The following is a 54,979-nucleotide window of genomic DNA, read 5'->3' on the forward strand; positions in this document are numbered from 1 at the left end:
GGCAGCGTCAGCAGCGTCGTTGGTGACGCCGATCCGGGCGACGGCGGCGTCGGCCGCGTCGTTGGTGACCCCGATCCTGCCCACGGCAGCGTCAGCAGCGTCGTTGGTGACGCCGATCCGGGCGACGGCGGCGTCGGCCGCGTCGTTGGTGACCCCGATCCGGGCCACGGCAACGTCGGCGTCGGCGCGGATGACGTCGATGCCGGCGATCGCCACCTCGGCCCGGTCGGCGATCCCTTCCATCCGATCGACGAGCGCACCGACACGCTTCAGCAGCTGTTCGGCCTCGCCGAGGGCGCCCGCCACCCGGGGCAGCAGGGCGAGGGCCTCGGTGACGCCGTCACGGAGACCCTCGGCGGCGTGCAGCACGTCCGACGGGCCGGGGAAGGGCAACTTCACGGCCAGAGGCTACGGTCCTGCGGGTCGGCCTGCCGGTCGAGCCGTCCTTCCGCTGCGACCGATCCGTTCGTCCCCCGCGCGTCCGGCTGGGCGGGTGGTCGACCGCCCGTATCGTGGAGCGGTCGCACCGGCGGCGGTCTGCGACCGCCCGGGGCGGGACGACCGGGCAGCGAGCGGCTGCCGACAACGACGATGGGATGTCGACGCCGGTGGCGGATCAGCCGACGCGGGACGGGGCCGACGGCGGTCCCCGACGCGACGACCGGTCGACCGGCGCCGGCCCGCCTGCCTCTGGGCACGCCGGGGACGGCCCGGCCGCGCCGCTGACCGTCGCCGAGTTGCTCGCCCGCTCGGGCACCGGGGTCCGCCGGCGACGGGCGGACCGCCGGGAGGCCGGTGAGCTCACGGGCCGTCAGCAACCGGTCGACGACGCCGGGACCCCGCTGTGGCAGCCCGGTGTGGACAGGGACGACGCACCAGCACGGCCGGGCGGCCCGGCCTCGTCCGACGGACCCGGTCCCCGGGGTGGCTGGCGGGACCGCCCGCAGCCGTCCGTCGTCCCCTCGCCGCAGGTGCTGCCGACCGGCTGGCAGCCGGCGATGCCCGCACCCGTCTCCGAGCCGGAGCCCGCCGCCCCGACCGACGAGCCCGGCGTCCGGGTCGCCCGCCCGCCGGCCGCCCCGCCCGGGTCCCGCAGGCACCTTCCTCCGGCCGAGCGGGCCACGCCGACGGCGGGGCGTCGCCCCCCGGTCCCCGCCGCCACGCCGAACGGGCCCGGCTCGCCCACCCCCGGCGTCCCGGAGAGCCCGAGGCCGCCGGCCGGCAGCAGGCCGGCCGCGGCACCGTCCGTGCCCATGCCCTCACGGCCGGTCCGGTCGTCGGCGCCCGTGGCCTCCCCGACGCCACTCCCGGCACCGACGTCGTCCCCGCGGCCGGTGGGCCCGCCGCTCCCCCCTGTGGCACCACCGCAGTACTCGGTGCCGGTGCCCGGGGTCCGGCGCAGCCTGCCGGTGCCACCCATCCCCGGCCGGGACGTACCCGTCGGCGCGACGGTCGCCGATCTGCCCACGCCCCGCCCACCTGCCGGGCCGCTCCGCCGTCGGGTGACCCGGGTCGCGCTCGCGCTGGTGGCCCTGTTCGGCCTGGTGGCCGTCTACTACGTGGGCCTCTACTTCTACGCCGACCACTCGATCGGCCGGGTCGACGCGCTGGTCACCGACGGCCCCGAGGTGCTGGCCCCGCAGCTGCAGGAGACCTCGTCGACCTACCTGGTGGTCGGCACCGGCCTGCCCGGGCGGAGTGGGCTGCCTGCGGTCAGCACCGTGGTCGCGCACGTCTCCGCCGACGGCGAGCAGGCCGTGCTGGTCAGCGTGCCGCCCACGGCACTGTCCGACACCCCCGTCTGCCAGACGACGGACGGCGATCTGCGTCAGCCGCAGACCGAGCCGTTCGCCGCCGCCCTGCTCGACGGCGGTCCCTCCTGCCTGGTCCGGTCGGTGCAGCAGCTGACCGGCCTGCGGGTCGACCACTACGTGTCCGTCGACCTCGCCCGGCTGCCCGGCATGGTCGAGGCGCTCGGCGGGGTCCCGGTCTGCCCGGGGACGGGTGGCCTCCAGCTGGCCGGCGCCGAGGTGACCGGCTTCCTGCAGCCCGCCACCGGGACCGACGTCACCGGCGCAGCGGTCGCCGAACGCGAGCAGCGAGTGCTGATCTCGGCACTCGACTCCGCGCTGGCGGACAGCACGCTGGCCGACCCGCTCACCCTGACCCGCTTCCTCTCCCGGGCAGGGGACGCGTTCACCGTGGACGCGGAGACGACGCTGGGCGACCTCCGGACCTTCGGGGCCACCCTGGGCGAGCTGTCCGGCGGCGCGATCGAGCGCACCGGGCTCCCGGTCGCCGAGGTGGGCCACGTGCCCAGTGGCAGCGACCAGGCGGTGGTCGTCGTCGACGCCGCCGCGACCCGGCAGCTGTTCGACTCGGTGATCGAGACCGGCCTGCTGCCCGTCCCGGCCGGCGCTGGCGTCGCCGACGCCGCGGCGACCGACCCCGCGCCCGCCGAGCCGGCGCCGGTGGTCGACCCGGTGCCCGAGGGGACGACCGTCTCCGTGGAGCCGGCCGGGGTGACGCTGGACGTGCTGGACGGCTCCGCTTCCGGGCGCACCGGCGAGGTGGCCGACGGCCTGGCCGCCGCGGGGTTCCGGGTCGGTGCCCGGGGCGTCGAACCGGCGACCGTGGACCGCACCGTGGTCCGGTACGGCCCGGCGGCGCTGGAGCCGGCGCGCACGGTGGCGGCGGCCGTGCCCGGAGCCGTGCTGGTGGAGACCCCCCTCGTCGGCTCGGCGGTGCAGCTGGTTGTCGGGCCGGACTTCACCGGCCTGGCTGCCGTGGAGATCGGCACCCCGGTGCCGACGACAGCGGCCCCGGACCCCGCTGTCGCGGAGGCCGAGGCCGCATCGTCCTGCAGCTGAGCGGCGGGAGAGCCGCTCAGCGGAGCATCACCCGAACCGGCCGGAGATGTAGTCCTCCGTCGCCTTCTCGTCGGGGTTGCTGAAGATCTTCTCGGTGGGGTTGTACTCGATCAGCCGGCCGGGCTGCCCGACCCCGTTGAGGTTGAAGAACCCGGTGGTCTCGCTGACCCGCGCGGCCTGCTGCATGTTGTGCGTGACGATGACGATGGTGAACTGCTCCTTGAGCTCCATCATCAGGTCCTCCACGGCCAGCGTGGAGATCGGGTCGAGCGCGGAGCACGGCTCGTCCATCAGCAGCACCTCCGGCTGGACGGCGATGGCCCGGGCGATGCACAGCCGCTGCTGCTGACCACCGGAGAGCCCCGACCCCGGGCGGTTCAGCCGGTCCTTGACCTCGTTCCACAGGTTCGCGCCCTTGAGGGAACGCTCCACCAGGCCGTCCATGTCGCTCTTGCTGGTCTTCTTGGCGTTCAGCCGCAGACCTGCTGCGACGTTGTCGTAGATCGACATCGTCGGGAACGGGTTCGGCCGCTGGAAGACCATGCCGATCTGCCGGCGGACGTCGACCGGGTCGACGTCGGAGCCGTAGAGGTCCTGCCCCTCGATGACGACCTTCCCCTCGACGCGGGCGCCGGGGATCACCTCGTGCATCCGGTTGAGCGACCGCAGGAAGGTGGACTTGCCACACCCCGAGGGCCCGATGAGGGCGGTGATGCTGCGCGGCTCGATGGACAGGTTGACGCCTTCCACGGCCTTGAAGTTGCCGTAGTAGATGTCCAGGTCCGAGACGTCGATGCGCTTGGCCACGTGGTGTTCCTCCGGGTTCCGGGTCAGCGACTGGTCTTGGGGGCGAAGAGGCGGCTGATCAGGCGGGCGACCACGTTGAGGCCCATGACCAGCATGATGAGGACCAGGGCGGCTGTCCAGGCCCGGTCGATCGCGTTCTCCGGCGGCACGCCCGGTTGGGTGAGCTGGTAGTAGGCGTACACCGGGAGGGTCGCCATCCGCCCGTCGAACGGGTTGAAGTTCAGGGCGTTGGTGATGCCGACCGTGATCAGCAGAGGTGCGGTCTCACCGATCACCCGGGCGATGGCCAGGGTGACACCGGTGGCGAGGCCGGCGATCGCGGTCGGGATGACCACCTTGAGGATCGTGCGCCACTTGGGCACGCCCAGGGCGTAGGCGGCCTCGCGGAGCTCGTTCGGGACGAGCTTGAGCACCTCCTCCGCCGAGCGGACGATCACCGGGATCATCAGCACCGACAGGGCCACCGCGCCCATGATCCCCAGCCGGACCCCCGGGCCGAAGATGAGCACGAACAGCGCGTAGGCGAACAGGCCGGCGACGATCGAGGGGATGCCGGTCATCACGTCGACCAGGAAGGTGATCGACCGCTTGAGCCGGCCGGAGCCGTACTCCACCAGGTAGATCGCGGTCATCAGGCCGATCGGCACCGAGATCAGCGTGGTCAGCAGCGTGATGATCAGCGTGCCCATGAGCGCGTGGTAGGCGCCACCGCCCGGTCCGATGATCCCCTGCAAGGAGGCGGTGAAGAACTCGCCGTCGAAGCGCTCCGCACCGCGGCGGACCACCTCGTAGACCAGCGAGACCAGCGGCACCATGGCGATGCCGAAGGCGCTGATCACCAGGCAGGTGACCAGCCGGTCGACGGCCTTGCGCGGCCCTTCGGTCACCCGGGACAGCACGTAGGTGCCCAGCGTGCCGAGCACCACCGTGTAGATGACGAACAGCACGATGTTCCAGCTGGTCAGCAGCCCGATCCCCAGCGCGAGGACGGCGGCGGCACCGAACACCGCCCACGGCACCCACGGCGCCTGCTTCTCGTGGCCGCCCAGGGGGTTGGGGGACGACGCAGAGGTGTCCGGTCCGGCGCTGGACTGCTGGGTGGAGGTGCTCATCAGTTCGCTCCGGAGAAGTCGGCGCGGCGGTTGACGACCCACCGGGCGAGCATGTTGACCAGGAGGGTGATCACGAAGAGCGCGAGCCCGCTGGCGATCAGGGTGTTGACGGCGAGTCCGGTCGACTCCGGGAACTGCAGGGCGATGTTCGCCGCGATCGTCTGCGGGTTGGCGCTGGAGATGAGCGCCCAGGTGATCCCCGCGGCCGAGCCGGACAGGATGATCGCCACGGCCATCGTCTCGCCGAGGGCGCGCCCCAGGCCGAGCATCGAGCCGCCGATGACGCCGGACTTGCCGTAGGGGATGACCGCGATCTTGATCATCTCCCAGCGGGTGGCGCCCAGGGCGAGGGCGGCCTCGGTGTGCAGCGTGGGCACCTGGCTGAAGACCTCGCGGGAGATGGCGCTGACGATCGGCAGGATCATCACCGCGAGCACCAGCCCGATGGTCAGCATGGTGCGGCCGGTCGAGGAGACGGGCCCCGCGAAGAACGGCAGGAAGCCGAGGTTCTCCTCCAGCCACCGGTAGAACGGCACCAGTCGGGGGGCGAGCCAGAAGATGCCCCAGAAGCCGTACACGATGCTCGGGATCGCGGCCAGCAGGTCGACCACGTAGCCCAGTCCGGCGGCCAGCTTGCGCGGCGCGTAGAAGGTGATGAACAGCGCGATCGCCACCGCCAGCGGGGTGGCGACCAGCAGGGCGATCACCGCGGAGAGCAGCGTGCCGAAGACCAGGGGGCCGATGTAGGAGGCGAGGCCACCGTCACCGGAGATCTCGTCCGCCGACGCCGTCAGCGCCGGCACCGACTCGCTGATCAGGAAGAGGGCCACCCCGGCCAGGATGACCAGGATGAGGATGCCGGCGCCCTTGGCGCTGCCCGCGAAGATGCGGTCGCCGGGCCGGCTCTTGGGCTGCTGGGCGGGTGGTGCGCTGGTGGTGGAGGTCACCGATCGCTCCGGGGGGCTCGTACTGCGGGGTGCTGGGAGGCGTGCAGTGGATCACGCGCCACGGCGGCCCGGGGTGTCCGGGTGGACACTCCGAGCCGCCGCAGCGCGCTGGTGACCGGCTCGATCAGCCGGCGGCCGTGATCGCGTCGATCGCGCTCTGCGCCTGCTCGCGCAGGGTGTCGGAGATCGGCGCGCTGCCCGCGGCGTCGGCCGCGGCCTGCTGGCCCTCCTCGCTGACCACGTAGGTCATGAAGTCCGTGACCAGGTCGGCGGTCTCCTGGTCGTCGTACTCGATGCAGCCGACGTGGTAGCTGATCAGGACGATCGGGTAGTTGCCCGACTCGGTGGTGTCGCGGGCGAGCTCCACGGCGAAGTCGTACTCGCCCCGGCCCTCCAGCGTCTCCGAGTTCTCCACCACGGCAGCGGCGGCCTCGGCGGTGGGCTCGACGAACTCCTCGCCGACACCGATGTTGGCCACGCCCAGGTCGCCGGCCTGGCTCAGGTCGGCGTAGCCGATGCTGCCGTTGCCGGCCGTGACGGCGCTGATCACGCCGGACGTGCCCTGGGCGGCCTCGCCGCCGGAGACGGGCCAGTCACCACTGGCCTCGTGCGGCCACGCGTCGCCGGCCGCGGCGACCAGGTACTCGGTGAAGTTCTCCGTGGTGCCGGACTCGTCACTCCGGTTGACCGGGGTGATCGGCAGGTCCGGGAGGGTGGCGTCCGGGTTGTCGGCCGCGATCGCCGGGTCGTTCCAGTTGGTGATCTGCTGGTTGAAGATCCCGGCCACGACCTCGGGGGAGAGGTTCAGCTCGTCGACGCCCTCGAGGTTGTAGACGACGGCGATCGGCGCGATGTAGTTCGCCAGCTCGAAGATGCCGGACTCGCCGCAGCGCTCCTCGGCCTGCGCGAGCTCCTCCTCGTCCAGCGCGGCGTCCGAGCCGGCGAAGTCGGTGCCGCCGGCCAGGAACTGCTCGCGGCCACCGCCAGAGCCGACCGGGTCGTAGTTGACCGTGACGTCGGGCTGGACGCTCGAGTAGCCGGCCGTCCAGCCCTGCATGGCCGCCTGCTGGCTGCTGGCGCCGGCGCCGACGAGGGTGCCGCTGAGCTCCCCGCCGCTTTCGCCCCCGGAAGCGGTGCCCGAACCGGTCTCCTCGTTCGAGGCGCCGCACGCGGCGAGAGCGAGGGTGGCGGCGAGCGCTGCGGACACGGCCGCGGTGCGCGTCGTGGTGCTGAGCTTCAACTCAGTGGCCTTTCGACTGGTGTGTGCCCGGACGTCGAAGCCGGGCAGGGAAGATCGAACGACCAGGACGCTAAGCAGCGCAGATGGACGGATCCGGGTGGCTCGATGAACGCCGGGTGAACGCGGACTGAGACTTGGCCCACGAATCGACAGACGGTGTACGTCCAACGGGTGAACCGCCGCGTGGCGGGGTGCCGACGGGTGGTCCGAGGTCCCCGACGAGCGGTGCAGCAGGGCCGTTCAGGGCGAGGGCGTGCGCCGCCAGGAGACGTCGACGGCGTGCCGGGTGAACCCGCTCCGCTCGTACAGCGCGACGGCGGCGGTGTTGTCCTCCTCGACGTAGAGGAGCACAGCGGACAGGCCGGCGGCGCGCAGGTGCGCCAGCCCGGCATCGGTCAGGGCCCGGCCCAGCCGCATCCCCTGCGCGTCCGGGTCGATGCCGAGCACGTAGACCTCGCCGATCGGCTCGTCGCCGACGTCGCCGGCCGGGTGCACCTTGGTCCAGTGGAAGCCGAGCAGTCGGGGCCCGTCCGGCTCGTCCCGCCAGGCCAGGAAGAACCCGGCCGGGTCGAACCAGGCCTCCCCCTCGCGCAGGGCGAGGTCGCCGCGGGTCCACCGGCCCTGCTCGGGGTGGGAGGCGAAGGCGCGGGAGTTCACCCGCAGCCAGGCGTCCTCGTCGGTGCCCGGCCGGAAGGTCGTGACGGACACCCCGGTCGGCAGCTCGAGCCGCGGGTCGGGGTCGACCCCGTCCAGCGGACGGCGCATCTGCAGCAGCACGCGCGCCCGGTCGTAACCGCGGCCGCGGGCGAGCTCGGCCGACCCGGGCAGCTCGCCGTGCGCCCACACCCGCAGCGGGCGGTCGGCGGCGAGCTCCTCGAGCCGGGCGACCAGGGCGGTGCCCACGCCGCGACGACGGCTGCCCGGGGCCACGACCAGCTCGGCCTCGGCCTCCGGGTCGCCGGGCGGCAGCTCCAGCCGGGCATGGCCGAGGAGCGTGCCGGCGTCGTCCCGTGCGGTGAGGTCGACGCCACCGACCGGGCCGCCGTGCTGCAGTCGCAGCTCGGACTCCTCGGAGACCGGCCGCACCCCGTCGGCGGCCAGCGCTGCCTCGAGCAGGGCGCGGACCTCCTGCACGACCGCGGCGGGGAGCCGTTCGGTGACCTCGACCAGCACCGGGTTCAGCGGACCGTGGTCAGGAGAGCGGGACACCGGTCTCGACCGCCGCCACGTTGGCCGCGGCGGTCGCGTCGGCGACCTGCTGGTCGAGCTTGTAGCCGACGTTGCGGACCGTGCCGATCAGGGCCTCGTGCTCGGTGCCGAGCTTGGCGCGCAGCCGACGGACGTGCACGTCGACGGTGCGGGTGCCACCGAAGTAGTCGTAGCCCCAGATCTCCTGCAGCAGCTGGGCCCGGGAGAAGACCCGGCCCGGGTGCTGGGCGAGGTACTTGAGGAGCTCGAACTCCTTGTAGGTGAGGTCGAGCGGGCGCCCGCGCAGCTTCGCCGAGTAGCTGTGCTCGTCGATCACCAGCTCGCCGGCCTTGGTCACGCCGCCCTCCGACCCGTCGGCCGGCGCGGTGGCGGCCAGCCTGCGGGCGGTGGCCCACTTCAGCCGGGCGTCGACCTCGGCCGGGCCGGCGGTGTCGAGCACGACGTCGTCGACGCCCCAGTCGGCCGACAGGGCGACGAGGCCGCCCTCGGACAGCACCGCGACCAGCGAGGCGGCGACGCCCGTCGAGGCCAGCAGCGAGCACAGGGTCCGCGCGGAGACGAGGTCGTGCCGGGCGTCGACCAGCACGACGTCCCCGGCGTCACCGTCGAGCAGGCTGGACAGCTCGGGAGGCACGACGCGCACCTGGTGGGCCAGCAGCCCGAGTGCAGGGAGGACCTCCGTGGTGGCCTGACGGGCCGAGGTCATGAGCACGAGCCGCATGTCGTCTCCTCACTGGGCGCACCCAGGCCGTCGACGGCGCTGTCGAGGTGAGAGGGCAGGATAGCGGACGTGCGCCACCGTCCGGACGAACTGGTGAGGTACCGCACGACCGGGTCGTGTCCCGGCGACACGACCACCCCGGCACGCCCCGCGGTGCGGGCATCCTCTGCGAGGATCCCGGGGTGACGCAGGCCGCTCCGGACGCCCAGCTGTCCCCGGTCGCCCACCACCTCCCGGCGGCCGGCCTGGTCGTCGTGGTGACCGCGGTGGCCGTGGGGCTGCCCGCCGCGCTCGGCGACACCGGCTGGGTCGTCGCGGTGGCGCTGCTCCAGCTGGGCCTGGTCGCCGGATGGGTGGTCGCCACCGGCATCCGTGGCTCCCTGGGCTCCCTCGCCCTGGGGGGTGCCGCGGCCGTCGCGGCCGATGCGGCGGTGCTCCTCCCGGCCCGCCCGCAACTGGACTGGCTGCTGGCGGTCCTCGGCCTGGGGTTCCTGGCCGCCGTCGTCCACCAGATGACCCGCCCGGCACCGCGCCGGTACCTCGTCGCGTCACTGGCCGGGGTCGCCCTGCTGCTGTGCTCGGTCTGTGCGCTGGCGGTGCTGCTGGGGGTCGCCCGGCTCGAGGCCGGGTCGCAGGCGCTGGAGACGGCGGTCCTGGTGGTCGGTGCCGCGCTGCTGGTCGGTCATCTGGTCGACGTCGTGCTGCCCCGCCCGGAGATCGCCCCTGGCGTGCCCCGCGGCCTGCTCGGCGTCGTCCTCGCTGTGCTGGCCGCCACGGGGGTCGCCCTGCTGGACCGGGGGAGCGACGCGCTGATCGACGTCCTCTCGGCGGCCATCTACGGCGCGGCCCTGGGCGGGGCGGCCGCGCTCGCGGCGCTGAGCGCCTCCTACGTCGCGGCCGAGCGCGGTGAGGGGAGCTGGGCGCTGCCGGTGGTGCAGGCGGTGCTCCCGCTGGCGGTCGTCGCCCCGGTGGCCTATGCCCTCGCCTCGTACGGCACCGGCTGAGCGGCAGGGGAGACTCGAGGCGTGAAGGCACTGCTGATCGTCCTGCTGCTCGCGCTCGGCCTGCTGGTCCTGGTCGACCGGGTCGGCGTCACCGTCGCGGAGGGGCAGGTGGCCGACCAGGTGGCCGAACGGGGTGGGCTGGCCAGTGCGCCGGACGTCGACATCACCGGGTTCCCGTTCCTCACCCAGGCGCTGTCCGGCCGCTACGACGAGGTGCGGATCAGCCTGACCGCCGAGCAGCTCGGCGAGCCGGCCGGCACCCGGGCCGACGTGTCGCTGTTCGGGGTGCAGGTGCCCTTGTCCGACGCGGTCTCCGGCTCGGTCCAGGAGATCCCGGTGGAGCAGGTCGACGGGACGGCGACGATCTCCTACGTGCTGCTCGCCCAGCAGCTCGGCGGTGACACCCGGCTGCGGCCCGACGGCGACCGGTTGCGCATCGACCGCACGGTCGACCTCCTCGGCCTGGAGGTCCCGGTCACCGCCCGGGGGACCGTCTCCCTCGACGGGCAGGACCTGGTGGTCGACGTCGACGACGCGGCGGCCGCGGGCGTCGACGTCCCCGGCTTCGTCCTCGACGGGGCGGCGGACGTGCTCGACTTCCGGTACCCCGTGCCGGAGCTGCCGTTCGGGCTCGAGCTGACCGGGGTCGACCCCCGGGACGACGGCGTCCTGGTGCAGGTGTCGGCGACCGACACGGTCCTGAGCGGCTGATCGGTGCTGAGCGACTGATCGGCCGGAATGCTCCCGGGGGTGCACCCGTTGCCCCTCAGGTGACCACGACGATCCCCACGGCCGAGGCCGCTGCCGCCCTGGCGGGTCTCGGCGTGCGCCCGGCGGAGGCGGAGCTCACCGCGGTCCAGTTCTCGACGGCCTTCTGCGGTCCCTGCCGGGCCACCCGCGCCCGGCTGCAGCGGTTGCAGGCCACCCGGCCCGGGTTGTCGCACGTGCACGTGGACGCCGAGAGCCACCTGGACGCGGTGCGGGCACTCGACGTCCGGGTCACCCCGACGCTGATCTGGCTGGACGCCGCGGGGGCGGTGGTGGCCCGCAGCACCGGCGCGCCTGGGTCGGCGGAACTGGCCGCTCTGGTGGACGCGCACCTGGGGTCGTGACGGTGATCCGCTACCCTCGCGCCGTGGGCCCCCTGCTGACCTCGCGCCGCACAGTCGACCTGTGCCGCGTCGGCAGCACCCGCTGTCCGGCCTGCTGAGGCCGCACCCCGCGCGGAGACCCCGTCCCGCGCCGCTCTCCGCACGCCCTGGCCGACCTCCGCCGGATGTGCCGCTCCGGTGGACCCCCGCTCCGCGTTCCCGCACGGGATCCGCACCGCACGACGTCCGCACCATCCGCCCGAACTGATGGAGGAACCACACTCATGAGCCGTAGCGACGTGCTCGTCACCGCCGACTGGGCCCAGGAGCACCTGGGTGACCCGGGCATCGTCTTCGTCGAGGTCGACGAGGACACCAGCGCCTACGACGGCGGCCACCTCGAGGGTGCCGTCAAGCTGGACTGGAAGACCGACCTGCAGGACCCGCTGCGCCGTGACTTCGTGGGCCGTGAGGCGTTCGAGGCGCTGCTGTCCTCGCGCGGCATCGGCAACGACGACACCGTGGTCCTCTACGGCGGCAACAACAACTGGTTCGCCGCCTACGCCTACTGGTACTTCAAGCTCTACGGGCACCGCGACGTGAAGCTGATCGACGGTGGCCGCAAGAAGTGGGAGCTCGACGGCCGCCCGCTGTCGAAGGAGACCGTGGCGCGCCCGGCCACCACCTACCGCGCCAGCGAGCCCGACCTGTCGATCCGTGCGTTCCGCGACGAGGTCGTGGCCTCGATCGGCAGCAAGAACATCATCGACGTGCGCTCGCCCGACGAGTTCTCCGGCAAGATCCTCGCCCCGGCACACCTGCCGCAGGAGCAGGCGCAGAAGGGCGGGCACGTCCCCACGGCGATGAACATCCCGTGGAGCAAGGCGGCCAACGAGGACGGCACGTTCAAGAGCGACGAGGACCTGGCCAAGCTCTACGCCGAGCAGGGCTACGACGAGGCCAAGCCGACCATCGCCTACTGCCGCATCGGCGAGCGCTCGAGCCACACCTGGTTCGTGCTGCGCGAGCTGCTCGGCAAGTCCGACGTCAAGAACTACGACGGCTCCTGGGTCGAGTACGGCTCGCTGGTCGGCGTCCCGATCGAGAAGTGAGCTGACATGTGCGGAGCCCCGAAGCAGGGCGGCAGCCTGGCCGGTGTCGACCTGAGCACCCAGACCGTCATCCAGGGGTCGGTGTGGCACGACGGCGCCCCGGTGGCCGGTGCGTACGTCCGGCTGCTGGACGCCACCGACGAGTTCACCGCCGAGGTGGTGACCAGCCCGGAGGGTGAGTTCCGGTTCTTCGCCGCGCCGGGTCGCTGGACGCTGCGCACCCTGGCGCCCGTCGGCCGGGCCGAGCGCCCGATCGACGCCGAGGTCGGGCTGAACGAGACGACCCTCGCGATCGACTGACGACCGACCTCGTCACGGGTCCACCAGCGCCCGCTCCGGCTACGGCCGGGGCGGGCGCTGTCGTCTCCGCCCGCCGCCCAGTCCCACCTGGTGCGGCAGCTGGACACCCTGCGCCGCGGACGACGGGCGTGGGTGATCGGTGACCCCGACGTCCCGCGCAGCTGGACCCACGTGCCCGACGTGGCGGCCACCCTGGTCGCGCTCGGTACCGACGACCGGTCCTGGGGCCGGGCGTGGCACGTGCCCAGCCCGGCGCCGCGCTCGCAGCGGCAGGCGCTGACCGACCTGGCCCGGGCGATGGGCGCTCCGCCGGCCCGGGTCAGCGGCGTCCCGTGGCCGGTGATGCGCGCCGCCGGGCTCGCGGTCCCGCTGATGCGGGAGATCGTGGCGATCCGGCACCAGTGGGACCAGGAGTTCGTGCTGGACGCGACCGAGACGACGGCGGTGTTCGGGCTGGCCGCGACGCCGTGGGACGACGTCGTCCGCGCCACCGTGGCGACGGTCCAGCCGGGGACGTCCGCCGGCTCGGCGAGCAGCGTCGAGGCCGGGAACGGTCGGCTGGGGCAGTAGCGCGCAGCTGCCCCGCTCCCGGTGCGCGCAGGGGACCCGGATTACCGTGACGGCATGGGTCTGTTCTCCGCCTGGGTGCTCATCACCCTCGTCGCGCTCGTCGCACTGGGCTTCGCTGCCTCGGCGTGGCGGGTCGCCCGCGCCGACCGTCCGGGGCGCGCCCGATGAGCGCCCCCGTCCCGCCCGGCCTGCCGAACGGGCCGGTCGCCGGCCCGACCGAGCTGCCGGTCCCGGACACCGTCGACGTCCGCGAGGGGCCCGAGGTGGCCCACGAGCTGCTGTCGGTGCTGCCGCTGCTGGGCGAGTGGCACGGCGAGGGGCAGGCCGCCGGCGCCGGCGGCGACCACCGCTTCGGGCAGTGGGTCCGGTTCGCCCACGACGGCCGCGACTTCCTCAGCTACGAGTCGCGCACCTGGCGGCTGTCCGGCGACGGCCAGGTGGCCGGCCCGGACCAGCGGGAGTCCGGCTTCTGGCGGCCCCGCGGCGAGGACGAGGTCGAGCTGCTGGTGAGCTCCCCGGCCGGCCTGGTCGAGATCTACGTCGGGACGGCCCGGACGACGACCAGCTGGGAGCTGGACAGCGACGTCCTGGCCCGCACCCCCGACCACCCCGACACCAGCCGGGCCAAGCGGCTCTACGGCATCGTCGACGGCGCCCTCCTCTACGCCGTCGACCGGGCGGCGGGCGACCAGCCGCTGCGCCCCACCATGTCCGCCCGCCTGGAGAGGATCCGCTGAAGCCCGTGACGCCGCCCGCCACCACCCCCCGTCAGGTCGCCGACCGCTACGTCGACGCGGTGTGCGACCTCGACCCGATCGTCGCCACCCAGCTGGGCACCCGCCCCGGTGACGACCGGCTGCCTGACACCAGCCCCACCGGCCTGGCCGCCGAGGCCGAGCTGATCCGGGCCACGCTCGCCGAGCTGGACCGGGTGCTGGCCGCCGACCCGTCCCTGGACGACGACCCGGTCGAGCGCCGCTGCGCCCGGCTGCTGCGGGAGCGGCTCACCGCCGCGCTGGACCTGCACGAGGCCGGCGAGGACCTGCGGGCGGTGTCCAACCTCTTCTCCCCGGTGCACTCCATCCGGCAGGTCTTCTCGATGATGCCGACCCGGACGCCGGAGGACTGGGCCGTCCTGGCCCGCCGGCTCGCCCGGGTGCCGGCGGCCTACCGGGGCTACTGCGAGTCGCTGAGCGCCGGGGCCGCGCAGGGTCTGTTCGCCGCGCCCCGGCAGGTGCACACCGTGGTCGGCCAGCTCGACGAGTGGCTGGCCGGCCCGTACTTCGCCGGGCTGGTCGCCCCAGGCCCCGACGAGGTGCGTGCCGAGCTGGACGCTGCCGCGGCCGCCGCCGACGCCGCGGTCGCCACCGTCCGCGACTTCCTCCGGGACACCTACGCTCCCCAGGCCGCAGGCACCCCCGACGCGGTCGGCCGGGAGCGGTACGCCCGCTTCGCCCGCTCGTGGAACGGCTCGGACCTCGGCACCGGCACCGGCCTGGAGGAGGCCTACGCCTGGGGCTGGGCCGAGCACCAGCGGATCCTGACCGAGCAGCGCGCCGAGGCGGAGAAGGTGCTCCCCGGTGCCACGCCCATGGAGGCGATGCGCTGGCTGACCGAGCACGGCGACGCCGTGGAGGGCGTGGAACCGGTGCGGCAGCGGCTTCAGGCGATGATGGACGAAGCGATCGAGGCCCTCGACGGGGTGCACTTCGACATCGCCGGCCCGGTGCGCCAGGTGGAGGCGATGATCGCCCCGCCGGGCAGCGCGGCGGCGCCGTACTACACCCGGCCGACCCAGGACTTCTCCCGGCCGGGCCGGACCTGGCTGCCGACGCTGGGCCGGGAGCGCTTCCCGCTGTGGGACCTCGTCTCGACCTGGTACCACGAGGGCGTCCCCGGCCACCACCTGCAGCTGGCGCAGTGGGCGTACGTCTCCGGCGACCTGTCGTCCTACCAGACCTCGCTGGGGTCGGTCGGGGCCAACGTCGAGGGCTGGGCGCTCTACGCCGAGCGGCTGATGGACGAGCTGGGCTTCCTGACCGACCCGGGCGCCCGGCTGGGCTACCTGGACGCGCAGCAGATGCGCGCCGTCCGGGTGGTGGTCGACATCGGCATGCACCTGGAGCTGCCGATCCCCGACGACGCCGAGGGTGCCGTCGCGGCACACCGTGGCGAGCCGTGGACGCCGGAGCTCGCGCGCGCCTTCTTCGGGGAGAACTGCGGCCGGGACACCGACTTCCTGGACAGCGAGCTCGTGCGGTACCTCGGCATGCCCGGGCAGGCGATCAGCTACAAGCTGGGGGAGCGGGCCTGGCTGGCCGGCCGGGAGGCCGCGCAGCAGGCGCGGGGTGCCGACTTCGACCTGAAGGCCTGGCACATGGCCGCGCTCTCGCAGGGCAGCCTGGGCCTCGACGACCTGGCCGCCGAACTCGCCCAGCTCTGACCCGCCAGCCGACAGAAATGGCCATTTCTGTCGGCTAGCGGTCGGGGGCGTCGGGTGGGGTGGGGTTGACCCGGTCGGCGTCCCAGGTCGTGCGCTGGCCGAACTCGGCCGGGGCGATCTCCAGGCCGTCGACGGCGAACAGCTCGGCGATGCAGGCGGCGCTGCCGCCGACGTAGGTGCTGACCAGGTCGATGTCGGTCACCACGCACCAGGCGCGGTCGGCCGGCCACCAGAGGTTGGCGCTCTGCTCGAACGGCTCGGCGGCCATGTTCTGCGCGGCCAGCTGGACCGGGCCGTTGATCAGCCAGTACTCCCGGTCGGGCAGGCTCAGCGTCGGGTGGTCGGTGATGACGGCGCCGCCCTGGGCCACGGCGAACCAGCAGACGTCCGGGGTCGTCGTCCAGCGGGAGAGCACCGAGACGAGTCGTTCGGCCACCGGCGCGGGGAGGTGCCCGCGGGCCGGGGCGCCGTGCCACAGCGGGGACTGGTCGTCGTTCTCGAAGTACTCCATCGCGCCGGTGACCGAGCCCCACTGCATCAGCGGGTGCACGGTGGTGCCGTTGGCGGCTGCGACGGAGGCCCAGGGGACCTCGACGTCGTCGTCCCCCACGTAGCGCACGGCCGGGTGGAAGACCCGGGCCACCGCCTCGAACGAGGAGGGGACCAGCGCGGCGACGGTCGCCGGCGTGGCAGACGCGGCGGACTCGGCCAGCCAGATGCCCGCAGACGTGTCCAGGGCGACGGAGCGGCCGGTGAACTGCATGCGGCGACACCTCCCCCGGACAACGGACAACCCCCGGGCTGCTCCGCGGCGCTGTACCCACCGTAGTGGGGAGCAGCTCGCGGGCCGACTGGACAACGTCGGCAGCCCGGGGGTCGGGTGACTGTCCGGTTCTCGCCTGCCGCCATCGACGGACGGGCGGGAGTGCCGTCGCTCAGGTGCTGTGGGTCTTCCACAGGTTCTGAACGGGCGGCCCATCTGGACGGCGGCTAGCGGACAGCCACCTCACGTGTCCTGTAAGTCATCAACTTCGGGACCACCTCCTCTCTCGTGTGCCACGACGGTACGACGCGGAGAAGAGCTCGGCAACGACCTTTTCTCAGGTGTCGGACGAGGGGCCGGCCTTGCGCCCGGGCGGCGGTGCGCCCTCCCAGCCTGGGTCGTGGGTGGCCTTGTCGTCGACGGTGCGGATCTCCCGCCCGTCCTCGGTCTGGTAGACGTCGGGCACGCCGTCCTGGTCGCGGTCCTCCGTCTCGAACGCAGCGATCCGGCGGTACCGGCGGTCGCGCGACTTGAGCAGGATCGAGGCCAGCAGGGCCGCGGTCAGGGTGCCGACCAGGACGCCGACCTTCACGTGCTCGTCGCGCAGCGAGCCCTCGCCGTAGGCGAGTGCACCGATGAGCAGGGAGACGGTGAACCCGATGCCGGCGAGCATGGCCAGGCCGATGACGTCGGGCCAGCCCAGCGACTCGTCCAGCTCGGCCCGGGTGAAGCGGGAGACCAGCCAGGTGGCGCCGGTGATGCCGATCGTCTTGCCGGCGACCAGGCCCACGACGATGCCGATGGCGACCGGGTCCGACAGCGACTCGACCAGCCCGGACAGGCCACCGATGGTGACGCCGGCGGCGAAGAAGGCGAACACCGGGACGGCGAACCCGGCGGAGATCGGGCGGATGCGGTGCTCGAAGTGCTCGGCCAGGCCCGGGCCCGCGTCCGGGCCGCCGGCGGCCTGGCTGCGGACGACCGGCACGGTGAAGGCCAGCAGCACCCCGGCGACGGTGGCGTGCACCCCGGACTCGTGCACCAGCACCCAGGCGATGACGGCGAGCGGGATGAGCAGCCACCAGGACCGGATCCGCTTCTGCACCAGGAACCCGAAGACGGCGAGCGGGATCAGCGACAGCAGCAGCGGCGTGATCGCCAGCTCGGAGGTGTAGAAGATCGCGATGACCGTGATCGCCAGCAGGTCGTCGACCACGGCCAGGGTCAGCAGGAAGGTGCGCAGCGCGGTGGGCAGGTGCGTGCTGATCACCGCGAGGACGGCGAGCGCGAAGGCGATGTCGGTGGCCGTGGGGATGGCCCAGCCGCGCAGCGCCCCATCGCCGGTGCCCAGGTTCACCAGCACGAACAGCAGGGCCGGGACCACCATGCCGCCGACCGCAGCGGCGACCGGGAGGGCCGCCCGTCGGGGGTCGCGCAGGTCGCCGGCGACGAACTCGCGCTTGAGCTCGAGCCCGACCACGAAGAAGAAGATCGCCAGCAGCCCGTCGGCCGCCCAGGTGCCGAGGGTGAGGTCCAGGTGCAGCGCCTCGGGGCCGACCCGGGTGTCGCGGAGCGACTCGTAGGACTCCGCCCAGGGGGAGTTCGCCCAGACCAGGGCGATCACCGTGCCCACCAGCAGCAGGGCCCCGCCGATGGTCTCCTTGCGGAGGATCGCGGCGATCCGCGTGGCCTCCGGGTAGGACCCCCGGCTGAACAGGCGGGTGGGTGTGGTCACGTGGCGGCTCCGTTGTGCAGGGTCGGGAAGAGAGTTGCCGACCAGACTTCCCGGCGCACCTCGATCGAGGCTACCGGGCCAGCAGCTCCCGCACCCGTCGGGACAACCCGGCGTCCCCGCGGGCTGCGTCGTCCAGCCGGGTGACCGTCGCGGCGCCGCGGATGCCCGAGAGCAGCCAGACGGCGTCGGCCGACCGCAGGTCCTCCACCGACCCCGGGGTCACGGCGGTCGGCCACCCGGCGGCCTCGGCCCGGTCGAACAGCCGGGCCTGGGTCGTCCCGGCCAGGATCCCGGTGTCCACCGGCGGGGTGTGCAACCGGCCACCGGCCGCCCAGACGACGGTCGAGGTCGGGCCCTCCAGCAGTCGGCCCTCCACCGAGGTGAGGACGACGTCGTCGGCGCCCACGGCGTGTGCGTGCCGCAGGGCGGCCATGTTCACCGCGTAGGAGAGCGTCTTCGCCCCGCCCAGCAGCCACGGGGCGGTGGCGCGCACGTCGGCGGGCACGCCGAGGGAGAGGCTGACCACGGTGATGCCCCGTTCCCGCTGCCGCAGGGTCTCGGCCGGCACCGGGGCCAGCAGGGCGAGCAGCGTCGGCGGCCCGTCGTCCCCGAGGCCGCGGGTGAGCAGCACCCGGCAGGCGCCCTCGACCTCGGCCGGCCAGTCGGCGACCCCGGCCGCCACCACGGCCCGGACGGCGTCGTCCCCGGGGTGGGCGAGCGCCATGATCGACGCCGAGCGGCGCAACCGGGCCAGGTGGGCGTCCAGGTGCGGGGTCGTCCCGCCGGTGACCAGCACCGACTCGAAGACGCCGTCACCCCGGCCGAGCCCCAGGTCGAACCCGGTCACCACCGGCTCGTCCGGCGCCACCACCGTCGCCGTGCCGTTCCGCCAGACCACGACCCGCGCGCTCGTCACGACGTCCACCCTGCCGCATCGGCGAACTAGGCTCGGCACCGTGTCCGGACCGGAGAGCGCGCCGCCGTTGGCCGCCGAGCTGCGGGCCCGTGGCCTGCGGCTGACCAGTCAGCGACAGCGGGTGCTGGCGGCCGTCGCGGCGCTGGAGCACGGCACCCCCGAGGAGATCGGCGCCCGGCTGCGGGCCGACGCCGGCCCGGACGGCGCGGCCCCGGACACCTCGACGGTCTACCGCACCCTGGAGCTGCTCGAGCGGCTCGGCCTGGTCTGGCACACCCACCTCGGCAAGGGCGCACCGATCTACCACGCCGCCCAGCACCCCCACCTGCACGTCGTCTGCCAGTCCTGCGGCGAGATCCACTCGGTCGACCCGGCGCTGCTCGACAGTGCTGCGGAACGTCTGAGCGCCCAGCTGGGTTTCACCCTCGACGTGGGTCACGTGGCGCTGTCCGGCACCTGTCGAGCCTGCGCGGAGAAGGAGAACGCATGAGGTCGTCCCTGCTGCAGCGCCCCGGTGCCGTCGCCCTCGACGTCGAGGGGGGCGGCTCGGTGGCGGCCCACTACGGCGAGCCGCTGCCCGAGCAGCGCCGGCTCGCCGAGGGCGCCGGGCTGGTCGACCGCAGCGACCGGGACGTCGTCGCCGTCCCCGGCCCGGACCGGCTGAGCTGGCTGCACGACCTGACCTCCCAGCACCTGCGCGAGCTGCCCGACGCGACCGGCACCGAGGCGCTGTTCCTCGATCCGAACGGCCGGGTCGAGCACCACGCCGTGCTGACCGAGCTGGCCGGCACCACCTGGGCCGACGTCGAGCCGGGCACGGGTGCGGCGCTGACCGGGTGGCTGCAGAAGATGCAGTTCATGCTCCGGGTCGAGCCCGAGCTGCGCACCGCAGGATGGGCCCTGCTGAGCCTGGTCGGGCCGCAGGGCGACGCGGTGCTCACCGCGGCCGGCTGGCCGGTGCCGGCGGCGGAGCACGCCGTGGTGCCGCTGGACGGTGGCGGCTGGGCGCGCCGGATGCCGGCGATCGGTGACGGGACGGCGGCGGTCGTCGACCTGTTGGTGCCGCGGGCCGAGGTGGCGGCACGGGCCGACGCCCTGCTGGCCGCCGGTGCGGTGCTCGCCGGCCTGGACGCCTACGAGGGGCTGCGGGTCGAGGCCCGCCGCCCGCGCGCCGGGATCGACTCCGACCACCGCACCATCCCCAACGAACTGGTCTGGCTGGACAGCGCCGTCCATCTGGACAAGGGCTGCTACCGGGGCCAGGAGACGGTCGCCCGGGTGCACAACCTCGGCCGCCCGCCGCGCCGCCAGGTGCTGCTGCACCTGGACGGGATGAGCGAGGTGCTCCCCGCGCCGGGCACCCCGGTCACCGCCGGCACGCGCGAGGTCGGCCGGGTCGGCAGCGTGGTGCGCCACCACGAGCTGGGCGTGATCGGGCTGGCGCTGGTCAAGCAGTCCGTGGCCCCCGATGCCGACCTGCGGGTCGGGGAGGCCGTCGCCGTCATCGACCCCGACGACGCCCCGGCGGCGCTGGACGACACCCGGGCGGCGGCCCGCGACCGCGTGCGCGCCGTCCGGTCTGCGACGATCGGCCGGTGAGCACTCCGGTCGGCGTCCAGGGCACCCTGCTGACCCTGGCACCGACCGGGGCGGAGTCGGCGAAGTCCGACGTCCCGGCGCTGCCGGTGACCGTCGAGGAGCTGGTCTCCACCGCCCGCGACTGCCGGGCCCTGGGTGCGGCGGTGCTGCACCTGCACGTCCGCGGCACCGACACCCGGCCGACGCTGGACCTGCCCCGGGTCCGCGAGGTCGTCGCCGCGGTCCGGGAGGCCACCGACCTGGTCGTGCAGCTCTCGACCGGCGGCGCGGTCACCGACCCGGCTGAGGCCCGGCTGGCGGTCCTCGACGCCGAGCCGGACGCCGCCTCGCTGTCGATGGGCACGGTGAACTTCGGCCGGGACGTCTTCTACAACCCCTGGGACCTGATCGTCGAGCTGCACACCCAGATGCAGCAGCGCGGGATCGTCCCGGAGTACGAGGTGTTCGACCTCGGCCAGCTGGCCACCCTCTCCCGGCTGCTCGACCGGCACGGGCCGCCCGCCGGCGGGCACGTGCACGTCGACCTGGTGATGGGCGTGCCCGGCGGGATGCCCGGCACGACCGCGGCGCTGGCCGCGTGCCTGCCGTTCCTCCCGCCCGGCGCCACCTTCGCCGCGACCGGCGTGGGGCGCACCTCGCTGCCGGTGATGCTGGCCGCGCTGTCGGCCGGCGGTCACCTGCGGGTCGGCATGGAGGACACGCTGACCTACGCCCCCGGCGAGCCGGTGCGCGGCAACGCCCAGCTGGTCGCCCGGGCGGCCGGCCTCGCCCGGATCGCCCAACGCCCGCCGCTCACCCCGAGCGAGGCCCGGCAGCTGCTGGGCATCACCCGCGTCCCCACCCCTGCGGAGGTCTCCCGATGACTGCCCCCAAGTCTCCTGCCGGCGGCGCCGGCGTCGACGAGCTGCTCGACCCGTCCTTCCTGGACGGCGTCCAGGAGCTGCCGATGACCGAGGTCCGCGCACTGCGGCACCGGGCCGAGCAGGAGGAGGTCAACCTCTCCTACACCCGGCGGCTGCTGCAGGGGCGGCTGGACATCGTCCGCCGCGAGCTGCAGCGTCGGGCCGAGCACGACGGCCGTTCGCTGGTCGACCTGCTGCCGGAGATCCTCTCGGAGAAGGGCCGCGGCCCCGCGCACGGGCTCGGTCGGCACCAGACCGTCCAGCCGACGTCCCCGGAGCAGTTCGAGACCTGGGTCAACGGGCTGGCACCGGGGGTCGACCTGTCCGACGTGCCGTCCCTGCCCGACGACCAGCTGGAGCAGGCAGCCCGGGCCCTGGGCGAGGGGGAGCGGACGCTGTCCGAGCGGCGCCGCGGGGTGCAGCAGGTGATGGACGCCGTCGCCGGTGAGCTGGCCCGCCGCTACCGCGAGGGCCTGGCCGACGTCGCGCAGCTGCTGGCCGACGAGTCCCGGCACCGCGCCTGATGCGGGAACAGCTGACCCGCTGGGCGGACGAGCCGGTCCTCGTCGAGGTCTGGCGCGCCGGCTTCGGCGTCGACGTGCTCGAGTCCGTGCACCGCGGGGCGCTGGTCGTGCTGGGCGTCGACGGTGCGCCGCTGCTGGAGGTCGGGGACGTCACCCGGCCGGTGCTGCCGCGCTCGTCGAACAAGCCGGTGCAGGCCACCACCTACCTGCAGGCGGGGTGGCAGCCGCGGGACGACCGGGAGCTGGCGATCGCGGCCGCCTCGCACAGCGGTGAGGACGAGCACCGGACACTGGCCGGCGAGCTGCTCGCCGCCGCCGGGCTGGGCCCCGACGACCTGGGGTGCCCGCCGGCGCTGCCGCAGCACGAGCGCACCCGCGCCGACTGGCTGGTGGCCGGCCGGTCGCCGGAGCGGCTGGCGATGAACTGTTCGGGCAAGCACTCGGCGATGCTGGCCGCCTGTGTGGCGGCCGGCTGGCCGACGGCCGGGTACCTGGACCCGGGACACCCGCTGCAGCAGGCGATCGAGGCGCGGCTGGGCGAGGCCGCGGGTGAGCCGGTCGCCGCGGTCGTCGTCGACGGGTGTGGCGCACCGCAGCACGCGATCTCCCTGACCGGCCTGGCCCGCGGCGTGCTCTCACTGGTGCAGGACGAGCCGGGGACGCCGGGCCGCCGGGTCGCCGACGCGATGCGCGCGCACCCCTGGCTGGTGGCCGGCACCGGTCGGGAGGACACCGAGCTGATGCAGGCCGTGGACGGCCTGCTGGTCAAGGGCGGAGCCGACGGGGTGCACGTGGCGGCGCTGCCGGGCGCCGGGGCGGTGGCGCTGAAGCTGGACGACGGTGGCGACCGTGGCCGGGCGCCGGCGCTGGCCGCCGGGCTGCAGCGGCTGGGGGTGCCGGCCGAGACGCTGGCCCGGTGGCTGGTCACGCCGGTGAACGGCGGCGAGGGCGTGGTGGGCGAGGTCCGGGCAGCCGCCGTCCTCGGCTGAGCCAGTTGCTAGCAGTCCGCTTGCAAGAGCTAGCACGCTGGGCTAACGTGGGGCTGTGCAGCGACCCACGGAGTTCGTCCGGGACCAGGTGACCGCCGTCCGCGAGAGCGTCGCGACGGCGGCTGCCGAGGCCTCGACGGTGAACACGACCGTCAGCTCCTCGGTCGGTGAGTTCATCCGCAACCAGCGCAACGCCGCCCAGGTGTCGCTGCGCGAGCTCTCCCGGCTGGCTGGCGTGAGCAACCCCTACCTGTCCCAGGTCGAGCGCGGGCTGCGCAAGCCCTCCGCCGAGATCCTGGCGCAGATCGCCCGCGGCCTGAAGATCTCCGCGGAGACGCTCTACGAGCAGGCCGGGATCCTCGACCGGCGGTCGGGGACGGCGAGCACCGTCGCCGCCCTGCGGGCCGACGAGGCGCTCTCCGAGCGGCACAAGGCCGTGCTCCTGGAGCTGTACGAGACCTACACCCGGGAGCACGCCGCACAGCTCGCCCGCGAGCAGGCGGCTGTGTCCTCAGCACCCGCCCCCACCACCGCACCCACCCCCACTCCCCAGGAGGAGACGGCATGAGCCGCACCGACACCCTGAAGCACCACGGCGAGACCTTCGTCCGCACCGGCCTGCTGGCCGCGCTCGGCGCCGGCGACGTCGCCGTCGACCGCGCCCGCACCGTCGTCGGCACCTTCCGCACCCGCGCCGAGGCGCTGCCCGGCGAGGCCCAGGTGCAGGCAGACCTGGCCGGCAAGGAGGCGCGCACCCGCGTCGAGGCCGCCCGCGCCCGCGCCGCCCAGGCGGCGGCCGAGGCCCGGGTCCGCGCCGAGCAGGCCCGCGGGGTCGCCACCACCGTCCGCCCGGAGACCGTGCTGGGCACCGTCACCGGCCTCGTGGAGAGCGCCCGCACCCAGGCGCTCGGCGCGATCGAGGAGCTGGCCGGTCGCGGCGAGAAGGTCGTCGACGACCTCCGGACCCAGCCGGCGTTCCGCAAGGTCGTGGCCCGGACCGAGCGGGCCGTCGACGCCGTCGAGGACACCGTCGAGGACGTGCTCGAGGAGACCGGTGAGACCGTCGGGAAGGCCTCCGACGAGGTCACCTCGGTCGCGCAGAAGGCCAAGTCGCGCACCGACAAGGCCGTGGACGCCGCGCAGCAGGAGACCCAGGAGGTCGCTGAGCAGGCCAAGCGCAGCGCCCGGGACACCACCGCCCCGGCGAAGAAGGCCCCGGCCAAGAAGGCGGCCGCCAAGCGCACTCCCAAGGCCACCCCGGCGACCGTCGCCCCGGTCGAGTCGGCCGCCGACCCGCTGCCCGACCCGCTGGCCGTCCCGGCGAAGAGCACCGACGACGCCACCAGCTGATCAGGGCCCCCGGCCCCCGACCCGGGGCCTGAGCACCGCGCCCCGGCGCCCGCGACCGCGGGTGCCGGGGCGCGGTCGTCCCACCCCGAGGGGTCAGGGCAGCCCGTCTCGCGCGGGGCGAGGCGCCGCCGCAGGGCTCTGCGCGCCTATCCTGCTGGCATGGCTGGCATCGACGGGCTCATCAACCTCGTCGTCTTCTACGCGACCCTCGCCCTCGCGGTGTGGGCCTTCGTCGACGCGATCATCCGACCGGCGGCCGCGTTCGTCGCGGCAGGGAAGTTGAGCAAGCCCGGCTGGATGGCGATCACCGGTCTCGCGACGCTGCTCCTGCTCTGGCAGGGTCCGCTGAGCTTCCTGGGCCTGCCGGCCGTCATCGCCGCGGTCGTCTACCTGGTGGACGTCCGCCCTGCGGTGCGCGAGCTGCCCCGGGGCAACTCGAACTGGTGAGCCCACCGCCGCCGGACGGGGCGGCGGTCAGGCCCGGTCGTCGCGGGGCATGATGACCCACAGCACGAGGTAGGCGACGAACTGCGGGCCCGGGAGCACGCAGGAGACGACGAACGCCAGTCGCAGGCCGGTGCGGGAGAGTCCGTAGCGGCGGGCCAGGCCGGCGCACACGCCGGCGATGACCTTGTGCCGGGTGTCGCGGGTGAGCCGTCGGGATGCGGGAGCGGTCATGGCCCGACCCTAGGCCGACGGCCCGGCCGGTGCACTCTGCGGCGGTCAGCCGAAGATGCCGTCCGGCGGCGGGGGCGAGGGCTCGGCGACGGCGTCGGTCACCGGCACGGCCTGCCCGACGAAGCGGTCCAGCTCCGCGTCGCTGACCACCCGGGAGGGCATCGGGTCACCGGCGCACCGGCGGGTGAGGCCGGCGATCGGCAGCTCGGCCGCCGACGCGACCGCCACGGTGTTGCCGAACCGGCGCCCGCGCAGCGTGCCGGGCTCGGCCAGCAGGGCCACGTGGCCGAAGACGGCCCGCAGGGTCGCGGCCTCGGCGCGGGCGAAGCGCAGCGGCGGACCGTCGGAGACGTTCCAGGCCGTCGTGCCGCCGGGGCGCAGCACCCGGGCCACGTCGGTGGCGAACTCCACGGTGGTCAGGTGGGCCGGGGTGCGGGCGCCGGCGAAGACGTCGACCAGGACGACGTCGGCGCTGGCGTCGGGCAGCGCGGCCAGCCCGGCCCGGGCGTCGATTCCCCGGACCCGGACGCGGGCGTTCCGGGGCAGTGGCAGCTCGCGGCGCACCAGTTCGGTGAGCGCCTCGTCGAGCTCCATCACCCGCTGCGCGGACCCCGGCCGGGTCGCCGCCACGTAGCGGGGCAACGTCAGCGCGCCCCCGCCCAGGTGCACGACGTCCAGCGGCCGGCCGGGGTCGGCGACCAGGTCCAGCACGTGGCCCATCCGCCGCACGTACTCGAACTCCAGGTACGTCGGGTCGGTCAGGTCGACGTGCGACTGCGGCGTGCCGTTGACCAGCAGCTGCCAGGCGCCGTCCCGGTCGGCGTCCGCGAGCAGCTCCGCCGTCCCCCCGCCCACCTCGGTGGCGCCCGGCAGGGCGGTGAGGTGAGCGCGGTCGCGCCGGCCCACGGTCAGCGCCCCCGCAGCAGGGCCTCGGCGGCCCGGTCGCCGTGCACCGTCACCTCGGCCGGACGGCCCCACAGCCGCAGCAGCAGCTGGCCGGCCGTGCCGGACAGCTGGGCGTCGGCGTCCGCGGTGGCGCCGTCGGTGCACCGGACGGCGCCGTCGGTCACCTCCACGGTCCAGTCGCGGTCCAGGTCGGTCGCGGTGACGCCGACCGACGCCCGGGCGGAGACCAGCGGGGCGGTGTGCTGCCAGCGGGGGAGGACGACGGCCAGCAGCTCGTCGACCCCGTCACCGGCCAGCACCGGGTCGACCGGGGCGTGGTCCAGGGACGCGGCTGCCTCCAGGTCCTGCCGGTGGACGGTGTGCTCGTGCGCCTGCCGCCGGGCCCAGTCGCGCGCGGTGTGGGTGGCGGCCGGGCTCATGTGCCAGGCGGGTGCGTCCGGGTCGGTGGTGCGCAGCGTGGCGACCAGCTCGGTGAGGCCCAGGGCGTACCAGCCGTGCAGGTCGTCGTGCGGCGGGGTGATGCCGCTGGAGGAGCCCGGTGCGCGGGTGTGGCCGGCCCGCAGGATCCCGGTGACCCAGCGGTGCACCGCGCCGAGGTGGGCGATCAGGTCGCGGGCGGTCCAGCCGGCCACCCAGGGCACCTCGGTCTGCAGGCCCCCGGCGACCGGGGTGCGCCCGGCGTCCAGTTCCTGGGCGAGCACGCCGATCCGCTCGCCGTCCTGCACGACGGCGGCGATGCACCGGTCGTGCAGCTCGTCGGGGGTCAGCGGGGGAGCGGGCACCACGTCATCGTGCCGCACGGGGCGGGTCAGGTCGGCGCGACCGCCGACCAGCGGACGCTGACCTCGCCGTGCTTCCACCGTCGGGGCGGGCCCACCAGCGGCCAGCCGTCGTCGGCCAGCGTCTCGACCGCGGCGGCCCAGCGCTGCCGGGGGCCGAACGTCGACAGCCCGGCCGCCGAGGCCCAGGCGCGGTCGAAGGCGGTGAGGAAGGCGTGCACCGGCTGGCCGGGGACGTTGCGGTGGATCAGCGCCTTGGGGAGCCGCTCGGCCAGGTCGGAGGGGCGCTCCAGGTCCGACACCCGGGCGGCGAGGGTCAGGGTGAGCGGGCCGTCCTCGTCCAGGGCCACCCAGGTCGACCGTCGTCCCCACTCGTCGCAGGTGCCCTCGACCAGCAGGCCCCCGGGCGCCAGCGCGGCGCGCATGGTGTCCCAGGCTCGGCCGGCGGACTCCTCGTCGTACTGGCGCAGCACGTTGAACGCCCGCACCAGCACCGGCTGCAGCCCGGCCAGCTCGAAGCCGCCCACCCGGAAGTCCACCCGTGGCGGGTCGCGGTCGGCGGCCACGGCGGCCACCCGCTCGGGGTCGATCTCCAGCCCGACCACCTCCAGCCGGTCGACCTCCGGGGCGAGCCGGTCGACCAGCTCCAGGGTGGTCACCGCCGACGCCCCGTAGCCCAGGTCGACGACCAGCGGCCGGGCGGCGTCGCGCAGCCGGGCGACCTGGGTGGCGACCAGCCAGCGGTCGACCCGGCGCAGCCGGTTCGCGTTCGTGGTGCCGCGGGTCGGCAGGCCGAGGGCGCGAGCGCGGCCGGCGGCCAGTCGGGGGGCCTTGCGGACGGGTGGCAGCGACGCACGCTGGGTGTGGTCGCTCACGGTGCACGAGGTTAGCCGTGGCGCCGATTACGGTGGTCCCGTGCAGGTACGCCACGACGCCCGGCTGGCGGACCTGACGACCCTCGGGGTCGGCGGTCCGATCGAGCGCCTGGTCGAGGTCACCGGCCGCGACGAGCTGGTCGCCGCCGTCCGCGATGCCGATGACGCCGGCCGCCCGCTGCTGGTCCTCGGCGGCGGTTCGAACATCGTCGCCCCGGACGCCGGCTGGCCCGGCGACGTGGTGCTGGTGCGCACCCGGGGCATCGCGCGCCGGGACACCGCCGACGGGGTGGAGCTCGAGGTCGAGGCCGGCGAGCCCTGGGACGACCTGGTCGCGCACACCGTGGGGCAGCAGCTGGCCGGGATGGAGGCGCTGTCGGGCATCCCCGGCTCGACCGGCGCCACCCCGGTGCAGAACGTCGGTGCCTACGGCCAGGAGGTCGCGGCGCTGATCACCTCGGTGCGGGTGTACGACCGGTCCGCCGGGGCCGAGCGGGTGTTCCTCCCCGCCGAGCTGGGCTTCGCCTACCGGGACAGCCGGCTCAAGCAGCAGCCCGGCGCGTACGTGGTCCTCGCGGTGACGTTCCTGCTGCGGGCCTCGGCGCAGTCGAGCCCGGTCAGCTACGCCGAGCTGGCCAAGACGCTCGGCGTCGAGCTGGGCGAGACCGCCCCGCTGGCCGCGGTGCGGGACGCCGTCCTGACCCTGCGCCGCGGCAAGGGGATGGTCTGGGACCCGGCCGACCCCGACTCGCGCAGCGCCGGGTCGTTCTTCACCAACCCGGTCGTGCCGGTCGGCACCGCGGTGCCCGAGTGCCCGTCCTGGCCGGCCGGGATCGGTGCCGACGGGGCCGCGCAGGTGAAGCTGAGCGCCGCCTGGCTGGTGCAGCACTCCGGCTACGGCCGGGGCACCCGCGCCGGGAAGGTCGGGACGTCGTCGCGGCACAGCCTGGCGCTGACCACCGAGCCCGGCGCCACCGCCGCGGAGCTGATGGCCTTCGCCGACCGGGTGGTGGCCGCGGTGCGGGAGCAGTTCGGCGTCACCCTGGTGCCCGAGCCGACCGCGGTGCGCGCGTGAGGCCGGACGAGTCGCTGCAGCTGGGCGCCCTCTACGACGCGCTGCGCACACCCGCGCCGATGCCGGCCGACCCCGCCCAGCTGACCGGCTGGATGGCTCGCGTGGAGGCCGACGCCGCACTGACCGGGCTGATCGCCCGGGTGCTGAACTCCGGCACCGCCACCACGGCCGAGGTCACCGACGCCCAGACGCTGTTCGAGAAGAGCGGCACCGCCGCCGACCCGGCGCGGGTGACCCGCGCCTACGACGTCCTGCACCGCAACGCGGAGTAGCCCCCCGGTCCGGGCTCACGAGGGGGCGGCCTCACTCCTCGCGGTGCACCTTGTGCTGGGCGGCCTGAGCCCGGGGGCGGACGACGAGCAGGTCGACGTTCACGTGGTGCGGCCGGGTGACCGCCCAGGCGATGCAGTCGGCGACGTCCGCGGCGACCAGCGGCTCGCGCACCCCCCGGTAGACGGCGTCGGCCTTCTCCTGCGACCTGGTGCGGTTGAGCGAGAACTCCTCGGTCTTGACCATCCCCGGCGCGATCTCGACCACCCGGACCGGCTCGGCCACGAGCTCCAGCCGCAGCGTCTCGACCAGCGTGTGCACCCCGTGCTTGGCCGCGGTGTAGCTCGCCCCGCCCTCGTAGCTGACCAGCCCGGCCGTCGAGCCGACGAACACCAGGTCGCCCGCGCCCGAGGCCCGCAACGCGGGCAGCAGCGCCGTGGTCACCCGCACGGTGCCGAGCACGTTGACGTCGTAGGTGCGCTGCCAGGAGTCCAGGTCGGCCTCGGCCACCGGGTTGCTGTCGAACGCCCCGCCGGCGTTGTTCACCAGCACGTCGACCCGGTCCAGCCCGGCGGCCAGCGCCGCGACGGACATGGGATCGGTCACGTCGAGCTGCACCGCGCGGCCGCCGATCCGCTCCGCGAGCTCGGTCAGCCGGTCGATGCGGCGGGCGGCCAGCACCACGGAGAAGCCGTCGGCCGCCAGCCGTTCCGCGGTCGCGGCGCCGATGCCGCTGGAGGCTCCGGTGACGACCGCGACGCGGCCCGACCCGGCGAAGGGCGTGCTGGTGGACGACGGGGCGACGGGGCTGGACATGTGCCCATCCTGGCGCTGTTGCAGACTGGGACGACGACAGGGTGTCCCGACCGGGCCGCCTCAGCAGCCACGGCAGGCCACAGCGGCCCCAGGCGCCCGAGCGGGAGGAGCTCCGTGCCCGCTCGCCGCCATCCGCGCCAGCCCACGCCGTGGCGGGCCGGCGCCGCGCCCGAGCCGGCCGCGCCGGTGCTGCCCCGCCGGGTGGCGACCCTGTCGGTGCACACCAGCCCGCTGGAGCAGCCGGGCGCCGGTGACGCCGGGGGCATGAACGTCTACGTGGTCGAGGTGTCCCGCCGGCTGGCCGCCCGCGGGATCGCCGTTGACGTGTTCACCCGGGCGACCTCGAGCGAGCAGCCACCCGTGGTCGAGATGAGCCCGGGCGTGACCGTGCGGCACGTGAGCGCCGGACCGTTCGAGGGCCTGGGCAAGCAGGAGCTGCCCGCCCAGATGTGCGCCTTCACCGCCGCGGTGCTGCGCGAGGAGGCCCAGCACGAGCCGGGGCACTTCGACGTCGTCCACTCCCACTACTGGCTCTCCGGCCAGGTCGGCTGGCTGGCCCGCGACCGCTGGGGCGTGCCGCTGGTGCACTCGGCGCACACCCTGGCGAAGGTGAAGAACGCTGCGCTGGCCGAGGGGGACGAGCCCGAGCCGCGCACCCGGGTGATCGGTGAGGAGCAGGTCGTCGCCGAGGCCGACCGGCTGGTGGCCAACACCGCCGAGGAGGCCCGGCAGCTGGTCGACTTCTACGACGCCGACCCCCGTCGCACCCTGGTCATCCCGCCGGGCGTGGACCTGGAGTGCTTTCGGCCCGGCGACCGGCAGGCCGCCCGGGCGCGGGTCGGGGTGGCCCCGGACGCCGTCGTCCTGCTGTTCGTGGGCCGGATCCAGCCGCTCAAGGCCCCGGAGATGCTGCTGCACGCCGCGGCCCGGATGCTCGCTGCGGACCCGGCCCTGCGGAACCGGCTGGAGGTGCTGGTGGTCGGCGCGCCCAGCGGGTCGGGGCTGGCCGAACCGCAGCGGCTGCAGGAGCTGGCCGTCTCCCTCGGGGTCGCCGACGTGGTCCGCTTCCTGCCGCCGCAGGCCCCCGCGCAGCTCGCCGACCACTACCGGGCCGCCGACGTCGCCGTCGTCCCCAGCCACAACGAGTCCTTCGGCCTGGTCGCACTCGAGGCGCAGGCCTGCGGCACCCCGGTGGTCGCCGCCGCGGTCGGCGGGCTGCCCACCGCCGTGGACGACGGGGTCTCCGGGCTGCTGGTCGCCGGGCGCGACCCCGAGGACTACGCCGGCGCCGTCCGCCGGGTGCTGGTTCGCCGGGAGCTGTTGGCCGCCGGTGCCCGCCGGCACGCGGCTGCGTTCAGCTGGGACCGCACCACCGACTCCCTCGTCGAGGCCTACGCCGCGGCGATGACCGAGATGGGCCGGCGCCGGGTGCGCCCCGCCCACCGGGCCGCCGAGGCCGTGCGGGTGCTGACCGGGGGGAGCAGCCTGGGCGGTCGGGCTCGGCGATGAGCGAGCGCAGCCTCCCCGAACTCGACGCGGTCGTCGAGGAGACGCTGCGCGCCGCCGAACTGGAGCACGAGCACCCGGGTGTGGGCCGCTTCGTCGTCACGCTGCCCGGCACGAAGAAGCTGAAGACCGTGGTGGGGCTGACCATCGGGGCTCACGCGCTCACCGTCGAGGCCTTCGTCTGCCGGCAGCCCGACGAGAACCGCGAGCAGCTGTGGGCCTGGCTGCTGCAGCACAACGCGCGCAGCTACGGGGTGAGCTATTCGATCGACGGTGTGGGCGACGTGTACCTCACCGGCCGGCTCCCGCACGCGGTGATCACCCCGGAGGAGATCGACCGGCTGCTCGGCTCGGTGCTCACCTACGCCGACGACCACTTCAACACCATGCTGGAGATCGGCTTCGGCACCTCGATCCGCCGCGAGTGGGACTGGCGGGTCAAGCGCGGGGAGTCGCTGCGCAACCTGGAGGCCTTCGCAGCGTTCGCCGACCCCGCCCGGCGCCCGCGCGAGTGAGCCGCCCCGCGTGAGCACCACCGAGCGCCCGGCACCGGCGACCGGCGAGCTGCCGGCGGGCTACGAGCGCCGCTGGTGGGTGCTCGGGACGATGATCGTCTGCCTGCTCATGGTGATCATGGGCAACACGATCCTGAACGTCGCGCTGCCCACCCTGCAGCGGGAGCTGGACGCCACCCAGGGCGAGCTGCAGTGGGCCATCGACTCCTACATCCTGGTGTTCGCCGGGCTGCTGTTCAGCTGGGGCGTCATCGGTGACCGGATCGGCCGGCGCAAGGTGCTGCTGGCCGGGCTGACGATCTTCGCGCTCGGGTCGGTGCTGGCCGCCTCCAGCGACTCGGCGCTCGAGCTGATCGGCTGGCGGGCGCTGATGGGCGTCGGGGGCGCGGCGATCCAGCCGGCCACCCTCGCCGTGATCACCAACGTCTTCCCCGCCGGCGAGCGGGGCCGGGCGATCGGTCTGTGGGCGGGGGCCTCCGGGCTCGCGGTCGCCGGTGGGCCGCTGGCCGGTGGGCTGGTGCTGGAGCACTTCTGGTGGGGCGCGGTCTTCCTGCTCGGCGTCCCGGTGGCCGCCCTCGGCGCGGTCGGCGTGCTGACCGTCGTCCCCGAGTCCAGGGACCCCGACCCCGGCCGGCTCGACGTCCCCGGGGTGCTGCTGTCCATCGCCGCGCTGGTCGGGGTCGTCTACGGCATCATCCGCGGCGGCAGCGAGGGCTGGGGCGAGCTGCAGACCTGGGGGCCGCTGGCCGCCGGCGTCGTCCTGCTCGTCGTCTTCATCTGGTGGCAGCGGCGCACCGCGCACCCGGCGCTGGACGTCTCGCTGTTCCGCAACCCCGCGTTCTCCGCGGCGGCAGGGGCGCTGGCGCTCAACTTCTTCGCCCTCCAGGGGGCGACGTTCTACCTCGTCTACTACCTCCAGGGCGTGCGCGGGTACTCCCCGCTGGAGAGCGGGGCCGCGCTGGTGCCGGTCGCCGTGGGCATCGCGCTGACCGCGCCGCGCACCTCGGGGCTGGCCCAGCGGTTCGGCGCCAAGGCCGTCTGCGCCACCGGCTTCACCCTGATCGCGCTCTCCTTCGCCGGCATCCAGCTGCTGGACGCCGACGCCCCGGTCTGGCTGGTGCTCGCCGATCTGGCGCTGCAGGGCATCGGCATGGGCGCGGTGATGGCCCCGGCGACGGAGTCGATCATGTCCGTCGTCCCACGGGAGAAGGCCGGGGCCGGGGCCGCGGTGAACAACGCGGTGCGCCAGGTCGGCGGCGCGCTGGGGGTGGCGATCCTCGGCTCGGTGCTGGCCACCTCCTACGCCAACCGGCTCGGGGACGACGTCGAGGCCCTGCCCGCCGGGGCTCGGGACCAGGCCGGTGAGTCGATCGTGGCGACGCTGTCCGCCGTGGCGGACGCCGAGGCAGCCGGTGGGGAGACCGCGGCAGCGGCCGCGGCCGTCGTGGACCCGGCCCGGGAGGCGTTCGTGGGCGCCATGCACCTGACCGCCGTCGGCACCGCGGCCGCTGCGGTGATCGCCGCGGTCGTCGTCCTGCTCTGGCTCCCCGGCCGTCGCCCGGCAGCCTGAGCCCTTTCCCCTCGCGCGACCGGGTGTCACCCGCCCGGGCCCTGCCGGCTGCCCGGATCCGACACGCTCCGTCGAGGAGTGACCCGTCCCACGCCTGCTCGGGTGACCCTCGACCGGACTGAACGGTATCTGTTGACCACGGAGCGTGTTGGCCGCCAGGGTCAGGGGTGAACGGCTGCGATCCCCGCGCCGCACTGCGAGGAGCTGCCCGTGTTCGACGCTGCCCGGCCCGTCCCCACCCGCCGCGACCCCTTCGCCCCGCTGCTGGAGAGCACCCGCGCGGAGATGATGCGGCGGCACGTCCGGGAGGGGATGGCCACGCACTCGGTGCCCACCGCCGGGGCACCCCAGCCGCTCACGGTGTTCGACGACGGCCGGACCCGGATCAACCTGGGCACCAACAACTACCTCGGCCTGGCCGGCGACCCGCAGGTGGTCGAGGCCGCGGTCGACGCGCTGCGGCAGTACGGCACCAGTGCGGCCGGGAGCCGCATCCTCAACGGCACCACCCGGCTGCACCTGACCCTGGAGCGGGAGCTCGCCGAGCACAGCGGCACCGAGGACGCGGTGCTGACCTCCGCCGGCGTCAACGCCAACGCCGCCATCCTGTCCACGATCGGTGCTCCCGGCGACGTGCTCCTCGTCGACGCGCACGCGCACGCCAGCCTGCACGCCGCCGCAGCGGCCAGCCGGGGCACCGTGCTGCGGTTCACGCACAACTCGGTGGCGTCGCTGGAGCGGCGGCTGGGGCGTCTGGACCCCGAGGCCGGGGCCGTCGTGGTCGTCGACGGCGTCTACTCGATGAGCGGGGAGTCAGCTCCGCTGGCGGCGATCGCCGGCCTCTGCGGGCGGTTCTCCGCCCGGCTGGTGGTCGACGAGGCGCACGGGCTCGGCGTGCTCGGGGCGAACGGCCGGGGCGCCGCCGAGGCCGCCGGCGTCCTGGACCGGGTCGACGCGGTCACCGTGGCGTTCAGCAAGTCGCTGGCCAGCGTCGGCGGTGCGGTGCTGACCTCCCGGGCGGTGGCGGACGGCATCCGGGCCTCGGCGATGCCCTACATCTTCAGCGCCGCCAACGCCCCGACGGCGGTCGCCGCCGCGCTCGCCGCCCTCCGCGTGCTGCGCCGGGAGCCGGAGCGGATGCAGCGCCTGCGGGACAACAGCGACCTGCTGCGCCGGGTGCTCACCGAGCACGGCGCACCGCCGCTGCCCGGCAAGGGCGCCGTCATCGCCGTCCGCACCGGGGAGGACGAGGCGACCCGCCGCGCATGGGCCGCGGCCCACGAGTCCGGGGTCTACACCAACGCGGTCAGCTACCCGGCCGTCCCGCGCGGGCAGGGCGTGCTGCGCCTGGCGGTCATGGCCACGCACACCGACGAGCAGCTGCGCCGGGCCGGGGAGCTGGTGGCCGACGCCGTCCGCGGGGTGCGCACCGCGGAGCTGGCCGGCGCGATGGCCTGAGGCCGCCGGACTGCCGTGCACGGGCCGGATGGGGGTCGGGCAGGATGGCCGTGTGAGCGACACGACGAGCACCGGGACCCTCATCCTGCTCCGCCATGGCGAGAGCGAGTGGAACAAGGCCAACCTGTTCACCGGCTGGGTGGACGTCGAGCTGTCGGAGAAGGGGCGCGCCGAGGCCGCCCGTGGTGGGGAGCTGCTCGCCGAGCACGGCGTGCTCCCCGACGTGCTGCACACCTCCCTGCTCAAGCGCGCCATCACCACCGCCGAGCTGACCCTGGCCGCCGCCGACCGGCAGTGGATCCCGGTCCGCCGCTCCTGGCGGCTCAACGAGCGGCACTACGGGGCGTTGCAGGGCAAGGACAAGGCCGCCACGCTCGCCGAGTACGGCGAGGAGCAGTTCATGACCTGGCGGCGCAGCTACGCCACCCCGCCGCCGCCGATCGAGGCCGGCAGCCAGTACAGCCAGGACGGCGACCCGCGGTACTCGTTCCTGCCCCCGGAGGCCCGCCCGGCCACCGAGTGCCTGGCCGACGTGGTCGTCCGGATGCTCCCGTACTGGTACGACGCGATCGTGCCGGACCTGCGCAGTGGCCAGACCGTGCTGGTGGCCGCGCACGGCAACAGCCTGCGGGCCCTGGTGAAGCACCTGGACGGCATGGGCGAGGACGAGGTCGTCGGGCTGAACATCCCCACCGGCGTCCCGCTGCGCTACGACCTGGACGCCGACCTGCGGCCGATCACGACCGGCGGGCAGTACCTCGACCCCGACGCCGCGGCCGCCGCGATCGAGGCGGTCAAGAACCAGGGCAAGAAGTAGGCACCCTCTGCCCCACCCCTCGCAGGCTCGGGGCGGACCCTGCAGAGGGGCCGCCCCGTCGGGTGCAGCAGGGCCCGGGCGCGATGCGCGCCCGGGCCCTGCTCTCGTCCGGGTGGAGCTCAGACCGGGTCGGTCGCGGCCTGGAGCGGCTTCTCGCCGGTGACCAGGAAGACCACCCGGCGGGCGACGCTGACCGCGTGGTCGGCGAAGCGCTCGTAGTAGCGGCCCAGCAGCGTGACGTCGATGGCCGACTCCATGCCGTGGCCCCAGGTCGGGGCGAGCAGCTCACGGAACAGCTGCTTGTGCAGCTTGTCCATCTGGTCGTCCTCGGCCTCGAGCTCGACGGCCGCCTCGACGTCCCGCTTGGCGATGACCGTGCCGGCCTTGGTCACCAGGCTCTCCGCGATGTGCCCGGCCTCCAGGAAGACCGGCCGCACCTCCTGCGGCACCGCGTGCTCCGGGAAGCGCATCCGGGCGACCTTGGCGATGTGCTCGGCGAGGTCGCCCATCCGCTCCAGGTCTCCGACGATCCGCATGGCGGTGGTGATCGCCCGCAGGTCGGTGGCGACCGGCTGCTGGCGGGCCAGCAGGGTGAAGCACCGCTCCTCGATGCTCTCCCGGACGGCGTCGATGCGCTCGTCGCCGGCGATCACCAGGTCGGCGAGGGCGACATCGGCGTCCAGCAGGGCGGTCGTGGCCGTGCTCATCGCCGAGCCGACCGAGTTGGCCATCTCCACCAGGCAGGCGTTGATGTCGTCCAGTTCCTCGCGGTAGCTCTCTCGCAACACGGTTCCTCCTCGTCCCGTCGCCGCGCTCAGGCGGCACCCGGGGGACGGCGACCCGGGACGACGCGGCCCCCCCGCGTGTGCGCCGCCGGCGGATTCGTCGGTCGCGACACGTGTGTGATCGAGGGTAGAGACCCGATTCTGGGCCCGAGGAGGCCGTCAGGTGAACGGCCTGCGGCCCGGTGGTGAACTCCTCTGCCCCGACCGGGTGATCATCATCGTCGATGCGGGTCAGCGCCCCGGCCGTGTCTAGCATCGGCATCGTGGACCCGGTGGTCGCCCTGCTGGTGGGCCTGGTGCTCGGCCTGCTGCTGACGACGTCGGCGGCACTGGTCGTGCGGTCCTCGCGCGCCCGGCGGGCGGCAGCCGACGAGGGAGCCGGCCCGGACGATCGTGCCGATCGGCGCACCGACGGCGACGCCGCACTGAGCCGGCGGCTGGTCGACCTGATGGACCCCGCCGTCGTCCTGCTCGGACCCGACGAGGGCGTCCTGCTGGCCAACACCTCCGCTCGGGCGCTGGGCATCCTGCGCGGCAACCGGCTGCTGGTCCCCGGGCTGGTGGAGGTGGCTCGCGCCGTGCAGGTCACCGGGACCCAGCGAGCCGACGTCGCCCTGTCCAGTGACCTCGTGGGCGCGGGGCCGCGGATGGTGGCCGTGCACGGCATCCGGCTCGGGACCGGCCCAGCTGTCTCGGCCGGGCCGGTCGCGCTCGTGCTGCAGGACGTCACCGAGGCGCGCCGGGTCGAGGCGGTCCGCAAGGACTTCGTGGCCAACGTCGGGCACGAGCTGAAGACACCCGTCGGCGCCCTCGCACTGCTGGCGGAGGCGGTGCAGGGTGCCGCCGACGACCCCGAGACCGTCCAGCGCTTCGCTGCGCGGATGAGCCACGAGGCCGATCGGCTGGCCCGGCTGGTCCGCGAGCTCATCGACCTCTCGCGGTTGCAGGGGGCCGAACCGCTGCCCGAGCTGGTGCCGGTCGCCGTGGCCACGGTCGTCTCCGAGGCCGTGGACCGGACCCGGGCCGCCGCGGCCGCGAAGGACATCCAGCTGGCCGTCGCCGCCCAGCCCGGCCTCGTGGTCCGCGGGGTCGAGGCGCAACTGGCCACCGCGCTGACCAACCTGCTCGCCAACGCCGTCGCCTACAGTCCGGGCGGCACCACGATCGCCGTCGGCGCGCGGGCGCGGTCGGGCTTCGCGGAGATCGCGGTGACCGACTCGGGCATCGGCATCCCCCGCTCGGACCGCTCGCGCGTGTTCGAGCGCTTCTACCGGGTCGACCAGTCCCGGGCCAGTGCCACCGGCGGCACCGGGCTGGGGCTGGCGATCGTCAAGCACGTGGCCTCCAACCACGGTGGTTCGGTCACGGTCTGGAGCGAGGAGGGGCTCGGCTCCACCTTCACCCTGCGCATCCCGCTGGCGACCGACGCCGACGGGTCGATGGACGACGACGGTGCGCCCGAACGGCCACCGGTTCCACCGCTGCACAGCCGCCAGACATCCGATCAGGGCTCCTCCGGGGCCGACGAGGGACCCTCCGGGGCCCTGCAGAAGGGACGGTCATGACCCGAGTGCTCGTGGTGGAGGACGAGGAGTCCTTCTCCGACGCGCTGTCCTACATGTTGCGGCGGGAGGGCTACGACACCGTCGTGGCCTCCACCGGGACGGACGCGCTCGTCGAGTTCGACCGGGCCGGGGCCGACATCGTCCTGCTGGACCTGATGCTGCCCGGTCTGTCGGGCACGGAGGTCTGCCGGTCGCTGCGGGCCAAGAGCTCGGTGCCGATCATCATGCTCACCGCCAAGGACGCCGAGATCGACAAGGTCGTCGGGCTCGAGCTCGGCGCCGACGACTACGTCACCAAGCCCTACTCGGCCCGCGAGCTCGTCGCCCGGATGCGGGCGGTGCTGCGCCGCGGCACCGAGAACGAGCAGACGGCCGAGGGTGCTCTCGTCGCGGGGCCGGTGCGGCTGGACGTCGACCGGCACGTCGTCGCCGTCGACGGCCAGACGGTGTCGCTGCCGCTCAAGGAGTTCGACCTGCTGGAGCTGCTGCTGCGCAACGCCGGCCGGGTGCTCACCCGCGGCCAGCTCATCGACCGGGTCTGGGGCGCCGACTACGTCGGGGACACCAAGACCCTCGACGTCCACGTCAAGCGGCTGCGCGCCAAGCTGGAGCCCGACCCGGCCAACCCGCGCTACCTCGTCACCGTCCGCGGGCTGGGCTACAAGTTCGAGGCGTAGCTGATCGCGATCCTCCGGATCGCACCGCGGCCAGGTGCCGAGTCACCTCGTGCTGAGCCGTTTCCCGTCACGCCGGAGGTGGACCCTGCGGGCCCGCCGTCTGGCGTGACCGCCTCCGGCGTCTCGGACCCCGCGGCCAGGTGCGGGCTCGCCCTGCGGTGAGCCGCTACCCGTGACGTCGGAGGTGGACCCTGCGGGCCCGCCGTCCGACGTCACCGCCTCCGGCGTGACCACTGGTGGCCGTGGTCGGCGGCCTGCCTGCTACTGGCCGCGGCCGGTCTCTTCCTGGAGTTCGTCGATCTTCTTCGAGGCGTCGCCCTTGCTGATGTCGTCGGGGACGTCCTCGCCGGCCTCGCGGGCCAGGGTGTTCAGGTAGCTCTTCTGCGCGCCGGTGGCCGGCTCGCCACCGGTGACCCAGTCGTCCGGGTCCTTCTCGGTGCTCTGCGGGCTGTCGGGACCGGTGGTGTTGGCTTCGCTCATGTGTTCGAAGTTACGCGGGCTCCCGGACCCGCGCAGCCCGAGCCGCGGCGGCCGTCGTCGCCTGGACGGCGGCCTGCTGCGCGGCCTGGGCAGTGCGCTCGGTGTGCCGGTCCTCCCACCGCCGTCCGGTCCGGAAGACGTGCGTGCCGCCGCAGGACGGGCAGTCGACCGCGACGGCGATGTGCGTGGGGTGGTTGGCGACCGATCGGATCCGCCGGTCGGCGACCAGCTCGTCGGTCCGGGTCACGGGGCAGGTGATCAGCAACATGCGGAGAGCGTCGCCCTCGCGCCGCCGGGCGACGAGTGGCAGGACTGACCACAGTCGCATGTTTCCTGCCATGCTGTGCCCATGAGCACATCGGACCGCCCGCTGGTCGTCAGCCTCGTGGTCACCGACGGCATGGTGGGCAGCTTCGGGATCGGCGTGGCCGCCGAGGTGTTCGGCTACGACCGCCGTGAGATGGGCCTGCCGCGGTTCGACTTCGCGCTCGTCTCGCGACGACCGGGCGTGCTCCGCACCGACACCGGGCTCGCGATGCTCATCGAGCACGGGCTGGACCGGCTGGCGGTCTCCGACATCGTGCTGATCACCGCCTGGGAGCAGCACGACCGGCCACCGCCGGCGGAACTGCTCGAGGGCATCCGTGCGGCGCACGCCCGCGGAGCGCTGATCGTCAGCCACTGCACCGGGGCGTTCGCGCTGGCCTGGGCCGGGCTGCTCGACGGCCAGCGGGCGACCACCCACTGGAAGTACGCCGGCGAACTGGCCGCCCGGTTCCCGCGGGTGCACGTCGACCCCGCCGTCCTGTACGTCGACAACGGCCAGGTGATCACCGGGGCCGGCACGGCCAGCGGCATCGACGCGCTGCTGCACCTGGTCCGCCGGGAGTGGGGCGCCGCCGCCGCCAACGCGCTGGCCCGGGAGATGGTCGTGCCCCCGCACCGCGACGGCGGGCAGGCGCAGTACATCGACACCCCGGTCGCCCGCTGCGAGGACGACCTGCTGGGCGTCGTCCTGGAGTGGGCCCGGGCGCACCTGGCGGAGGAGATCAGCGTCGAGCTGCTCGCCCGCCGCGCGCTGATGAGCCCGCGGAGCTTCGCCCGCCGGTTCAAGGCCACCACCGGGACGACGCCGCACGCCTGGCTCCTCGCTCAACGGCTGGCAGCCGCCGAGGCGCTGCTGGAGGACAGCGACGCCCCGGTCGAGGAGATCGCCCGGCTGGTCGGGTTCGGCACCGCGGCCGGCCTGCGGGAGCAGTTCACCCGGCGGCGCGGGGTCTCCCCGCGGGCCTACCGGCAGACCTTCCGGGCCGGGGCCCGCCCGGGCTCCTCAGCGGGGACGGCGCCGGTGCAGCTCCACCGGGACCGGCTGGGGGCTGGCGGGGTGCGGGGCGACGAGCCCGGCGTCCAGGCGGGCCTCGGTCAGCCGGCGTAGCTCGGCGTACGCGGCCGGGCCGAGGAGTGCGGTGAGCTCCGGGCCGTAGGTCTCCACCAGCGGCTCGGCGGCGACGTGCGCGGTCGGGGAACCGGTGCACCACCAGTGCAGGTCGTGCCCACCGGGGCCCCACCCGCGCCGGTCGAACTCGCCGATCGTGGAGACCAGCACCCGGCTGTCGTCGGGGCGGTCGACCCACTCCTGCTCCCGGCGCACCGGCAGCTGCCAGCACACGTCGGGCTTGGTCTCCAGGGGGTGCCGGCCCTGCCGCAGCGCCAGGGCGTGCAGTGCGCACCCGGCCCCGGCGGGGTGCCCCGGCCGGTTGAGGAAGACGCAGGCCCCCTCGACCACCCGGGTCCGCAGCGCCTCCTCGGCGGCCTCGCCCGGCGCGGGCTCGGTCAGGGTGTCCGGTTCGGTCCAGTCGTCCCGGCCGGGGGGCGTGCCGGGGTGCCGTTGCCAGTCCGCCGGCGTCAGCTCGCCGACGGACTCCTCGACCCGGGTGAGGTCGTCGGTGTCGGTGAAGAAGGCCCCGTGGTTGCAGCACCCGTCCTCGGCGCGACCGGCCACCACACCGGCGCACCCGCGCCCGAACACGCAGGTCCACGCACTGGTCAACCAGGTCAGGTCTGCCCGCACGAGGTGCTCGGGATCGGCCGGGTCCAGGAACTCGATCCACTCGCGGCGGAAGTCCAGACCGACCTCGGGAGGGGCGTCGGCGGTTGTGCTCGGGTCCACCGGCGCAGCGTAGTGAAAGGACCCCCTCCCCCTCACACCTCCCTCCGCTCGGCGCGAGCCTCTGGAGGGGGCCAGGCACACTCTCGGGCATGCGACTCGGGGTGCTGGACGTCGGCTCGAACACCGTCCACCTGCTGGTGGTGGACGCGCACCGTGGTGCCCACCCCACCCCGATGCACGATGACCGCTCGGTCCTCCGGCTGGCCGAGCACGTCGGCCCGGACGGCAAGCTGTCCAAGGCGGGGGAGAAGGGCCTGCTGCACGCGGTGCAGAAGGCGAAGCAACAGGCGGCCGAGCAGCGGTGCGACGAGCTGCTGGCCTTCGTCACCTCTGCGATCCGGGAGGCGGAGAACGGGGCGGCGGTGCTGCGCCGGGTCCGCGAGCAGACCGGTGTCGACCTGCAGGTCCTCACCGGTGAGGACGAGGCCCGGTTGACCTTCCTGGCGGTGCGGCGGTGGTTCGGCTGGAGCGCCGGCCGGCTGCTGGTGCTCGACATCGGCGGCGGCTCCCTGGAACTGGCCACCGGTGTGGACGAGGACCCCGACGTCGCGCTCTCGGTCCCGCTGGGCGCGGGCCGGATGACCCGGCGGTTCCTGCCCGACTCCGAGACCGGGGGCCGGCCCGACCTGTCGGCGCTGGACGAGCTGGCGGAGCACGCCACCGACGTGCTCGGCCCGGTCGGCAGGAAGCTGCTCGACGCGGGGACGCCCGACCTGGTGGCCGCCACGTCCAAGACCTTCCGGACACTGGCCCGGCTGGCCGGTGCCGCGCCGTCCGCGGCCGGGCTGCGCGCACCCCGCGAGCTGACCGCCACCGGGCTGTCCCAGGTGATCGGCTTCGTCTCCCGGATCGAGTGCACGGCGCTGGCCGAGCTGCAGGGCGTGTCCGCGCAACGCGCGCACCAGGTCCCGGCCGGCGCCGTCGTGGCGCAGGCCGCGATGCGGGCCGTGGACGTACCGTTCGTGCGGATCTGCCCGTGGGCGCTGCGTGAGGGCGTCATCCTGCGGCGCCTGGACCAGCTGGAAGGAGCGTGATGACGCAGCCCAACCCGTCGGGGGAGTACAGCGTCCGCTCGCTCGCGGAGATCCTGCGTGAGCACGGTCTGGAGAGCGAGCTCGGCACCCGCCCTGGCCGGCGGCGGAAGTCCTCGGACGACACCGGGGCCACCGGTCGTTCGGCGCGGGTGGACACCGGGTCCGGTCAGCCGCGGGCAGAGTCGCCGGGGCGCTCACCCTCGGCCGCACCGAACGGCCGGGCCGCCACCCCGCCGCGCTCCCCGGCCCGGGCTCCGGAGCGGGCTGCGTCGGTCCCGGTCTGGACGCCGGCGCCCGAACCGACGGCCCGGCCGGCAGCCGGCCTGCTGAGCCCACAGCCCCCGGCCGCCGCCCCGTCCGCAGCCCCGGCACCGGCCCGGCCGGCGGCCGGGCCCGCCGACGCGGCGGCGCCCCCGGCGGTCCGCCCTGGCCGGCGGAAGTCCGACGCCACCCCGACCGGCCCCGGCGGCGAGCCGCTGTTCGGCACCGGGCCCTCGACCGCCGCCATCCCCGCGGCCAGCCCGACGACCGCGCACACCGCCGCGCCCACCACCGCGAAGCCGACGAGCTCCACCGGCGCGACGGCCCGGGGCGCCACCGGTGCGGCCCGGCGGGGCACCGACCACCCGGTCACCGGCCCCATCCCGGTCGTCTCCCCGGCCCAGGCCGAGGCGGCCAGAGGCGCGGCCGCCAAGGCCGACGAGGAGCCGCTGACCGGCCGGGAGAGCGTGCTGGCCTGGGCGCGGTTCGCCGGCGAGATGGTCGTCGCGCTGGCCGCCGGCATCGGCGTCTACTTCGCCTTCACCGTGTTGTGGGAGCTGCTGCCCTACGTCGCCCTGGTCGCGGCGCCGGTGACGGTGACCGGCCTGGTCGCGGGGGTGGCGGCCTACCGGCAGCGCCGAGGTCAAGGGGCGCTGCCGGTCCGCCTGCTGGCGGTGCTGCTGCTGGCCGGGACGGTGCTGGTGATCGCCCCCGCCGCGGGGCTGCTCGCCAGCAGCTGACCTGCCCGGGTCAGCCCGCCGCGGCGAACTGTTCGACGAGCGTGCGACCGAAGGCCGGCAGGTCGTCCGGCTTGCGGCTGGTGGTCAGGTTGCCGTCGACGACGACCTCCTGGTCGACCCACTCGGCGCCGGCGTTGCGCAAGTCCGTCTGCAGCGAGGGCCAGGAGGTCATCCGGCGGCCACGGACGACGTCGGCCTCGGCGAGCACCCAGGGGGCGTGGCAGATCGCCGCCACCGGCTTCCCGGCGTCGAAGAAGGCCTTCACGAAGGCGACGGCCCCCTGGTCGGAGCGCACGAAGTCGCCGTTGATCACGCCGCCGGGCAGCACGAGCGCGTCGTAGCTGCCGGGGTCGGCGTCGGCCACCGCGACGTCGACGTCCTTGGTGTCGCCCTTGTCGATGTGCTGGTAGGCGGTGATGGTGCCGGCCTCGAGCCCGACGAGCTCCGGTCGGGCACCGGCGTCCACCAGTGCCTGCCAGGGCTGGTCCAGCTCGACCTGCTCCACGCCGTCGGTGGCGAGCACGGCCACCCGCTTGCCGTCCAGTTCTCCGGACATGACGGGCCGCTACCCCGGCCCCTCCGGACACACACGCCCGGGCGCGCCCGCCCGGGCGCTACGGTCGCGGACATGAGCGATGCAGGGCAGGCAGGTCCCGACGCACGGCTGGCCGTCATCGGCGGGGGCAAGATCGGGGAGGCCCTGCTCGCCGGCCTGGTCCGTCAGGCCGGGGGTGGTCAGGAGTTCCTGGTCGTCGAGCGCAGCGCGGAGCGGGCCGCGGAGCTGACGACCCGGTACGGCGTCGGCGCCACCGACCTCGCCGGGGCGGCCGCCCGCGCCCGGGTGCTGCTGCTGGCCGTGAAGCCGCAGGACATCGACGTGCTGCTGGCGGCGCTGGGGCCGCACGTGACCCCAGAGCACCTGGTGGTCTCCGTGGCGGCGGGCGTGCCCACCAGCCGGGTGGAGGCGGCGTTGCCGGCCGGCACCCCGGTGGTGCGGGTCATGCCCAACACGCCGGCCCTCGTCGACGCCGGGATGAGCGTGCTGTCGGCCGGGGCGCACGCGACCGAGGCGCACCTGGACGAGGCCGAGGCGCTGCTGCTGCCGGTGGGTCAGGTGCGCCGGGTGCCGGAGAGCCAGCAGGACGCCGTGACCGCGCTGTCGGGCAGCGGACCGGCGTACTTCTTCTTCCTCGTCGAGGCCATGATCGACGCCGGCATCCTGCTCGGCCTGCCCCGTTCGGTCGCCGCCGACCTGATCGTGCAGACCGCCTACGGCGCGGCCGTCATGCTGCGCGACTCCGGGGAGCATCCGGTCCAGCTCCGCGAGGCGGTCACCAGCCCCGGTGGGACGACGATCGCCGCGATCCGCGAGCTGGAGCGGCACGGCGTGCGAGCCGCGCTGATCGCCGCGATCGAGGCGGCGCACCTGCGCTCGGTGGAGCTCGGCCGCACCTCCTGACCCCCGGGACTCCGGCTGGAGCACCGTCCGTCCCATCCGCATGCGGCTGAATCACACGCATGTGGTTTTCCACAGAAATCTGTGGAGAACCGGCCTGGCAGGGCATGTCGACTTGGGGACAACACGCCGTGACCGGTGTGTCACGCGGTGTCTCTGTCCACTTGTGCCCAGGACGGACCGGTCCGCCTGTTCGTTTCACCCATCGCTTCTGTCACTCCGGTCCCCTTACGCTCTGTTCCAGCACATGAGCGTTCTGTTCATCGGTGGGGAAGCCGGTGGCCGCACATGGAGCTGAGACCGGAGATGATCCAAGTGACCATGCCCCAGCGCGCCGCCGTTCAGACCGTCCGTCCGGGTGTCCCGGCACCCCGCCAGATGGGCCGGCCGATCTCGGCCGCCTCCATGGGCCGCCCGGTCCCCGCCGCCCACCCGGCCGCCATGCCGATCGGCCGCCCGGCCGCCGTGCCCGCGCCCCGCGCCGCGGTCTCGTTCCTCACCGTCGCCGAGGTCGCCGCCCTGATGCGGGTCTCCAAGATGACCGTCTACCGCCTCGTCCACGGCGGCGAGCTCGCCGCCGTCCGCGTCGGCCGGTCCTTCCGGGTCCCCGAGCGCGCCGTGCACGAGTACCTGCGCGACGCCTACACCGACATCGCCTGAGGAAGGACCCCCTCGCCCCCCACCGCTCGCGAGCTCGCGGTGGGCCCCTGCGAGGCGGCCGCTCCAGCACGTCACCGGCGGGCGTCCCCGCCCGCCCTGTCGGGCCAGGTAGTCTCGGGCGCTGAGCGGTACCGCCTCCCAGGAGGCGGGCTGCGCACGAGCTGATCACCTCGCCCGGCGCCCGGACCACGGATCCGCGTGACCACCCCGGTCACCACCCCCGGCCGCTGAGCGAAGACGACGTCGGGAGCGCGACATGGGTTCTGTCATCAAGAAGCGCCGCAAGCGGATGGCGAAGAAGAAGCACCGCAAGCTGCTCAAGAAGACCCGCGTCCAGCGGCGCAACAAGAAGTGAGCTGACGCTCGTGCCGCCCGCGGTCGTCCTCGTCACCGGCGTCAGTCGATGGCTGGGCGGCGCGCTGGCGGCCGAGCTCGCTTCCGACCCGGCGATCGGCCGGGTCATCGGGGTGGACACCGTCCCCCCGCGCCCCGAGGTGCTGCGTCGCCTCGGGCGGGTCGAGTTCGTCCGCGCCGACATCCGCAGCCCGTTGATCGGGAAGGTGATCGAGTCGGCGTCGGTGGACACCGTCGTCCACATGAACATCAGCGCCACACCGGCCGGTGCCGGCGGGCGGGTGTCGATGAAGGAGCTCAACGTCATCGGCACCATGCAGCTGCTGGCCGCGTGCCAGCGGTCTCCTGCGGTGCGCCGCCTGGTCCTCAAGAGCACCAGTGCCGTCTACGGCGCCAGCTCCCGGGACCCTGCGGTCTTCACCGAGACCATGCAGGCCCGCCGGGTGCCCGGCGGCGGCTTCGCCAAGGACAGCCTCGACATCGAGGGCTACGTCCGGGCCTTCGCCCGCCGCCGTCCCGACGTGGGCGTGGCCGTGTTGCGGTTCACCAACCTCATCGGCCCGCGGATCGACTCCCTGCTCTCCGGGTTCCTCCGGATGCCCGTCGTCCCGACGGCCCTGGGGTACGACGCCCGGCTGCAGCTCCTCCACGAGGACGACGCCGTGGCCGTGCTCACCCGCGCCGCCACCGGCGACTTCGTCGGCACCGCGAACGCCGGCGCCTCCGGGACGGTCCTGCTCTCCCAGGCCATCCGCCGGCTGGGCCGCGTCCCGCTGCCCCTGCCGGAGCCCGCGATGGGCTCCCTCGGCCGGACGACCCGCTGGGCCCGGATGGTCGACTGGTCGCCGGAGCAGATGCGCTTCCTGAACTTCGGCCGGGTCATCGACACCCGGGTGCTCCGTGAGGAGTTCGGCTACGTGCCGCGCTACAGCACCGCCGAGGCCCTCGCCGACTACGGGCGCAGCCTCCCCCCGGTGGTCCGGCCCGAGCTCGTCGAGGAGGTGGCCGCCTCCGCCCGGACGGTGCTCACCTCCGTCGCCGGGGGCGCCCACACCGTGCAGCGTGTCCTGGACACCGTCGCCGGTGGACGCCGCCGTGCCGCGCCGTCGGTGCCGGGCCTGCGGGCGGTCCACGATGCCTGAGGCGCGGGTGATCCCGCTGCGCCCCGACGACGAGCAGCCCCCGTCGCCGCCGGCGGCGGAGCCGGGCTGGGACGAGCAGCTGGCCGGTGGCCTGGAGTTCCTGCGCCGCCGGCTGACCGGTGAGTACGACACCGACGAGTTCGGCTTCGACCCCGACCTCACCGACCACGTCCTGCTGCCGGGCCTGCGGCCGTGGTTCCACCGCTGGTTCCGGGTGGAGACCCAGGGGCTGGAGAACGTGCCGGACGTCGGCGGCGCCCTGGTGGTGGCCAACCACTCGGGCACCGTGCCGGTCGACGCCCTGATGGCCACGGTGGCCCTGCACGACGAGCACCCGGCGGCCCGCCGGCTGCGGCTGCTCGGTGCCGACCTGGTGTTTCAGGTGCCCTTCATCGGGTCCCTGGCGCGCAAGCTCGGCGTCACGCTGGCCTGCAACGAGGACGCCGAACGGCTGCTGTCCAGCGGGGAGCTGGTCGGGGTCTTCCCCGAGGGCTTCAAGGGCGTCGGCAAGCCGTTCCACGAGCGGTACACCCTGCAGCGGTTCGGTCGCGGGGGCTTCGTCAGCGCCGCGCTGCGCACCGGCACCCCGATCGTGCCGTGCGCGATCGTCGGGGCCGAGGAGATCTACCCGATGATCGGCAACGCCCGCATCGCCGCCCGGCTGCTCGGCCTGCCCTACTTCCCGATCACCCCGACGTTCCCGCTGCTGGGCCCGCTGGGTGCGGTCCCGCTGCCGTCGAAGTGGTTCATCGCCTTCGGCGAGCCGATCGAGACGGCGTCCTACGGCCCGGCCGCCGCCGACGACCCGATGGTCGTGTTCAACCTGACCGACCAGGTCCGCGAGACCATCCAGCACTCCCTCTACCGCCTCCTCCTCCAACGCCGCAGCGTCTTCAGCTGAGCAGGAACCGGGCGGCCGCAGGCGGTCGTCCGGCGCCGGAGCACGGCCGCCCGTGGGTGATCTCGGTAGCGTCACCGACTGGTCCGGCAGGGAGCGGTGCTGGACGTCCACGGTGACGGGAGCCGCCTCGTGTCCTTGCTCATCACGATCACGGGCGTCTGGCTGGGGTACGCCTACGCCGGGCTGGTCCACCGGCGCTTCGGCCCGACAGATCGGCATCGCTGGTCGCTGCTGGCGCCGGTCTGGGCGGTCTACGCCGTGGTGCTGCTCACCGCGGACACCGGTGAACCGGTCCCGCGGGCGGTCCAGGCGTTCGCGATGGCGACCGTCCTGTTCACCGTCGTCGATGCGGCCGGGCTCTGGTGGCGTCGGCGCACGCACCGCCGGGTGATGGACGAACGGATCACTTACGGGTGACCAGCCGGGTCCCGGTCCGCCAGGCATCTGCTCGTCGGGGGTCCGGAGGCCGCCACGAGGAGGCGGGGAGCCGCTGTGCGGATGGGGGTTCGGCACCTGTGCGTGGTGCGGTCCGGACGGCCGGGATCAGAACGGCCAGTGGTTCCTGCGGCGCAGGGAGAGGAGGCCGCCGACGACGCCGCCGGACAGGGCGGCCGCGCCGACCGTGGGGACGCCGATCTTGGCGGCCTTGCGACCGGTCCGGTAGTCCTTCACCGTCCAGCCGCGGGAGCGCGCGACGGCGCGCAGCTCGGAGTCCGGGTTCACCGCGACCGCGCTGCCGACCAAGGTGAGCATGGGCAGGTCGTTGGTCGAGTCGCTGTAGGCGGTGCAGCGGGTCAGGTCGAGGCCCTCCCGCTCGGCGAGCGCCCGTACGGCCTGCGCCTTGGACTCGCCGTGCATCATCTCGCCGACCAGCCGGCCGGTGTAGCGGCCGTCGACGATCTCGGAGACGGTGCCCAGCGCGCCGGTGAGGCCGAGGCGGTGGGCGATGATCGACGCCAGCTCGACCGGGGTGGCGGTGACGAGCCAGACCCGCTGGCCGGCGTCGAGGTGCTGCTGCGCGAGGTTGCGGGTGCCCGACCAGATCCGGTCGGCCATCAGCTCGTCGTAGATCTCCTCGCTCGCCGCCACGATCTCCTGCACCTCGCGGCCGGCCACGAACGCCAGGGCGTTGTCGCGGACCGTGTGCATGTCGGTCGCGCTCTCGCTCCCGGCGACCCGGAACTTGGCCTGCTGCCAGATGAAGGAGGCGACGTCGCGGCTGGTGAAGTACTTGCGGGCGGCGAGGCCGCGGGCGAACCAGAAGAGCGAGGCGCCCATCATCATCGTGTTGTCGACGTCGAAGAACGCCGCGGCCGTGCGGTCGGGTGTCGGGGCGGTGGTCTCGGTCTCCGCCGCAGCGGCCGACGCGGCGCCGGCGACCAGGGCGCGGGCCTCGTCGTCCTCCAGCTCCACGGGGGTGCGGGCGTGACGGCCCCGGAAGGGGACTCGGACCATCCCGCACCACCCTCCCGGTGTCGCTCCGACCGGCACGCCCTGGCCGCCGCCTCGCCGACCGTCACTGGGACCCTAGCGCCGGGTCACCCTCCGGTGGCCGGCCCGTCGGGCAGCAGCGCGGCGAGTCGGCGCACCGCCCGGTGCTGCAGCGCCTTCACCGCGCCGTCCTTGCGGCCCATGACCGTGGCCGTCTCCGCCACCGACAGCCCCTGGAAGAACCGCAGGGTCACGCACTCGCGCTGATCGGCGGACAGCTGCCGGACGCCGGCCAGCAGCTCCACGTTCGCCAGCCGCTGCAGCACGGCGTCCTCGGGTCCGGCGGTGCCCCGGTCGGCGTCGCGCATGTCCGCGGTGAGCACCTCCCGCCGGTTCCGGCCGCTCTTCACGTGGTCCAGCGCGATGTTGCGGGCGATGCTGATCAGCCAGGCCCCGACGTCCCGGCCCTGGAAGGTCAGCGAGTCGATCCGGCGCAGGGCGCGGGTGAACGTCTCGCTGGTGAGGTCCTCCGCCGTGGCCGGGTCGGCGACCCGGTGGCGCAGGTAGCGGTGGACGACGTCGGCGTACCGGTCGTAGAGCTCGCCGAACCCCTCCGCGTCACCCGCCTGCGCCCGGCGCACCAGCTCCCAGACCTCGGACTCGGCCGGGGTCGGCTCACCGCCCCGGCGCGGCTGGGGGACGAGCCGCGGCTGGGCCGGGGCGCCGACGGCGGGGGACGCGCAGGCCGGGACGGGCGGGAGGGCGGTCATGTCGCGGTCGGACCTCCTCCATCCCTGGACCGAGCCGGACGGCTCGGCCGCCACGCAGCCACGGACGGTGCGGTCCGCGGCCCATGGTGACAACATCGTGCCGCTGCGTCCACGTCCCCGCCGTCCGAGACGGCGGCTGCCCCAGCGGAGGTCCGTCGTGCCGGTCGACCCAGCACCGCACGAGCTGGACGGCGAGGTGCGCTCCCTCGCCGCGCTCGTGCGCCGTGCGGCCGCGTCCCACGGCGACGGCCCGGCGCTGGTCCACGGCGAGCGCCGGCTGACCTGGTCGGAGGTCGACGCACTGGTCGACCGGGCGGCCGCGGGGTACGTCGAGCGCGGACTGCACGCCGGTGACCGGGTCGCGGTGCAGCTGCCCAACGGGGTCGACTGGGTGGTCGCGGTGATGGGTGCGCTGCGGACCGGGCTGGTCGTCGTACCGGTCAACACCGCCTACACCGATCCGGAGGTCACGCACCTGCTCACCGACTCCGGTGCCCGGCTGCTCGTCGTGGCGGGGGAGCGGTCGGAGCTGGCCGGCGTCCCGGTGTGCGTCGGGCCCCCGTCGGCCGACGGCCCGCCGCCGGCCGAGGCGGACGACCCGGGTGCGCTGGCGCTGCTGGCCTACACCAGCGGCACCACCGGCCACCCGCGCGGAGCGATGCTGACCCATGCGGCCCTGCTGGCCAACCAGCGGCAGTGCCTGGCGCTGGAGCCACCGCCGGTGCGCGCCGGTGACCGGGTGCTGCTGGCCCTCCCGCTGTTCCACGTCTACGGCTTCAACAGCGGCTGGGGGCTGGTGGCGGCCACCGGCGCCTGCGCGGTGCTGCTGGACGAGTTCGACCCTGCGGGGTCCCTGGCGTTGATGGCGGCCGAGGAGGTGTCGGCGGTGCCGGGTGCCCCGCCGATGTACGCCGCCTGGCTGGCGGTGGCCGACGCGACCGGCAGTGACGCCGTGCTCCGCCGCGGGTTCGCCGCCGTCCGCACGGCCAGCTGCGGCGCCGCCCCGATGCCCGGGGCGCTGTTCGAGGCGATGCGCACCCGCGCCGCGGTCACCGTGTGGGAGGGGTACGGGCTCACCGAGGCCGCCCCGGTGCTGGCCAGCACGCTGGCGACCGGGCGTCCCAAGCCGGAGTGCATCGGCGGCCCGCTGCCCGGCGTGGAGCTCGTGCTGCGCGACACCGCCGGCGGGCCGACCGCGGGCCCGGACCCGGGCAGCCGGGTGCGGGCCGACGTGTTCGGTGACCCGTTCGGCGACGAGGACGCCGACGGGGAGACCGGGGAGATCTGCGTCCGCGGCCCGAACCTGTTCGGTGGCTACTGGCCCGACGGGGCCGACGGCCCGGACGCCGACGGCTGGCTCCTCACCGGCGACATCGCCTACCGCGACGTGCAGGGCGACCTCAAGCTGGTCGACCGGCGACGGGACCTGGTGCTGGTCAGCGGGTTCAACGTCTACCCGGGTGAGGTCGAGCGGGTGCTGTGTGGGCACCCGGAGGTGGCCGAGAGCGCGGTGATCGGCGTGCCCGACCAGCGCAGCGGCGAGGCGGTGCACGCCGTCGTCGTCCGCACCCCGGGCGCAGAGGTGACCGAGCAGCAGCTGCGCGAGCACGCCGGCCGCTCGCTGGCCCGGTTCAAGGTCCCGGTGGCCGTGCACTTCGTCCCCGAGCTGCCGCACTCCCTGGCCGGCAAGGTCAGCCGGGCCCGGTTGCGCGAACTCGGGCTCGAGCGGGCCGCGGCAGCGGCGGACGCCGAGTCGTCGGCCGCGGCAGCGGCGGACGCCGAGCCGTCGGCGGGCGGGGGCGTCCGATGACTGAGCCGGAGGCCCGGCTGCAGCTGCTGATCCGCGAGGGCTGCCACCTGTGCGTCATCGCCGCGGAGACCCTCACCCGGATCGGTGGGGAAGCGGGTCTGGGCGTCACCCTGGTCGACGTCGACACCGACCCGGAGCTGCGGATCGAGTACGGCGACCGGGTGCCGGTGGTGCTGCTGGACGGCCGGGAGCACAGCCACTTCACCGTCGACGTCCCCCGGCTGCGCCGCGACCTGGGGATCCCCGCCCCCAGCTGATCCGGGTGGTCCCACGACGGGGTGGGACGTCGTCCGCGGCGGGCACCCGTCCGGGTGTGCGCAGGCGTGGTCCTCGACACAGCAGGGGCCCACCACCTGCGGGGATGCTCCCGACGACTTTGTTCAGGCGTTCACAAGCGGTTACCGTGGCGTTTGCCGGGTGCCGATGCGCCCGTCTGCCCTGAAGTGTCTGAGTCCCCCCGATCGTCCCCGGCCCGGCCGGGAGTGCGTTCGGATCGCTGTGGAGTCTGCCCGTGCCCCAGTCGCGGCCCCGGATCATCCCGGAGGCCACCGTTGCCCGGCTGGCCGTGTACCTGAGGGTGCTGGCCGGTCTCGCCGACGGCGGTCGCAGTCACGTCTCCTCCGGGGAGCTGGCCTCGGCGGCCGGGGTGAACCCCGCCGGTCTGCGCAAGGACCTGTCCTACCTCGGCCCGTGCGGCGTCCGTGGGGTCGGCTACTCGGTCGCGGGCCTGCGCGACCGGCTCACCGACGCCCTGGGCGGGGAGCGCTCCCGGCCCTGCGTGCTGATCGGGATCGGCCGGCTGGGGTCGGCGCTGGCCGACTACGCCGGGTTCGCCAGCCGGGGCTTCGAGTTCGTCGGCCTGCTGGACACCGACCCCGCAGCCGTGGGGCGCCGGGTCGGGGGCCTCCCGGTCCGCCCGGTCGCGGAGCTGGAGTCCGTCGTCGCCGAGACGCAGGCGGCCATCGGGGTCATCACGACACCGGCCGAGGTGGCCCAGTCGGTCTGCGACCGACTGGTCTCGGTCGGGGTGAGGAGCATCTTGAACTTCGCGCCGGTGGCGTTGACGGTGCCTGCGGGTGTCGACGTCCGCAAGGTCGACCTGTCCGTGGAGCTGCAGGTGCTGGCCTTCCTGGACCAGCAGCGCCACGGGACGCCGCCACTGGTGGCCCCGCTGCGCGCTGCCCAGGGGAGTGCCCGATGAGCCTGCTCGCCGTCGGCATCAGCCACCAGACCGCGCCGGTCGCCCTGCTCGAGCAGGTCAGCATGACCGGCGACGACAAGGTCAAGACCCTCCACGAGCTGGTCGAGAGCGACCACGTCTCCGAGGCCATCGTGCTGGCCACCTGCAACCGGATCGAGGTGTTCGCCGAGGTCGACCGCTTCCACGGCGGGATCACCGACGTCAGCCGGGTGCTCGCCCGGCACGCCGGCGCCACGGTGGAGGAGCTCTCCCCGTACGTCACCGTCTACTACGAGGACCAGGCGATCGGGCACCTGTGCACCGTCGCCGCGGGCCTGGACTCGATGGTGGTCGGGGAGACCCAGGTCCTCGGCCAGCTGCGCGCCGCCTACGCCCTCGCTCAGGAGGAGGGCACGGTCGGGCGCGAGCTGCACCCGATCGCCCAGCGGGCGCTGCGCGTGGGCAAGCGCGTGCACGCCGAGACCGGCATCGACCGGGCCGGCGCCTCCCTGGTCTCGGTCGCCCTGGACCGGGTCTCCGAGACCCTCGGTGAGCTCGGCGGCCGCCCGGCGCTGGTGGTCGGAGCGGGGTCGATGGGCGCGCTGGCCGCGACCACCCTTGCCCGGCGGGGTGCGGCGGTCACGGTCAGCAGCCGGACGCCGGCCAGCGCCGCCCGGCTGGCCGAGACGATCGGCGGCCGGCAGGCCGACCTGGCGCAGCTGCCCGACGAGCTCGCCGCGGCCGACGTCCTGGTCACCTGCACGGGCGCGACCGGCACGGTCATCGGGACCGACCTGGTCGAGGACGCCCTCTCCGGCCGGGCCGGCCGGCCGCTGGTGATCGTGGACCTCGCCCTCCCGCGCGACGTCGACGCCGCGGTCGCCGCGCTCCCCGGCGTGCACGTGGTGGACCTGGCGATGCTGCAGGGCGAGCGCGCTGCGCACCCCGGCCAGCCGGTGGCCGGTTCCGTCGCCGCCGACGACATCGCCGCCGCGCACGCCCTGGTTGAGCTGGAGACCTCGCTGCTGCGCGCCGAGCGGCAGGCCGCCGCGGTGGCCCCGACCGTCTCGGCGCTGCGCAGCCAGGCCGCCGAGGTGGTCGACGCCGAGCTGCTCCGGCTGTCCACCCGACTGCCGGACCTCGACGCCAAGGCGCGCAGCGAGATCGCCCGCACCGTGCGCCGGGTGGTCGACAAGCTGCTGCACGAGCCCACCGTCCGGGTGAAGGAGCTGGCCGGTGCCCCCGGCGGCACCGACTACGCCGACGCCCTGCGGGCGCTGTTCGGACTGGGGCTGTCCGGCGCCACCGACGGGGAGCACACCAGCCTGTCCGATGCGGTCACCGTCGACCCGGAGCTGCCGGCCGGCACCCCGTTGTCGGCCCTCGACCCGCGGATCGACGTCACCAGCGACGGTCGCCCCGGCGGTGCCGCATGACCGCCACGGAGCAGCCGCTGCGGCTGGGCACCCGGGCCAGCCAGCTGGCGCTCACCCAGTCCCAGCACGTGGCCGACGCGCTCACTGCCGCGACCGGCGTGCCGGTGGAGCTGGTGCACGTGAGCACCTACGGCGACCGGTCGACCGAGGCGATCACCCTGCTCGGCGGCACCGGCGTGTTCGTCACCGCGCTGCGGGACGCCCTGCTGCAGGGGACCGTCGACCTGGCGGTGCACAGCTTCAAGGACCTGCCGACCGCGCCTGCCCCGGGCCTGACCGTGGCCGCCGTCCCGCCGCGCGAGGACCCGCGCGACGCGCTCGTGGCCCGCGACGGCCTCACCCTCGGCGAGCTGCCCGCCGGCTCCCGCGTCGGCACCGGTGCGCCCCGGCGGATGGCCCAGCTGCGCGCCCTCGGCCTCGGTCTGGAGGTCATCCCGATCCGCGGCAACGTCGACACCCGGATGGGCCGGGTCACCTCCGGGGACCTGGACGCCGTCGTCCTGGCCCGGGCCGGGCTGGCCCGGCTGGACCGGCTGTCGGCGGTCACCGAGGTGCTCGACCCGATCCAGGTGCTCTCCGCCCCGGCGCAGGGCGCCCTCGCCGTGGAGTGCCGCAGTGACGACACCCGGGTCCGGGAGCTGCTCGCCGTGCTCGACGA

Annotated in this window: 61 protein-coding genes and 1 pseudogene (1 of these 62 cut by a window edge); 40 read left to right on the forward strand and 22 right to left on the reverse strand. The window is 74.6% G+C overall.

Translation table 11 applies throughout. From position 1 onward, the window contains the following. A pseudogene (locus O2W20_RS03620) lies at positions 1-399 on the reverse strand (hypothetical protein); the annotation flags it as partial. 956 nt (positions 400-1,355) lie between these two features. Here O2W20_RS03620 and O2W20_RS03625 point away from each other — a divergent pair. After that, positions 1,356-2,870, forward strand: a complete 1,515-nt coding sequence (locus tag O2W20_RS03625) for an LCP family protein (RefSeq protein WP_269170384.1) — start codon at positions 1,356-1,358, stop codon at positions 2,868-2,870. Positions 2,871-2,897: 27 nt separating this feature from the next. On the opposite strand, the gene pstB is transcribed toward O2W20_RS03625, so the two are convergent. The 6 genes from pstB to O2W20_RS03655 form a co-directional block, all read right to left on the reverse strand. Then, complete coding sequence (gene pstB, locus O2W20_RS03630) at positions 2,898-3,677, reverse strand: phosphate ABC transporter ATP-binding protein PstB (protein ID WP_269170385.1); 780 nt, start codon at positions 3,675-3,677, stop codon at positions 2,898-2,900. 23 nt (positions 3,678-3,700) lie between these two features. After that, the gene (pstA, locus tag O2W20_RS03635; protein ID WP_269170386.1) at positions 3,701-4,789 is read right to left on the reverse strand and encodes a phosphate ABC transporter permease PstA; all 1,089 of its coding nucleotides are present in this window, start codon (positions 4,787-4,789) and stop codon (positions 3,701-3,703) included. Next, the gene (gene pstC / locus O2W20_RS03640; protein WP_269170387.1) at positions 4,789-5,736 is read right to left on the reverse strand and encodes a phosphate ABC transporter permease subunit PstC; all 948 of its coding nucleotides are present in this window, start codon (positions 5,734-5,736) and stop codon (positions 4,789-4,791) included. The genes pstA and pstC overlap by 1 nt, the downstream gene beginning before the upstream one ends. A 124-nt stretch (positions 5,737-5,860) precedes the next feature. Then, positions 5,861-6,976 (reverse strand): phosphate ABC transporter substrate-binding protein PstS, encoded by a 1,116-nt coding sequence (gene pstS, locus O2W20_RS03645; protein WP_269170389.1) that lies wholly within the window; start codon positions 6,974-6,976, stop codon positions 5,861-5,863. Positions 6,977-7,216: 240 nt separating this feature from the next. Further along, the gene (mshD, locus tag O2W20_RS03650) at positions 7,217-8,185 is read right to left on the reverse strand and encodes a mycothiol synthase (RefSeq protein WP_269170391.1); all 969 of its coding nucleotides are present in this window, start codon (positions 8,183-8,185) and stop codon (positions 7,217-7,219) included. Next, a complete protein-coding gene (locus tag O2W20_RS03655; protein ID WP_269170392.1) occupies positions 8,169-8,906 on the reverse strand; it encodes a winged helix-turn-helix transcriptional regulator in 738 nt (245 codons plus the stop codon). Before O2W20_RS03655 ends, mshD begins: the two co-directional genes overlap by 17 nt. 182 nt (positions 8,907-9,088) lie before the next feature. On the opposite strand from O2W20_RS03655, the gene O2W20_RS03660 reads away from it, so the two are divergent. The 8 genes from O2W20_RS03660 to O2W20_RS03695 all read left to right on the forward strand — a co-directional run bounded on the left by O2W20_RS03660 (position 9,089) and on the right by O2W20_RS03695 (position 15,426). Beyond that, positions 9,089-9,910 (forward strand): hypothetical protein, encoded by an 822-nt coding sequence (locus O2W20_RS03660; RefSeq protein ID WP_269170393.1) that lies wholly within the window; start codon positions 9,089-9,091, stop codon positions 9,908-9,910. Between the two features lie 21 nt (positions 9,911-9,931). Continuing rightward, entirely contained in the window at positions 9,932-10,621 is a 690-nt protein-coding gene (locus O2W20_RS03665) for an LmeA family phospholipid-binding protein (protein ID WP_269170394.1), read from the forward strand. A gap of 59 nt (positions 10,622-10,680) precedes the next feature. Continuing rightward, positions 10,681-11,022 carry a TlpA family protein disulfide reductase gene (locus O2W20_RS03670; RefSeq protein ID WP_269170395.1) on the forward strand — a complete coding sequence of 114 codons (342 nt, stop codon included), beginning with the start codon at positions 10,681-10,683 and terminating at the stop codon, positions 11,020-11,022. Between the two features lie 263 nt (positions 11,023-11,285). Next, a complete protein-coding gene (locus O2W20_RS03675) occupies positions 11,286-12,113 on the forward strand; it encodes a sulfurtransferase (RefSeq protein ID WP_269170397.1) in 828 nt (275 codons plus the stop codon). A gap of 6 nt (positions 12,114-12,119) precedes the next feature. After that, complete coding sequence (locus tag O2W20_RS03680) at positions 12,120-12,413, forward strand: DUF1416 domain-containing protein (RefSeq protein WP_269170398.1); 294 nt, start codon at positions 12,120-12,122, stop codon at positions 12,411-12,413. A gap of 90 nt (positions 12,414-12,503) precedes the next feature. Next, entirely contained in the window at positions 12,504-12,983 is a 480-nt protein-coding gene (locus O2W20_RS03685) for a hypothetical protein (RefSeq protein ID WP_269170399.1), read from the forward strand. A 164-nt stretch (positions 12,984-13,147) separates the two neighbouring features. Beyond that, positions 13,148-13,720 (forward strand): FABP family protein, encoded by a 573-nt coding sequence (locus tag O2W20_RS03690; RefSeq protein WP_269170400.1) that lies wholly within the window; start codon positions 13,148-13,150, stop codon positions 13,718-13,720. Between the two features lie 5 nt (positions 13,721-13,725). Continuing rightward, the gene (locus O2W20_RS03695; protein WP_269170401.1) at positions 13,726-15,426 is read left to right on the forward strand and encodes a DUF885 domain-containing protein; all 1,701 of its coding nucleotides are present in this window, start codon (positions 13,726-13,728) and stop codon (positions 15,424-15,426) included. Positions 15,427-15,460: 34 nt separating this feature from the next. Here the strand turns inward: O2W20_RS03695 and O2W20_RS03700 are convergent, their stop codons facing one another. The 3 genes from O2W20_RS03700 to O2W20_RS03710 form a co-directional block, all read right to left on the reverse strand. Further along, on the reverse strand, positions 15,461-16,189 hold the full coding sequence (locus O2W20_RS03700; protein ID WP_269170402.1) for a hypothetical protein: 729 nt from the start codon (positions 16,187-16,189) through the stop codon (positions 15,461-15,463). A gap of 337 nt (positions 16,190-16,526) precedes the next feature. Further along, positions 16,527-17,924: a Na+/H+ antiporter NhaA gene (nhaA, locus tag O2W20_RS03705; RefSeq protein ID WP_269170403.1), complete on the reverse strand. Its 1,398-nt coding sequence runs from the start codon at positions 17,922-17,924 to the stop codon at positions 16,527-16,529. Positions 17,925-17,994: 70 nt separating this feature from the next. Next, a complete protein-coding gene (locus O2W20_RS03710; RefSeq protein WP_269170404.1) occupies positions 17,995-18,840 on the reverse strand; it encodes an aminotransferase class IV in 846 nt (281 codons plus the stop codon). A gap of 40 nt (positions 18,841-18,880) precedes the next feature. Here O2W20_RS03710 and O2W20_RS03715 point away from each other — a divergent pair, with 40 nt between their 5' ends. The 8 genes from O2W20_RS03715 to O2W20_RS03750 all read left to right on the forward strand — a co-directional run bounded on the left by O2W20_RS03715 (position 18,881) and on the right by O2W20_RS03750 (position 24,651). Beyond that, complete coding sequence (locus O2W20_RS03715) at positions 18,881-19,330, forward strand: Fur family transcriptional regulator (RefSeq protein ID WP_269159043.1); 450 nt, start codon at positions 18,881-18,883, stop codon at positions 19,328-19,330. Further along, the gene (gene ygfZ / locus O2W20_RS03720; protein ID WP_269170405.1) at positions 19,327-20,439 is read left to right on the forward strand and encodes a CAF17-like 4Fe-4S cluster assembly/insertion protein YgfZ; all 1,113 of its coding nucleotides are present in this window, start codon (positions 19,327-19,329) and stop codon (positions 20,437-20,439) included. Before O2W20_RS03715 ends, ygfZ begins: the two co-directional genes overlap by 4 nt. Further along, positions 20,436-21,302, forward strand: a complete 867-nt coding sequence (locus tag O2W20_RS03725; RefSeq protein ID WP_269170406.1) for a 3-keto-5-aminohexanoate cleavage protein — start codon at positions 20,436-20,438, stop codon at positions 21,300-21,302. The genes ygfZ and O2W20_RS03725 overlap by 4 nt, the downstream gene beginning before the upstream one ends. Further along, a complete protein-coding gene (locus O2W20_RS03730) occupies positions 21,299-21,865 on the forward strand; it encodes an RsiG family protein (protein ID WP_269170407.1) in 567 nt (188 codons plus the stop codon). Before O2W20_RS03725 ends, O2W20_RS03730 begins: the two co-directional genes overlap by 4 nt. Further along, positions 21,865-22,854 (forward strand): asparaginase, encoded by a 990-nt coding sequence (locus O2W20_RS03735; protein WP_269170408.1) that lies wholly within the window; start codon positions 21,865-21,867, stop codon positions 22,852-22,854. Before O2W20_RS03730 ends, O2W20_RS03735 begins: the two co-directional genes overlap by 1 nt. A gap of 55 nt (positions 22,855-22,909) precedes the next feature. Beyond that, positions 22,910-23,422, forward strand: a complete 513-nt coding sequence (locus tag O2W20_RS03740; RefSeq protein WP_269170409.1) for a helix-turn-helix domain-containing protein — start codon at positions 22,910-22,912, stop codon at positions 23,420-23,422. Next, positions 23,419-24,204: a hypothetical protein gene (locus tag O2W20_RS03745; RefSeq protein ID WP_269170410.1), complete on the forward strand. Its 786-nt coding sequence runs from the start codon at positions 23,419-23,421 to the stop codon at positions 24,202-24,204. Before O2W20_RS03740 ends, O2W20_RS03745 begins: the two co-directional genes overlap by 4 nt. A 159-nt stretch (positions 24,205-24,363) precedes the next feature. Then, complete coding sequence (locus O2W20_RS03750; RefSeq protein WP_269170411.1) at positions 24,364-24,651, forward strand: DUF2516 family protein; 288 nt, start codon at positions 24,364-24,366, stop codon at positions 24,649-24,651. Positions 24,652-24,678: 27 nt separating this feature from the next. Here the strand turns inward: O2W20_RS03750 and O2W20_RS03755 are convergent, their stop codons facing one another. Genes O2W20_RS03755 through O2W20_RS03770 form a run of 4 tightly spaced genes read right to left on the reverse strand, consistent with a single transcriptional unit; the run spans position 24,679 to position 27,442 of the window. Next, positions 24,679-24,882 carry a PspC domain-containing protein gene (locus O2W20_RS03755; protein WP_269170412.1) on the reverse strand — a complete coding sequence of 68 codons (204 nt, stop codon included), beginning with the start codon at positions 24,880-24,882 and terminating at the stop codon, positions 24,679-24,681. Between the two features lie 45 nt (positions 24,883-24,927). Then, positions 24,928-25,788, reverse strand: coding sequence for a spermidine synthase (locus O2W20_RS03760; RefSeq protein ID WP_269170413.1), 861 nt, complete (start codon positions 25,786-25,788; stop codon positions 24,928-24,930). A 2-nt stretch (positions 25,789-25,790) separates the two neighbouring features. Next, on the reverse strand, positions 25,791-26,570 hold the full coding sequence (locus O2W20_RS03765) for a maleylpyruvate isomerase N-terminal domain-containing protein (protein WP_269170414.1): 780 nt from the start codon (positions 26,568-26,570) through the stop codon (positions 25,791-25,793). A 26-nt stretch (positions 26,571-26,596) separates the two neighbouring features. Beyond that, the gene (locus O2W20_RS03770) at positions 26,597-27,442 is read right to left on the reverse strand and encodes a class I SAM-dependent methyltransferase (RefSeq protein WP_269170415.1); all 846 of its coding nucleotides are present in this window, start codon (positions 27,440-27,442) and stop codon (positions 26,597-26,599) included. Positions 27,443-27,482: 40 nt separating this feature from the next. On the opposite strand from O2W20_RS03770, the gene O2W20_RS03775 reads away from it, so the two are divergent. Further along, positions 27,483-28,517: a UDP-N-acetylmuramate dehydrogenase gene (locus tag O2W20_RS03775; protein WP_269170416.1), complete on the forward strand. Its 1,035-nt coding sequence runs from the start codon at positions 27,483-27,485 to the stop codon at positions 28,515-28,517. Then, on the forward strand, positions 28,514-28,789 hold the full coding sequence (locus O2W20_RS03780; protein WP_269170417.1) for a hypothetical protein: 276 nt from the start codon (positions 28,514-28,516) through the stop codon (positions 28,787-28,789). The genes O2W20_RS03775 and O2W20_RS03780 overlap by 4 nt, the downstream gene beginning before the upstream one ends. Positions 28,790-28,820: 31 nt before the next feature. Here O2W20_RS03780 and O2W20_RS03785 read toward each other — a convergent pair whose 3' ends face one another. Next, entirely contained in the window at positions 28,821-29,603 is a 783-nt protein-coding gene (locus tag O2W20_RS03785; protein WP_269170418.1) for an SDR family oxidoreductase, read from the reverse strand. A gap of 114 nt (positions 29,604-29,717) precedes the next feature. Between O2W20_RS03785 and mshA the strand changes: the two genes are divergently transcribed. The 5 genes from mshA (at position 29,718) to O2W20_RS03810 (ending at position 35,469) form a co-directional block, all read left to right on the forward strand. Further along, complete coding sequence (mshA, locus tag O2W20_RS03790; RefSeq protein WP_269170419.1) at positions 29,718-31,112, forward strand: D-inositol-3-phosphate glycosyltransferase; 1,395 nt, start codon at positions 29,718-29,720, stop codon at positions 31,110-31,112. Beyond that, positions 31,109-31,624: a YbjN domain-containing protein gene (locus O2W20_RS03795; RefSeq protein ID WP_269170420.1), complete on the forward strand. Its 516-nt coding sequence runs from the start codon at positions 31,109-31,111 to the stop codon at positions 31,622-31,624. Before mshA ends, O2W20_RS03795 begins: the two co-directional genes overlap by 4 nt. Before the next feature lie 10 nt (positions 31,625-31,634). Continuing rightward, on the forward strand, positions 31,635-33,194 hold the full coding sequence (locus tag O2W20_RS03800; RefSeq protein WP_269170421.1) for an MFS transporter: 1,560 nt from the start codon (positions 31,635-31,637) through the stop codon (positions 33,192-33,194). 210 nt (positions 33,195-33,404) lie between these two features. After that, on the forward strand, positions 33,405-34,652 hold the full coding sequence (locus tag O2W20_RS03805; protein ID WP_269170422.1) for an aminotransferase class I/II-fold pyridoxal phosphate-dependent enzyme: 1,248 nt from the start codon (positions 33,405-33,407) through the stop codon (positions 34,650-34,652). Positions 34,653-34,704: 52 nt separating this feature from the next. After that, the gene (locus O2W20_RS03810; protein WP_269170423.1) at positions 34,705-35,469 is read left to right on the forward strand and encodes a phosphoglyceromutase; all 765 of its coding nucleotides are present in this window, start codon (positions 34,705-34,707) and stop codon (positions 35,467-35,469) included. Positions 35,470-35,588: 119 nt separating this feature from the next. Here the strand turns inward: O2W20_RS03810 and phoU are convergent, their stop codons facing one another. Then, positions 35,589-36,257, reverse strand: coding sequence for a phosphate signaling complex protein PhoU (phoU, locus tag O2W20_RS03815; protein ID WP_269170424.1), 669 nt, complete (start codon positions 36,255-36,257; stop codon positions 35,589-35,591). A gap of 260 nt (positions 36,258-36,517) precedes the next feature. Here phoU and O2W20_RS03820 point away from each other — a divergent pair, with 260 nt between their 5' ends. Both O2W20_RS03820 and O2W20_RS03825 read left to right on the forward strand, forming a co-directional pair. Further along, positions 36,518-37,819 carry a sensor histidine kinase gene (locus O2W20_RS03820; RefSeq protein WP_269170425.1) on the forward strand — a complete coding sequence of 434 codons (1,302 nt, stop codon included), beginning with the start codon at positions 36,518-36,520 and terminating at the stop codon, positions 37,817-37,819. Next, positions 37,816-38,496: a response regulator transcription factor gene (locus tag O2W20_RS03825; protein WP_269170426.1), complete on the forward strand. Its 681-nt coding sequence runs from the start codon at positions 37,816-37,818 to the stop codon at positions 38,494-38,496. Before O2W20_RS03820 ends, O2W20_RS03825 begins: the two co-directional genes overlap by 4 nt. Positions 38,497-38,757: 261 nt before the next feature. On the opposite strand, the gene O2W20_RS03830 is transcribed toward O2W20_RS03825, so the two are convergent. Continuing rightward, positions 38,758-38,976, reverse strand: a complete 219-nt coding sequence (locus O2W20_RS03830; RefSeq protein ID WP_269170427.1) for a DUF3072 domain-containing protein — start codon at positions 38,974-38,976, stop codon at positions 38,758-38,760. A 10-nt stretch (positions 38,977-38,986) separates the two neighbouring features. Continuing rightward, on the reverse strand, positions 38,987-39,244 hold the full coding sequence (locus tag O2W20_RS03835; protein ID WP_269170428.1) for a hypothetical protein: 258 nt from the start codon (positions 39,242-39,244) through the stop codon (positions 38,987-38,989). A gap of 81 nt (positions 39,245-39,325) precedes the next feature. On the opposite strand from O2W20_RS03835, the gene O2W20_RS03840 reads away from it, so the two are divergent. Beyond that, complete coding sequence (locus O2W20_RS03840) at positions 39,326-40,411, forward strand: helix-turn-helix domain-containing protein (protein ID WP_269170429.1); 1,086 nt, start codon at positions 39,326-39,328, stop codon at positions 40,409-40,411. Here the strand turns inward: O2W20_RS03840 and O2W20_RS03845 are convergent. Further along, positions 40,307-41,146 (reverse strand): hypothetical protein, encoded by an 840-nt coding sequence (locus tag O2W20_RS03845; RefSeq protein WP_269170430.1) that lies wholly within the window; start codon positions 41,144-41,146, stop codon positions 40,307-40,309. The two genes, O2W20_RS03840 and O2W20_RS03845, sit on opposite strands and share 105 nt — an antisense overlap. 89 nt (positions 41,147-41,235) lie before the next feature. On the opposite strand from O2W20_RS03845, the gene O2W20_RS03850 reads away from it, so the two are divergent. Both O2W20_RS03850 and O2W20_RS03855 read left to right on the forward strand, forming a co-directional pair. Further along, positions 41,236-42,180 carry a Ppx/GppA phosphatase family protein gene (locus O2W20_RS03850; RefSeq protein ID WP_269170431.1) on the forward strand — a complete coding sequence of 315 codons (945 nt, stop codon included), beginning with the start codon at positions 41,236-41,238 and terminating at the stop codon, positions 42,178-42,180. Beyond that, positions 42,180-43,181 (forward strand): hypothetical protein, encoded by a 1,002-nt coding sequence (locus O2W20_RS03855; protein ID WP_269170432.1) that lies wholly within the window; start codon positions 42,180-42,182, stop codon positions 43,179-43,181. Before O2W20_RS03850 ends, O2W20_RS03855 begins: the two co-directional genes overlap by 1 nt. Positions 43,182-43,191: 10 nt before the next feature. Here the strand turns inward: O2W20_RS03855 and O2W20_RS03860 are convergent, their stop codons facing one another. Continuing rightward, positions 43,192-43,737 carry a type 1 glutamine amidotransferase domain-containing protein gene (locus O2W20_RS03860; protein ID WP_269170433.1) on the reverse strand — a complete coding sequence of 182 codons (546 nt, stop codon included), beginning with the start codon at positions 43,735-43,737 and terminating at the stop codon, positions 43,192-43,194. A gap of 72 nt (positions 43,738-43,809) precedes the next feature. Here O2W20_RS03860 and proC point away from each other — a divergent pair, with 72 nt between their 5' ends. The 6 genes from proC to O2W20_RS03890 all read left to right on the forward strand — a co-directional run bounded on the left by proC (position 43,810) and on the right by O2W20_RS03890 (position 48,111). Next, positions 43,810-44,640, forward strand: coding sequence for a pyrroline-5-carboxylate reductase (gene proC / locus O2W20_RS03865; protein ID WP_269170434.1), 831 nt, complete (start codon positions 43,810-43,812; stop codon positions 44,638-44,640). Positions 44,641-44,925: 285 nt separating this feature from the next. Continuing rightward, entirely contained in the window at positions 44,926-45,297 is a 372-nt protein-coding gene (locus O2W20_RS03870; protein WP_269170435.1) for a helix-turn-helix domain-containing protein, read from the forward strand. A gap of 256 nt (positions 45,298-45,553) precedes the next feature. After that, a complete protein-coding gene (locus tag O2W20_RS03875) occupies positions 45,554-45,652 on the forward strand; it encodes a 30S ribosomal protein bS22 (protein WP_012854759.1) in 99 nt (32 codons plus the stop codon). Positions 45,653-45,662: 10 nt separating this feature from the next. Further along, a complete protein-coding gene (locus O2W20_RS03880; RefSeq protein ID WP_269170437.1) occupies positions 45,663-46,793 on the forward strand; it encodes an NAD-dependent epimerase/dehydratase family protein in 1,131 nt (376 codons plus the stop codon). Continuing rightward, positions 46,786-47,694 carry a lysophospholipid acyltransferase family protein gene (locus O2W20_RS03885; RefSeq protein ID WP_269170438.1) on the forward strand — a complete coding sequence of 303 codons (909 nt, stop codon included), beginning with the start codon at positions 46,786-46,788 and terminating at the stop codon, positions 47,692-47,694. Before O2W20_RS03880 ends, O2W20_RS03885 begins: the two co-directional genes overlap by 8 nt. Positions 47,695-47,823: 129 nt before the next feature. Further along, the gene (locus tag O2W20_RS03890; RefSeq protein WP_269170439.1) at positions 47,824-48,111 is read left to right on the forward strand and encodes a hypothetical protein; all 288 of its coding nucleotides are present in this window, start codon (positions 47,824-47,826) and stop codon (positions 48,109-48,111) included. Positions 48,112-48,237: 126 nt separating this feature from the next. Here the strand turns inward: O2W20_RS03890 and O2W20_RS03895 are convergent, their stop codons facing one another. Next, positions 48,238-49,149 (reverse strand): HAD family hydrolase, encoded by a 912-nt coding sequence (locus O2W20_RS03895; RefSeq protein WP_269170440.1) that lies wholly within the window; start codon positions 49,147-49,149, stop codon positions 48,238-48,240. A gap of 83 nt (positions 49,150-49,232) precedes the next feature. After that, on the reverse strand, positions 49,233-49,895 hold the full coding sequence (locus tag O2W20_RS03900; protein ID WP_269170441.1) for a sigma-70 family RNA polymerase sigma factor: 663 nt from the start codon (positions 49,893-49,895) through the stop codon (positions 49,233-49,235). 157 nt (positions 49,896-50,052) lie between these two features. On the opposite strand from O2W20_RS03900, the gene O2W20_RS03905 reads away from it, so the two are divergent. The 5 genes from O2W20_RS03905 to hemC form a co-directional block, all read left to right on the forward strand. Next, entirely contained in the window at positions 50,053-51,705 is a 1,653-nt protein-coding gene (locus O2W20_RS03905; protein WP_269170442.1) for an AMP-binding protein, read from the forward strand. Then, entirely contained in the window at positions 51,702-51,962 is a 261-nt protein-coding gene (locus O2W20_RS03910) for a glutaredoxin family protein (protein WP_269170443.1), read from the forward strand. Before O2W20_RS03905 ends, O2W20_RS03910 begins: the two co-directional genes overlap by 4 nt. Positions 51,963-52,216: 254 nt before the next feature. Further along, positions 52,217-52,906 carry a redox-sensing transcriptional repressor Rex gene (locus tag O2W20_RS03915; RefSeq protein ID WP_269170444.1) on the forward strand — a complete coding sequence of 230 codons (690 nt, stop codon included), beginning with the start codon at positions 52,217-52,219 and terminating at the stop codon, positions 52,904-52,906. Then, positions 52,903-54,321 (forward strand): glutamyl-tRNA reductase, encoded by a 1,419-nt coding sequence (locus O2W20_RS03920; protein WP_269170445.1) that lies wholly within the window; start codon positions 52,903-52,905, stop codon positions 54,319-54,321. The genes O2W20_RS03915 and O2W20_RS03920 overlap by 4 nt, the downstream gene beginning before the upstream one ends. Further along, positions 54,318-54,979: the 5' portion of a hydroxymethylbilane synthase gene (hemC, locus tag O2W20_RS03925; protein WP_269170446.1), read on the forward strand. The gene runs 277 nt beyond the window's last position; the window shows 662 of its 939 coding nt (coding positions 1-662); the start codon lies at positions 54,318-54,320; its stop codon lies off the right edge, out of view. The genes O2W20_RS03920 and hemC overlap by 4 nt, the downstream gene beginning before the upstream one ends.

Origin of the sequence: Modestobacter sp. VKM Ac-2982, assembly GCF_026967935.1 — a bacterium.
Taxonomy (GTDB): domain Bacteria; phylum Actinomycetota; class Actinomycetes; order Mycobacteriales; family Geodermatophilaceae; genus Modestobacter.

What these genes read in the sequence shown, in the direction of transcription:
- pstA (WP_269170386.1), bottom strand. Translation starts at nt 4,789, where the DNA reads ATGAGCACCTCCACCCAGCAGTCCAGCGCCGGACCGGACACCTCTGCG.
- O2W20_RS03655 (WP_269170392.1), bottom strand. Translation starts at nt 8,906, where the DNA reads ATGCGGCTCGTGCTCATGACCTCGGCCCGTCAGGCCACCACGGAGGTC.
- O2W20_RS03675 (WP_269170397.1), top strand. Translation starts at nt 11,286, where the DNA reads ATGAGCCGTAGCGACGTGCTCGTCACCGCCGACTGGGCCCAGGAGCAC.
- O2W20_RS03680 (WP_269170398.1), top strand. Translation starts at nt 12,120, where the DNA reads ATGTGCGGAGCCCCGAAGCAGGGCGGCAGCCTGGCCGGTGTCGACCTG.
- O2W20_RS03690 (WP_269170400.1), top strand. Translation starts at nt 13,148, where the DNA reads ATGAGCGCCCCCGTCCCGCCCGGCCTGCCGAACGGGCCGGTCGCCGGC.
- O2W20_RS03700 (WP_269170402.1), bottom strand. Translation starts at nt 16,189, where the DNA reads ATGCAGTTCACCGGCCGCTCCGTCGCCCTGGACACGTCTGCGGGCATC.
- ygfZ (WP_269170405.1), top strand. Translation starts at nt 19,327, where the DNA reads ATGAGGTCGTCCCTGCTGCAGCGCCCCGGTGCCGTCGCCCTCGACGTC.
- O2W20_RS03730 (WP_269170407.1), top strand. Translation starts at nt 21,299, where the DNA reads ATGACTGCCCCCAAGTCTCCTGCCGGCGGCGCCGGCGTCGACGAGCTG.
- O2W20_RS03735 (WP_269170408.1), top strand. Translation starts at nt 21,865, where the DNA reads ATGCGGGAACAGCTGACCCGCTGGGCGGACGAGCCGGTCCTCGTCGAG.
- O2W20_RS03745 (WP_269170410.1), top strand. Translation starts at nt 23,419, where the DNA reads ATGAGCCGCACCGACACCCTGAAGCACCACGGCGAGACCTTCGTCCGC.
- O2W20_RS03750 (WP_269170411.1), top strand. Translation starts at nt 24,364, where the DNA reads ATGGCTGGCATCGACGGGCTCATCAACCTCGTCGTCTTCTACGCGACC.
- O2W20_RS03755 (WP_269170412.1), bottom strand. Translation starts at nt 24,882, where the DNA reads ATGACCGCTCCCGCATCCCGACGGCTCACCCGCGACACCCGGCACAAG.
- O2W20_RS03785 (WP_269170418.1), bottom strand. Translation starts at nt 29,603, where the DNA reads ATGTCCAGCCCCGTCGCCCCGTCGTCCACCAGCACGCCCTTCGCCGGG.
- O2W20_RS03795 (WP_269170420.1), top strand. Translation starts at nt 31,109, where the DNA reads ATGAGCGAGCGCAGCCTCCCCGAACTCGACGCGGTCGTCGAGGAGACG.
- O2W20_RS03825 (WP_269170426.1), top strand. Translation starts at nt 37,816, where the DNA reads ATGACCCGAGTGCTCGTGGTGGAGGACGAGGAGTCCTTCTCCGACGCG.
- O2W20_RS03830 (WP_269170427.1), bottom strand. Translation starts at nt 38,976, where the DNA reads ATGAGCGAAGCCAACACCACCGGTCCCGACAGCCCGCAGAGCACCGAG.
- O2W20_RS03835 (WP_269170428.1), bottom strand. Translation starts at nt 39,244, where the DNA reads ATGTTGCTGATCACCTGCCCCGTGACCCGGACCGACGAGCTGGTCGCC.
- O2W20_RS03840 (WP_269170429.1), top strand. Translation starts at nt 39,326, where the DNA reads ATGAGCACATCGGACCGCCCGCTGGTCGTCAGCCTCGTGGTCACCGAC.
- O2W20_RS03850 (WP_269170431.1), top strand. Translation starts at nt 41,236, where the DNA reads ATGCGACTCGGGGTGCTGGACGTCGGCTCGAACACCGTCCACCTGCTG.
- O2W20_RS03855 (WP_269170432.1), top strand. Translation starts at nt 42,180, where the DNA reads ATGACGCAGCCCAACCCGTCGGGGGAGTACAGCGTCCGCTCGCTCGCG.
- O2W20_RS03860 (WP_269170433.1), bottom strand. Translation starts at nt 43,737, where the DNA reads ATGTCCGGAGAACTGGACGGCAAGCGGGTGGCCGTGCTCGCCACCGAC.
- proC (WP_269170434.1), top strand. Translation starts at nt 43,810, where the DNA reads ATGAGCGATGCAGGGCAGGCAGGTCCCGACGCACGGCTGGCCGTCATC.
- O2W20_RS03870 (WP_269170435.1), top strand. Translation starts at nt 44,926, where the DNA reads ATGGAGCTGAGACCGGAGATGATCCAAGTGACCATGCCCCAGCGCGCC.
- O2W20_RS03875 (WP_012854759.1), top strand. Translation starts at nt 45,554, where the DNA reads ATGGGTTCTGTCATCAAGAAGCGCCGCAAGCGGATGGCGAAGAAGAAG.
- O2W20_RS03885 (WP_269170438.1), top strand. Translation starts at nt 46,786, where the DNA reads ATGCCTGAGGCGCGGGTGATCCCGCTGCGCCCCGACGACGAGCAGCCC.
- O2W20_RS03895 (WP_269170440.1), bottom strand. Translation starts at nt 49,149, where the DNA reads ATGGTCCGAGTCCCCTTCCGGGGCCGTCACGCCCGCACCCCCGTGGAG.
- O2W20_RS03900 (WP_269170441.1), bottom strand. Translation starts at nt 49,895, where the DNA reads ATGACCGCCCTCCCGCCCGTCCCGGCCTGCGCGTCCCCCGCCGTCGGC.
- O2W20_RS03910 (WP_269170443.1), top strand. Translation starts at nt 51,702, where the DNA reads ATGACTGAGCCGGAGGCCCGGCTGCAGCTGCTGATCCGCGAGGGCTGC.
- O2W20_RS03920 (WP_269170445.1), top strand. Translation starts at nt 52,903, where the DNA reads ATGAGCCTGCTCGCCGTCGGCATCAGCCACCAGACCGCGCCGGTCGCC.